This window comes from Zarconia sp., assembly GCF_057467645.1.
The window spans coordinates 1-57,671 of record NZ_JBRJXU010000056.1 but is presented as its reverse complement, the minus strand read 5'-3'; the positions used below and the strand labels follow the sequence as shown (position 1 = coordinate 57,671).

Below are 57,671 nucleotides of genomic sequence, written 5' to 3'. Positions count from 1 at the left end.
GAATCCCCTTCATCATGTTGTCGTAGCCGGTGATGTGGGAACCGACGAAACTGGGGGTGTGAGCGTAGGGAACGGGGAATTCCGCCGGAATCGACCCTTCGTTTTTGGAGTTGGTAATGAACGCACCCAAGTCATCACCGATCACCTCTGCCATGCAGGTGGTGCAGACGGCAATCATTTTGGGTTTGTAGAGGGCGTAGCTATTCGCCAAGCCGTCTATCATGTTCTTGAGTCCCCCGAAGACGGCCGCATCTTCGGTCATGGAGCTGGAAACCGCACTGAAGGGTTCTTTAAAGTGGCGGGTAAAGTGCGTCCGGAAATAGGCGACGCAACCTTGAGAACCGTGAACGAAGGGCAGCGTGCTTTCAAAGCCAACGGCCGCCAGAATCGCACCCAAGGGCTGACAAGCTTTCGCCGGATTCACCGTCAGGGCTTTGCGAGCGAAGTTCTTTTCCCGATATTCCCAAGTCTTCGTCCATTCTGCCGCTTCGGTCACGGCCTCGGAAGGGGGAACCCCTTCAAATTCGCGCTTGCGCTCGAAGAGTTCCTGGTACTCGGGCTGTTGGAACAACTCCGCATGGTCTTTGATATTCTCTACATTCTGAGCCATGATTTATCTCCTCTGGTGTGGGATAGGTTGGGCTGGCGTTTTTGGGAGTTTGGAGGCTTGGAAGTTTGAGGCTTCGGGGGCTTCGGGGGCTTCGGGGGCTTCGGGAGCTTCGGGAGCTTCGGGGGCGTCGGAGGCGTCGGAGGCTTGGAAGTTTGAGGCTTCGGGGGCTTCGGGGGCTTCGGGGGCTTTGGGAGCTAAATTCTCCCTTGTCTCCTTGTCTCCTTGTCCCCTTGTCTCCTTGTCTCCTTGTCTCCTTGTCTCCTTGTCTCCTTGTCCCCTTGTCTCCCCATCCCCCCCGAGCGATTACTGCTTCCAGGGGGCTGCCATCAAACCCCAGGTGGGGCTGTTGAGTGCTAAGTCCATGTCGCGGGCGAAGATGTCGAATCCGTCGTAGCCGTGGTAGGGACCGGAGTAATCCCAGGAGTGCATCTGGCGGAAGGGAAGTCCCATTTTCTGGAAGACGTATTTCTCTTTAATGCCCGAAGCCACTAAATCCGGCTTCAGGGCTTTGACGAATTGCTCGAACTCGTAGCCGCTGACGTCGTCGTAGATGAGGGTACTGTCTTCGACGTAGTGGGTGGTGCGCTTGTAGTCGTCGTTGTGACCGAATTCGTAACCGGTACCGACCACTTCCATACCCAAGTCGTAGAAGGCGGGAACGACGTGGCGAGGACGCAAGCCGCCAACCATCATCACCACTTTTTTCCCTTCCAAGCGGGGGCGATATTTGGCAATGACCGCATCGGCTTGGGCTTGGTACTGGGCGATGACTTTTTCCGCGTTTTCCTGAATGGTTTCATCGAAGCGGGCGGCGATCGTCCGCAGGGATTCGGCAATTTTCGTCGGACCGAAGAAGTTATACTCCAACCAGGGAATCCCGTATTTCTCTTCCATGTGGCGGCTGATGTAGTTCATCGAACGGTAGCAGTGAACTAAATTCAGCTTCACCAAGGGCGTGAGCATCATTTCGTTGAGGGTGCCGTCTCCAGACCACTGGGCAACCACCCGCAAACCGATTTCTTCGAGCAGGATGCGCGAAGACCAGGCATCTCCACCGATGTTGTAGTCGCCAATCACGGCAACGTCGTAGGGGCCGGGTTCGTAGCCGAGTTCGTCTTTCTTCTCGTCGGCTTTGGAGAAGACCCAATCCCGTACCGCGTCGTTGGCGATGTGGTGACCGAGGGATTGAGAGACGCCCCGGAATCCTTCGCAGCGCACGGGAACGACGGTTTTACCGTGCTCTTTGGTCTTCTTGCGGGCAACGGCTTCGATATCATCCCCAATTAACCCGATGGGACATTCCGACTGAATCGATACGCCGCCGTTGAGGGGAAATAGCTCTTCAATTTCATCGATCAGCTTGGCGAGTTTTTTATCTCCCCCGAAGACGATATCTCGCTCTTGGAAATCGGAGGTGAATTGCATGGTGCCGAAGGTATCGATACCCGTCGTGCCGATGTAGTAGTTGCGACGACCGGACCAGGAGTAATACCCGCAACCCACGGGTCCGTGGGAGATATGAATCATATCTTTGACCGGACCCCAAACCACCCCTTTCGAGCCGGCGTAGGCACAGCCTCGGGTGGTCATTACACCGGGAATCGATTTTTTGTTGGAGCGAACGCCGCAGTCGGATTTGCCTTCTTCGTAGACATTGAGGTGCTTCGCCCGGTTCTTTTTGGCTTTCTCCGGGTAGGCGGCGAGTACCTCCTGGATTAGGGCTTTGTTTTCTTCTACAGTGGTTGCCATGATGTCCTCTCAGTCAGGATTAGGGATGTTGGGAAAAATCGAGCCGGAAGGATGAAGGGAACGGGAGACTCGAACCTCGGGGGAGAATGGGGGCGAACCCAGGGGCGATATCGATCGCAGTCGGTGAGTTGCGCCGTTGACCTTCATCCTGCTGCCAGGGTGTTAAGCGGCTCTTAGGCGGTGGTTAACGCTTTGGCTTTGTCGGCTTCGAGTACTTTCTGGTACTCTTCTTCTCCGCCGAGGAGACCGAAGTCCACCAGCAGTTCTTCGAGTTCGTCCATGGTGATGGGGGTGGGAATCACCAAGTTGGTGTTTTCCTCGATCTTGCGAGCCAAGGTCCGGTACTCATCGGCTTGGGGGTGAGTGGGATTGTGCTCGATGACGGTCATCCGACGCAGTTCCGCTTCTTGGACGGACTTGTCGCGGGGGACGAAGTGAATCATCTGGGTGCCGAGGCGACGGGCCAATTCTTCAATCAGCTCGACTTCCCGATCGACTTTGCGGCTGTTGCAAATCAAACCGCCCAAGCGGACGCCGCCGGAGTGGGCGTACTTGAGAATGCCGCGAGCGATGTTGTTGGCGGCGTACATCGCCATCATTTCCCCGGAGGTGACGATGTAGATTTCTTGGGCTTTACCTTCCCGGATGGGCATGGCGAAACCCCCGCAAACCACGTCCCCGAGTACGTCGTAGGATACGAAATCGAGGTCTTCGTAAGCGCCTTCTTCTTCGAGGAAGTTGATGGCGGTGATGATACCCCGACCGGCACAACCCACGCCGGGTTCGGGACCGCCGGACTCGACGCAGCGGACGTTTTTGTAACCGGTGAGCAGCACTTCATCGAGTTCGAGGTCTTCGACGGAACCCCGTTCGGCCGCCAGGTGCAGAATGGTGGTTTGGGCTTTGGTGTGCAGCATCAAGCGGGTTGAGTCGGCTTTGGGGTCGCAACCGACGATCATGACGCGGCTGGTGTCTGCGAGGGCAGCAATGGTGTTTTGAGAGGTGGTGGATTTACCGATTCCGCCTTTTCCGTAAAATGCAATCTGACGCATGGATTTTTTCTCCTGAATAGGTAGGTTTGAATTGGACGATTGAGGTCGAGGGTTGTCAGGTTTATCGGGAACTGAATGCGGTAAAACCAAGAACCCTTAACCTGCCGCATTTACGGGGGCGATCGTCCAAGAGGAATCACAAACACGAGTAAAGTCATAATCGATTGGGGAGTAGAGAGGGCGGCTGTAGGGGCATAAGCATTTGAGCGATAAATGAGGGGGCAAACGTTACCTGACATATCCAAATGCTTTGCCCTCCGCAGGGGGGTTTGCCCGGATTTAGACCGATACGGCTTCCACCACTAGGGTGGGGGTAATGCGTTCTTTGAGCCGTGCTTCGATGGCGTACTTAATGGTGTCGGTACTGCTCGAACAGGAACCGCACGCCCCTTGCAGGTTCACTTGAACCCGATCTCCGTCGACGTCGTACAGCTCGACATCACCACCGTCAGCCAGCAGCACCGGTCGCACTTCTTCATCGAGAACTCGTTGAATTAGGGCAATTTTTTGTACGGTGGTTAGGGGAGCCTGGGGCGCGTTGGTCTCGGATGTGGCGATTTCGGCAGCCATCTTCGAGGGCATGGCTTCGCGCTCTTCCTGGACGGCGAGGATGAGATCTTCGATATTCGCCAGACAGGAACCGCAACCGCCACCGGCTTTGACGTAGTTGGTGACTTGCTCGACGGTGGTGAGATCGTTCTCGATAATCACCCGACGGATGCGGTTATCGCTGATGCCGAAGCAAGTACAGATGAGGGCACCTTCATCGTCGTCGTCGTGGGCTTCGACTTCGATGCCGCGATATTTGTAGATGGCCGCTTCGAGGGCTTCTTGACCCATCACCGAACAGTGCATTTTGGCTTCGGGCAAACCTCCGAGATACTCGGCAATCTCTTGATTGGTAATCTCGAGCGCTTCATCGAGGGTTTTGCCTTTGACGATTTCCGTTAACGCCGAGGATGAGGCGATCGCGCTCGTGCAACCGAAGGTCTGGAAGCGGGAGTCGAGAATCGTGTCGCTGGCTTCGAGAATTTTGAGGTGCAGGCGGAGGGCATCGCCACAAGCAATGCTGCCGACTTCGCCGAAGACAACGGCAATACCAGGTTCGTTTGGATCTTCGATCGCGCCTTGGTTTTGGGGATGATAGAACAGGTCTAATACTTTTTCTGAATAGTCCCACATGGTCTTAGGGGGGTGTTGTTGAGTAATTGATTTGGGGTCTTGGGGTATTGAGGAGGCAGGGTCTGTAGGGGCACAAGCATTTGGGCGATTAATCTTGGTTGCCACGAAACCTGAAAAATCCAAATGCTTTGCCCTCCTTGGAGGCAGAGGAAAATTCCCCATCTCCGCGTCACCGCGTCACCGCGTCCCATCCCCTCATCAGCCTTGGCTGCCGATGGAGGCGACTTCTCGACCTTGCAACCAGTCGGCTTCGTCGCTGTTGAAGGGGGATAGGGCCCGCAGGCGATCGACGATTTCGGGCATCACCTCAAGAACGCGATCGACTTCAGCTTCGGTGGTGAACCGGGAAAGGCTAAACCGAATGGAACCGTGGAGAATGGTGTAGGGAATGCCCATGGCTCGCAACACGTGGGAGGGTTCGAGAGAACCGGAGGTGCAGGCAGAACCAGAGGAGGCGCAGATGCCTTCTTTGTCGAGCATCAAGAGAATGGCTTCCCCTTCGATGTACTTAAAGCCGATATTCGTGGTGTTGGGGAGTCTCTGGGTGGGATGCCCGTTCACTTCAATGTCGCTGATGCGATCGAACAATCCCCGTTCGAGGCGATCGCGCAGTTTCCGTTCTCGATCGACGTTTTGGAAATGCAATCGAGCTAATTCTGCGGCTTTACCCAACCCGATGATGCCGGGAACGTTCTCGGTACCCGCTCTGCGTCCCCGTTCTTGGTGACCGCCGATGAGGAAGGGACGGAAGCGGAACCCGCGCCGCACGTAGAGAGCACCCACGCCTTTGGGAGCGTGCAGTTTATGACCCGAGAGGGTGAGCAAGTCGATGGTACTGGTGCTCAGGTCGATGGGAACTTTGCCCACCGCTTGGACGGCATCGACGTGGAAGGTGGCCCCGTACTCTTTGGCGATCGCTCCCACGTCCTCGATGGGGAAAATCGTGCCGGTTTCGTTGTTGGCGTACATCATCGTCACCAGGGCCGTACCGCCGGTGATGGCCGCTTCTAGCTCGGTGATGTCGAGCTGTCCCTGACGGTTCACCGATAAATAGGTAATGCTATATCCCTTTTTCTCTAAGTGCTTGCAAACATTGAGAACGGCGGGGTGTTCGACTTCGGTGGTAATAATATGTCTTTTATCGGGTTGGGCGCTTAGAGCCGCGTGAATGGCGGTATTATTTCCTTCGCTGCCGCAACTGGTAAAGATAATTTCCGAATCTTCCGCGCCCAGAAGCCGGGCAACTTGCGATCGAGCGTTCTGCACTGCCGCACCCACCTGCCCGCCAAAACGATGCATGGATGAAGGATTGCCGTAAAAGTCTCGCAGGTAGGGCAGCATCGCGTCTACAACGGCCCGATCGATTCGGGTTGTGGCGTTGTTGTCAAGGTAAATACAAGTCGACATAAGAATTCTTGGTGATGGATGAAGGGCTGTGGTTTTGGAAAGTTCTGGGAGGCTTGGGGAGCTTGGGGAGCTTGGGGAGTTTGAGGGGCTTTGGGAGTTTGGGGAGTTTGAGGGGCAACGAGTGCTTCGGAGGCTTCGGGGGCTTTGGGAGCTAAATTCTCCCTTGTCTCCTTGTCTCCTTGTCTCCTTGTCCCCTTGTCCCCTTGTCCCCTTGTCTCCTTGTCCCCTTCTCCCCCTCACCGCGCAGAGACTGCATCCGCTCGGGATTGGAGCTGTTTGGAGAGGGTTTTGGAGTAGGAATCGAACCAGCGACGCCAGTATTCCGATTGCTGCTTTGCTTTCAGGCGAGCCACCATGCGGTTGTAAGTGGCAAACCAAGCCTCCCAGTAGTCCGATGACGTTTCGGATGCAGAGGTCAGTTCAACTGCCGTCACACCAGCGGTAAACGGGATACAGCCTTCGTTGGTGGGGCAAGTCGCCCAGCATTGGGGAACGCTGTAGTGACCGACGCAGCTATTGCAACGATTGGGATCGATCCAATAGGTTGACTCGTTGCGTTGAATGGCGTGGGTGGGACAGATAGACAGGCAGCGATCGCAGCTAATACATTGACTGGTAATGGTATAAGTCATGGTTCGACTCCGATTTTTGAGGGTTCAAAATCTCGAGGGGGGTTCGCCGCGGCGGGTCCATCTCACTTGTTAACCGATAACCCGCCAGTCCTCATGACTCATGCCTGGGCCGTCTGGACGTACCCGTCGTAGAACTCTCTAGCCACTTTCTCGATGACATCGTAGGCTTCCACGACCCGAACTCCTGCTTTTTCGAGTTCTTTTTGGGGGCAAGGACCGACTTTCGATGCGAGTACGGCTTTGCAGTCGGCGACAGTGCTAATAATCCCTTCGAGGGTCGCTTCTTCGCCGTAACCCCCCTGGCAGTAATGGGCGACTTTACGGTGACCGACGAACCGCGCTTCGTTGGCATCCACTTCGTAAATCATGAATTCTTTGGCATGACCGAAGTGCTGGTTGACCAGTCCGCCTCCCTTGGTGGCAACGGCTACCAGAATCTTGGGACTGTTGGCGACTTTGGCGGTGGATTTCGTTTTCGCCTTGGCTGAGGCGAGTTCGGCTTTGAATTGAGCGATGCCGGCGTGAACTTCTTGGCGCGTTTCCAGGTTGTATTCTGGCGGCATCTCCATGAATTTCGCTTTGGTGAATTCTTGCGATCGATCTTCACCCAGGAGTCCGACGGCATCGGCTCGACATTGGCGACAGTGCCGCATCATTTTCATGTTGCCGGAACAGTCATCTTGAAGCGCTTTCAGCTCTTTGGCTGTGGGTCCGCGCTGACCGGTGAGACCGAAGTGGGTTCCATGTTCGGGGGCGGAAATCAGCGGCATGATGTTATGGAGGAAGGCACCGTGCTGGCGAATGACGTTATCGACTTCCACCAGATGCTTGTCGTTAATCCCTGGAATCATCACCGAGTTGACTTTGCACAGGATGTCGGCTTCCCGCAGTGCCTGGAGTCCTTCCATTTGTCGCTCGTGCAGAATCCGAGCGGCCTCAATCCCCCGGTAACGCTTGCGGCGATAGTGAACCCAGGGGTAAATTTTCTCGCCAATTTCCGGGTCAACCATATTAATGGTGATGGTGACGTGATCGACGTTGAGAGCCTTGATGCGATCGATATAATCCGGTAACATCAGCCCGTTGGTGGACAAGCACAGCTTGATGTCGGGGGCCTTGTCTGCAATCAATTCAAAGGTGCGGAAGGTTTTCTCGGGATTAGCTAGGGGGTCTCCAGGACCGGCAATCCCCAAAACCGTCATCTGGGGAATCTTACCGGCCACGACGAGCACTTTATGAGCCGCTTCTTCCGGGGTGAGCAGTTCGCTCACGACACCGGGTCTACTCTCGTTCGCACAGTCATATTTGCGATTGCAGTAGTTGCACTGAATGTTGCAAGCAGGCGCAACGGCAACGTGCATTCGAGCATAGTGATGATGGGCTTCTTCGCTGTAGCAGGGATGTTTTTCAATCCGCGCCCGCATTTTTTCATCTAAGCTCTGAGTCGTCGTGCTATTGGAACTGCAACCGCAACTCCCTTTAGACTTTTTAGCGACTTTTGGCGTTGCTTTGACTGGTGCGGTGGTTTTTGTTGTTTCAATTGGCGTTGCCTTCGCCACAGGTGCAGATAACAATGCGGATTGTGGTGGTGGTGTCATTGAAAAATTCCAGATTCAAAACAACTCACCCTCGTCTGTGAAGAAATACAAGTGACGCAAACCGCATTTAATGCTCGATCTTATTGAAGAATAAAGTCTCGTCTACCTCGAGAACCTGCCTACGCAGACTAGAGAACCCTCAATTTATCAACATAAATCTATTGGGTTGATTAACGTTCGAGCGTATCGACGGGACTGAGGCTAACTGGGCTTGCGTACTTGCTTGGCCTCCATCCACTTAACCCGAGAAGAAGAACTGTTTTAAAAACTCAAGTTTCAAACTAAAGTTCCGCTGTTCCGAGTTCCGTGTTTGACGTTAGGGATAGGGAAGTTATAGCAGTCCCTGGAAAACTGGATTTCGATCGAGTCCCCGATAGAATTTATTGAGATAATTAGACTTGTACTCAATGCCCCAAACCCCGATATCATCAACCTCAAAACTTTTTTTTGGGTCGGGGTGCGAGTATTTTTCGATCGGGGTCTAGGTATTTTTAGGGATGGGTACGGCTATTTGTGTACTCAACTCAAATCTATATTGGGTAAGGTATTTGGGCGTTTTTGAGTGAATGGGTGACGATCGAGTGTAAGTACTCAAAATGGCGACGATCGCCTAAAATTGGGGTCGAAGATGAAGCGATATCGAGACCTAAATTTTTTGTCTGTATCTAATTTATCATTTATCTCTCAATTTTCAACCCAAGGGCGATTTCGATTCGGAGAACTCGAAAGAAGGGCGAGTGCGCTCCCAAGAAGAAGATGAGGTCGGAGGTGAGATAAAGCTCAACCTTCTTTCTGTATAAAATATATCATTTCTTATCGCAAATATTTATGAAATAATGACTTTTTGAAAAAATTGAGTTAGAATCCGATCGGCATCTTAAATAAACACTTCCAATCCTCGAAAAATTACCAATTTGAGTACATCCAAACGGACTTTTAACTGACGATAATTTTCAACCTTAGCCCTCATGAATCAAGGCTTAAGGTTGAGTGCATCATTACAAGTCCCCCCTGCAAGAAATACTCGTCCCTGGGTTCGAAAATACTCGCACCCCCGCCCAAATTTTTGTTGCCAATCGCTGAATTTGGGAGGGTTGAGCCGTTGAGTACAACCGTTAATACTTCTAGTAATTCCGATCGAGCGCCGTTGCCGTCCCCCTACAAAAGGTAACTGGTATAAGCATTAGCAACGATTTTGCTAGCTACCCCAACTCGCGATGCTACGGTCTACTCCCCGCTCGCCCATCCCTGTTGATGCGCACCAACCCGATCCCATCTCCTCAGAGGGGTCTGCCGATTCTTCCCAAACCCGATCGCAACCCTTCTGGCGCGATGGGATCGATCGACTCAAGCAATCTGTACGAAACACCCCCCTTTGGGAAGACCTGCGCGTCATTTTCGAGCGCGATCCGGCCGCTCGCAGTTGGCTGGAAGTTCTCTGTTGCTACCCTGGCTTTCACGCCCTAGCCTGCCACCGTCTGGCTCACCGATTGGATCGGGCAAAGCTGCCTTTTTTCCCCCGACTGATTTCTCATATCGCCCGGTTTCTCACCGGGATCGAAATTCACCCCGGCGCGCAAATCGGTCGCGGTGTGGTCATCGACCATGGCATGGGGGTTGTGATTGGCGAAACGGCCATCGTCGGCGACTACACCCTTATTTATCAGGGTGTCACCCTCGGCGGTACGGGGAAAGAACTGGGTAAGCGCCATCCCAGCGTCGGGGAACGGGTGGTTGTCGGTGCGGGGGCCAAAGTTCTGGGCAATATTCAGATTGGCGACGGCGCGCGCATTGGTGCGGGTTCGATCGTCCTGCGGGATGTCCCGGCCCACTGCACGGCCGTCGGCGTACCCGGTCGTAACATCTGTCGATCGAACGTCGGCACCTGCCCCCTCGAACACGGTGAAATTCCCGATGCCGAAGCCACCGCCATCCGCGCCTTACTCGATCGTATCGAACACCTCGAAGCCGCACTGCAGACCTTAAAAACTGATATTCGTTCAGCCCCTTTACTCGATCGCCTCAGGGTCTGAGTCGGGAGCTTTTGGGGGACAAGGGGACAAGGGAGAATTTAGCGCTCGTTGCCCCCAAAAACCCCAAAATTCCCGAAGCCCCGAAGACCCACAAGTATCACGAAAAACTCATCCACTCGGAGTCAAAGTTATGGAAGAAAATCCTCATGTCAATGTATCCCAGGGGCAGGTCATCGCCATTCCCCGCAGCACTCGCTGGTGCATTCACCGCCGGCTGCAAGAGTTGCACATCCCCTGTGCCTGCCCCACCGATGGTTCGTTGCGAGTCGATGTGAATCACGGTCTGGCGTTGATTCTCGTGCGCAGTACCGTGCAGCAGTTTATCGCCTCGCGCCAGGAACTGGTGACCTGGTTGGAGCGCTGCTGGTCGACTCGAATTCCTTGCAAGCAAAACCACTGAGATTTTCAAACATTCTCGAAATCTCCGATTTTAACGTGAGGCACGGGTTCAGCCGCAGGTGGTCAATGCCACGATCGCATCACCTTTCTTTACTCAATTCTTTCAATTCAAAGGAAACGACAAATGACACAATCACAGGCAACAGTACAAGCATTCGGTCAAGTTGGCGAGAATCCCGTGGGAATCGATCGCGGCGTGACGGTTCCCGTGTGCGAAGGCTTAAATCTGGTTTACGCCAGTTTTCAGGCTCTGTACTTGCAATATCAAAAACACCATTTCGTGGTGGAAGGTGCTGAATTCTACTCCCTGCACGAGTTTTTTCAAGAAGGCTACGAAGCAGTTAAAAATCACGCTCACGACCTTGCCGAACGCATGAACGGTCTGGGGGGTATTCCTGCCGGTACGTTTGCCACTATGGCTCAACTGTGTAGTTTCACCCCCGAACCCGATGGCGCGTTTACCAGCCGCCAGATGGTGGAAAACGACTTGCAAGCCGAACAAAGCATTATCGAGCTCATTCGCCGTCAAGCCGCCCAAGCGGAGAGTGTGGGCGATCGCGCCACCCGCTATCTGTACGAGCAAATTTTACTCGCGACCGAAGAACGCGCGTTCCACCTCGACCACTTCCTGACAACAGACAGTTTAGTGACCTCGTTTATCGGTAGTTAGGGGAAATGGGAGCAAGATGCTCCCACTCTGGGGAAACGGGAGCAAGATGCTCCCACTCTCGATAAACATCTCCGAAAACGGAACCCGAAAAACCCATGCAACTAGACGAACTAGAGTTAGATCTGCCCCCAGCCTTTGACATCGGTCAAAAAGTTCGGGTGTGCAAGTTGATTCGCAACGATGGCACGTTCCCCGGTCAAGATATTGGCGCACCGCTGGCGAAGAAGGGCGATATCGGTTACATCGTCAGCATCGGGACGTACCTACAGACCTCTTATATTTACGCGGTACATTTTCTCGAAACCGGGAATCTGGTGGGCTGTCGCAAGAGAGAACTCGAATTGATGGAGGAAGCACGATGAAGGTGATGTTACGGCATAACGACGCGGGTCAGCTCTTGGCTTACGTCGCCAAAAAAGACCTCGAAGAAGAGGTGGTTGAAGAAACGAAATCGGGGGAGAACACCGTTTTTACCCTTGCCAACGGTTGGGAACTGGCGATCGCCGGTGCTCTCGAATCGCTGCAATTGCCTCAAACGGTGGAGGCGAGGCGATTGTCTTGAGGACGGGAGATATATAGCTATATGCAGTCGTGTTAGGACACAAGTGACCGTGGCAGGGGAGCAGGCAATCGCGGTGGGAGCTGGGGGAGAGTTAATGGACGAGCGGACAATTAGCAATACATCAATTGAGACGATCTTCACACTCTCCCTTGTCTCCCTTGTCTCCCTTGTCTCCCCCTCCCCCTCTCCCTTGTCTCCCCATCTCCCCATCTCCCCATCACCGCGTCCGTCAAATACTGTCCGCGCACATTTTAAATCGAGCTTGGAGTCATTCAATGGTGGATATCGATAATCGACAATCTTGGGACTTTCGCTTTGAGGGTCGCTTTCTGGGATTTTCAGGTGGCAAACCAGCCAAGCCCAAATACCTTCTGTTGGGATTCTCCCAGGAAAAGGTAGACATCGAATTACCCAAGGAATTACGAGCTTCCCTACATTCAATCTTGCAACTGGGCGATCGAGTGCGGGTTGAGGGTCGAGGTCAAGTCGATCGCGCGACGGGGAAATTGAAGCTCACAGCCCAACGCGCGCGCTCTGTGGGGGTGGATTCTTCCGATTCCCAGACGCGGACGATGGCAACCCCATCCATCCCCCCCCAAGCCAAAATTCTGGTGTGTCAGAAGTCGAAATGTGCCAAGAACGGCGGCAAGCAATTGATGCGATCGCTCGTCATTGCCTTGCGCGACCTGAATTTGCAGCAACAGGTCAAAATCGAGGGCACGGGGTGTCTGAAAGATTGCTCGCGATCGCCCAATTTCATCATCATGCCGGGAAAACACCGTTACCGCAAAGCTCGCCCTCAGATGGCTCGGGCTTTGTTGGAGGAGTATTACATCCAGCTCGGTTAACCACTGGCAACGATTCGATCGAATGCATCGGTTGAAAATGCTCGCATCGCCGCGCGCACCCTCTCCACGTCAGCATCATGTCGCGATCGATACCGCAATCTCGAAACGAACTGGATTTAGCAGTCTAAAACATTGAGGAGAAATTGATGAAAATTGCCATCTCCAAAGAAATCGAATTTGGCGAACGCCGCGTCGCCATCACCCCTGCAATTGCCTCTCGCTTGGTCGATCTCGGTCTTGAGGTTTGGGTTGAAGCGGGAGCGGGGGAAAATGCTTTTTTCGGCGATACCGATTATATGGCCGCTGGGGCGATCGCGATTTCCGATCCGGCTCAACTCTGGGGGGAAGCGGATATCGTCCTCAAAATTCGTCCGCCTCAAGTTCGCAATGGCTATCCGGAAGTAAACTGGCTCAAACCGGGGGCGACGTTCATCTCTTTCCTCGACCCTTTGGGCGCTCCCGAGGCGATCGAATTGCTCGCCCAGCGACAGGTGACGGCTTTGAGTATGGAATTGATTCCCCGTACCAGTCGCGCCCAGAGTATGGACGCGCTCTCGTCTCAGGCTTCCCTGGCTGGATACAAAGCCATCTTACTGGCTGCGGCCGCACTGCCGGGGATTTTCCCGATGATGACCACGGCTGCGGGGACGATTCCCCCAGCGAAGGTTCTCGTCATTGGGGCCGGGGTTGCCGGATTGCAGGCGATCGCCACCGCACGGCGCCTAGGGGCCACCATCGAAGCCTTCGATATCCGTCCGGCGGTGAAGGAGGAGGTGCAGAGTTTGGGGGCGAAATTTATTGACGTGTCGTTGGCGGAAGAAACGGCTACCGCGGGGGGCTATGCCAAGGAAGTCACCCAAACCAGCCAGGAACGAATTCAAGAAATTCTCACCCAGCACGTTCGCCAAGCGGATATCGTCGTCACCACTGCCCAAGTTCCGGGTAAAAAAGCGCCGGTTATTGTCACGGAAGCGATGGTAGACGCCATGAAAGCGGGTTCGGTCATTGTCGATCTCGCTGCCGAACAGGGGGGCAACTGCGCCTATACCCAACCCGGCCGCGATATCTGTCAGCCCAACGGCGTGACCATTATCGGTCCGATTAACCTACCCGCATCGATGGCCGTTCAAGCCAGCCAGCTTTACGCCAAGAATCTCCTGTCTTTGCTAAAACTGCTGGTGAAAGATAACGCCTTCAACCTCAATTTCGAGGACAACATTATCGATAGTGCTTGCGTCACCCACGATGGTGAGATTCGCAACGAACGGGTGAAACAGGCTCTGTCGATGGCAACGCTGTAATTGGGACAAGGGGACAAGGGGACAAGGGGACAAGGGGACAAGGGGACAAGGGAGAGTTTAGCGCTCGTTGCCTCCGAAGCCCCTGAAGCCTCCCAAAGCCCCCGAGAGCTACCCAAAGCTCCCAAAGCGCCCCAAGCTTCCCAAGCTCCCGAGAGCTACCCAAAGCTCCCTCACCGGAACCGGTAGAAACCCGAACTGACATCAATTGCCCACTTTTATTCCGAACCTGGAGGTAACTCGATCGTGACTTCAGATTTCTTCAGTACGTTATTTATCTTCGCAGCGGCTGCGTTTGTGAGTTTCGAGGCGATCGGGAACATCCTACCCACCCTCGATACGCCACCGACGCTCCATACGTCCGCCCTCGCTCAAAGCCATGTACTAGATGGAACGGCAGCCACTCTGAATCATTAAGCCAAGAGATGGGAGGAGGAGGGAGGAAGAATGCGGTGACGCGGTAAAGAACAATCTGCCCATTGTCAATTGTCAATTGTCAATTGTCCATTCACTCCTCCCCCTGCCCCCAAATCTTCCCAAGCCCCTCAAACACTCGGAGGTCTAATATGACAGAACTTCTTAGCGCATTAACGGTCTTCGTTCTCGCCTCGTTCGTCGGTTTCGAGGTCATCAATAAGGTTCCACCCACCTTGCACACGCCTTTGATGTCCGGTGCCAATGCCATTTCCGGGATTGCCATCGTCGGTGCCATCTTAGCCGCCGGCCCTCAATCCTGGAATCTCTCGGTGGTGCTGGGTTTAGTTGCCGTGGTTCTGGCGACGATTAACGTCGTCGGTGGCTTTCTGGTCACCGATCGCATGTTGCAAATGTTCAAAAAGAAGGAGGTCAAGGCATGAATGCCATTCTACCGACAGGAATCGAGCTGGCTTATCTGGTCGCCGCATCCTTGTTTATTTTGGGTTTGAAATTGCTGGGTTCCCCCGCTAGCGCCCGCCGAGGCAATCAACTCGCAGCGGTGGGAATGGCACTGGCCACGATCGCCACCCTGTTGCAACAGTCGGTGTTAAATTACGAGATGATTCTGTTGGGGGTCATCCTGGGTTCCCTCATTGGCGCGATCGCCGCTCAAAAGGTGGCGATGACGGCTATGCCCCAGATGGTGGGGATTTTCAACGGGGTTGGCGGTGCGGCTTCGGCGTTGGTGGCGATCGCCGAGTTCTGGCGGCTGCTGCAACTTGAGGGCACGGTTCCCTGGGATACGACCTTTGTGGTGGTGGTGGGGATTGCCATCGGCGGTATTACCCTCACCGGTAGTGGCTTGGCGTTTGCGAAGTTGCAGGGTCTCGTGAGCGGTTCTCCGGTGACGTTTCCTTTGCAGCAAGTCGTCAACGTCCTCCTGCTGGGGGAATTGCTGCTGGCTGCGGTCTATCTACCCTTCCATCCCCAGGATTTGACGGTTTTTTTAGTGGCGGTGGGGGTTTCCCTGCTGTTGGGGGCGCTGTTCGTCTTGCCTATTGGCGGTGCGGATATGCCCGTTGTCATCTCCCTCCTCAACTCTCTCTCGGGTTTGGCGGCGAGCGCGGCCGGGTTTATCTTAGCCAATAATATGCTGATTATTGCCGGGGCGCTGGTGGGTGCGTCGGGATTGATTCTCACCCAGATTATGTGCAAGGCGATGAATCGTCCGTTGAGGAACGTTCTCTTCGGTGCCTTTGGTGGCGGTAGCGGTTCCTCGAGTGGTGCGGCTGGGGGCAACTCCGATAAAGTGGTGCACGCCATCGATGCGGAAGAAGGGGCGATGATGCTCGGTTACGCCCGTTCTGTGGCGATCGTGCCGGGTTACGGTATGGCGGTTGCTCAAGCGCAACACAGCGTGCGCGAACTGGCCGACCAATTGGAAAAAATGGGGGTTGAGGTCAAATATGCCATCCACCCCGTGGCCGGACGGATGCCGGGGCATATGAACGTCCTCCTGGCGGAAGCGAACGTGCCCTACGATCGCCTCTACGATATGGATGATATCAATGCCGAGTTCGATCGCACGGACGTGGCATTGGTGATTGGTGCGAACGATGTCGTCAACCCGGCCGCTCGCCACGATGCCAGCAGCCCTATCTACGGCATGCCCATTCTGAACGTGGATAAAGCCGATCGCACCATTGTCATCAAGCGCAGTATGCGCGTGGGCTTTGCTGGAGTGGATAACGAGCTGTTTTACAACGATAAAACGATGATGCTCTTCGGTAGCGCTCAGGATGCGGTGTCGCAACTCGTGACTGAGGTCAAGCAGTTGTAACGCTCGATCGCGTCAATTTTCGATCGCAAAATACAGCCATTTGAGACTCACGAGAATTTGCCGATCGCAAGACTTGGAATTGAGTAGGGGTTCACGACCGTTGACCCCTACTGTCGTCTTTCTCACTTCGATGGCTTGATTTTATATTAATTTTATTTTGAAACGAACGTTTAAGTTGCAAACCTTCTAAAGGTATCATATAGAAAAATAATTTGCAATTCTATGCCGTTAGTTCATCGGTAGATTCCGATAATCAAATATCTCAATTATTCCTCAAATAAAAGTAAATCTGGTAACAAATTGAACTTCTGAAATGCTCGCCCGGAACAGATAGCAGCTATATTGTTAAAACTTTATAAATCATTATTCGATCGCATTGCCAGACCAATCCCGTTGCTCTCGGTAAACTCAGGATTATTAACAACAAATTAAAGCGATCGCCATCGACTATTCTTAGAGCCATAGATTCATTTAACAAAACTTGCAAGCTCATTGACTGTCGAGATCCTATAGAGCGGGCTAATGTGAAACGCATTAGTCTTTTTTTTCAGAGACCTCAAAGCGAAAAACGATCGGATCTGGGTTCAGATCTGGGTTTAGGACTCTTGTTATCGTCGATCGACTTAATGCCGATCGACAAAAGTTGAAAACAGGCGGCTCAATCGTCGCCTTCATGGGTTATCTATCCGTCGAAGGCAATAGATACCCAACGGAAATTCCGTCAAAGGTGAGGAGTAGGATTTTCCCTAGACCGATCGACCATCGCTCGCCCTTAAGTCCGTTGACCCATTCGTACTGGAGGCAACCGGGGGCAAAATTTTGCCGATCCCAAAATCTGGGATTTCCACTGGGGTGACGGTGTCAAGGTCAACTTTGAATGTGTGGAAGTCTTGCAACGGCATTATAACATCATGACTTATTTCATCACCGAGCGCTGTATTTTGTGCGATAGCTGTATCCCTCAGTGCCCGAAAGACGCGATTAAACACGAGGAAGGAGAATATTGGATCGATCCCACCCGGTGTGATTCTTGCCAAGATCGCTCCCCCATCCCAGAGTGCGTCGTGGTTTGTCCCGTGAGTTCGCCGGTTCCACTGCCGCCAAAAAAAGGGCGATCGAAAGTGGGCAGCCGACCGATTTCGAGTCCCGACCTATTTCTAACCGGTAAAAGCAACCCCTTTGCCTCGGCCATGGTGATGTGGGAACTGTGCAACATTTTGGCACAGCGGCAATCGCTCCCCTGGCAGGTAGATTCGTCGGGGTACCTCCACTACCAGCGACAGATTAACCGCAGTCGCGGAACCCTAGATTTTTGGATCGCAGGGACTCCCGATTCCGACGTTCCCTTAGAAAGCGAGGCGGCCAAAGCGGCGCTCGCCACCTTCGATCTGCGTGCGGCCTGTCTGAATTTGATTTACGCCGCCTACGCCGTCACCCTCGAACGTCCTTGGGAAGAAGACTTTACGATCGACGATCGCCAAATCGAGCAATATCTGGGACTCGAAAAGCGCAGAGACCTGAGCAAACTTGAAAAGCTCACCCTGATTAAAGACTTCGTCAGCCAATCGTGCAGCGTCCTCGCCTCCATCCAATGGCCCCGGCAGGGTAAAGTGGCAGAATTTTCCGTCGAAGCTAGTCCTCTATGGCATTTGAGGGATATCGAGTATCACTTTCAAGAGGATAATTCCGGTTGCAAGCACCTCGTCGGCTTGACCTTCAAAATTCGCGCTGGAATCTGGGCCCAATACTTTCTCAACAAACAGGGTTACCAAAATCGCACCGCATTCTACCAATACGGTCATTTACCTCAGTCTCTCCTCATCGAGGTGATGAGTATTTGGCAGCAACATGAAGGTGCCGCGCGCATTCTGCTGTGGCTGCTGTTCAAAAGTCGTTTGGGAACCGAGCAGCGCCTCACCGTCCGCACCCTGATGCGAGTGGCCTACGGAGAAGAACGAGTGACCCGAGCCTCCTCTCAACGGAGCACGCGCAAGCGATTGCTGCGAACGTTTGAAGGGGATCTCGAAGCCCTTCACCACTACGGTCTCAAACCGGTCTTCGACCCGATTACCTACCCGGTGGAAATTCAGCCCTTGTGGACGAAACTCGCCCAAATTCCCGATGATGCAGAAGCCGCAGCTGCATTTTGGGCCTCAGACGGCAGCGGTCACCAACGATTAACCGACACCGCTCCCCGAGGCAAGTGGGATCGGTTGATGAACGCCCGGTTTTTGCACTTCGAACTGCCCCCCGAATGGGCGCGCAAACCATCTCCGTCTCGATCGAAAAAGCGACGCAAAACGAATCGAAAATCCCCACAACCCTCCGGGTTACCCGGTTCGACCATCTCTGCCGCTAGAAAGCGCCTTCAGTTGAGCCAAAGGGAGTTAGCCAACCGAATTGGCAAAAGCCAGAGTTGGATTCGCGATATCGAAAACGAACGCTTTCAAGCGAGTTTGAAGGATGTGGCGCTCTTGCGTCAGGTTTTAGAAATCGAGCGATAGTGCCACGTGCAACATATAGCAGTCCCGGCCGGTCTCATTACAAATTTTCAGTCATGGGGAACGGGGAATAGTTTTGGAAGCTGCCATATTTCATCGCAGTCGCCACGACCGTGTTTGACAACACCAGACAATTTTGCGATCTTGCTGAAGTCTTCCCCCCCTGCTCCCGAAGCTCCCGAAGCTCCCGAAGCCCGGCTTCACAAGTGTCCTAATTACTATGGCGAGACTATATTTCCGTCGCGCGATCGAGATCCTGCGCCGCTTCCATGAAAAATTGATATAAGTTTTAGTTAAATGGGAAAATAAACGTTCCGTCGATAGCTGCTGTCGGCGCGTTCTCGTTCGACCCGATCGCTAAAACAAATCAGTTGATAAAAGTCTCTAGAAATCATGCTCAAAGGTACGGAGATTGGCAGCTACGCGCCAGATTTTGAATTACCCGGTATTGACGGTACGGTTCACCACCTCGCTCGGTATCTGGAAACATCTGCAGCGGTGGTCGTAGTGTTTCTGGGAAATGATTGTCCGCAAGTCCTGGCGTACCTCGATCGCCTCAAACAATTACAAGCCGAATTTGCCGAGGCGCAGGTTTCTTTCATCGGCATCAATCCCAACGAAACCAGCCAGCACCCGGAAGAAAGTATCGAAAATATGGGCGTATTCCGCGCTACCCACGAACTCAATTTTTCTTATATTCGGGACGTGACGCAAGAAGTGGCCAAGTGCTTTGGCGCGCAGGTGACTCCAGAAGCCTTCGTACTCGATGGGGAAGGAGTTTTGCATTACCGAGGGGCGATCGACGATAACCCTGAAGATGCCGAAGCCGTGGGAACCCCCTATCTCAAAAAGGCGATCGCCCAACTGCTCGCTGGGGATTCGATCGAGATTTCCCAAACCGAGGCGGTGGGTTGTCCGGTGAAATGGAAAAGTTGAGCGTAGGCGATCGCATCAACGAACTCATCCAACGCAGTACGCGATCCGCAATCGCCAAGAATAAGCGGCTCTTTAGCCGCACCTCAAAATTTTCTAGGTGGTTGATTCTCCTGGCAATGGCGAAGGAATCGACTCTCGAGCGATAAATTAGCAACATCTCAAATCGATAAATGGGTTGCTATGCTAAAAACAGAAGGTTGCGGACACCCGCAAAGACTTTCACTTTAAGACCGCCAAGCAACTGACGGACAATCACGACCTAATAGCTCACGAGAAGTTGAACGTCAAAGGTTTGGCGCGAACCCGGCTTGCCAAATCGGTTCTAGATGCTGGCTGGGGACAATTCCTGTCTATACTCGCAAACAAAGCTGTGAATGCTGGTTTGTTAACGGTTGCAGTGAATCCCAGAAACACCTCACAGAACTGCTCTAACTGCGGAACTAAGGTTCCGAAAAAACTGAAAGACCGCGTTCATTCGTGCCCCAAATGTGGGTACACAGCACACAGAGATGAAAACGCGGCGAGAAACATTCTGAAACTGGCGTTATAGAACGCTTTGGCGGTAGGGCATTCCGTCAATAAAGCTTACCGAGTATCCGAACTGTTGGGTGGAGTTGGTAAGAAGCCCGCGCTAGACCTGGGGAGTGGCGTAAGCTACGACCGATCGGGTTAGCGTCGGGAGGATGTCACAGTCTTGTTAATTGCGGGTCGAGTGCAAGGAGCTTACAAAACTGGCAAAATGTGGCTGATACCCTTATTTAAAGGTAGACCCATCATCCAACGCGGCACTCGGGGTCCGGCTCCGAGTTGGCGAAATCCCAGGAAGCCTGCCAAAACTATCGTTCACGTCAACTCTCACAAGATTCGACATAATCATAAGACCAAGGAACGACTGCCAGTCATTACCGTCAAAAAGGGTCAAACCAATATTTACGGGCATGAGGTGGAAATCCCTGGAGGATGTCGCGTGGTATATCGTCCCGACAGTCCCACGTGTCGTGCGAGGGTTTGGATTGAGACCCTCTACGACGTTCGAGTGTTCGACTTGGGCAACACGATCGCTCCAAATCCGGATAATCGATCGCAAATATTGCACTAAGCATTCAGCATCGACACTCAGCACTCGGTCACCGCCTTGCGATCGCTTTTAAACTGGAGTCGATCGCGATATTGATCGTTGTTCTCGACTGTCTTGACGAGCATCGCTCCCTCTTGCCAGACGGATTGAGTGACGCCACTTGTCTGTGCGCGTCCGAACTGAATACAGCGATATACAAAATTGCGACATCGAGGTGACAACCCGATCGAGGTCAGCTTTTTGAGTTGTCCCTCCGATGGCTCGATCGCTACATCTCCAAAACTCGCACCAAAAACGCCCAACGATCGGCTAACTCCTCGATCGTCTTCGCCGTCGGTTTCCCTGCCCCATGTCCGGCTTTGGTTTCGATGCGAATCAAGAGCGGATTTTCCCCCTCTCCTGCCGCTTGCAACGCTGCTGCAAACTTGAAGCTGTGAGCGGGAACCACCCGATCGTCGTGGTCTGCGGTAGTAATCATCGTCGCCGGATATGCCGTACCGGGTTTGAGATTGTGCAGGGGAGAATAGGCGTAGAGGGCTTTGAACTCCTCGGGATTGTCGGGGGAACCGTAGTCAGAACACCAAGCCCAGCCGATGGTAAATTTGTGGAAGCGCAGCATATCCAGCACCCCCACCGCAGGTAAAGCCGCCGCAAATAGGTCGGGACGTTGGGTCATGCAAGCCCCCACCAGCAAGCCGCCGTTACTGCCACCACCAATGGCAAGTTTTTCCGAACGGGTGTAGCCGTTGGCAATCAGCCACTCGGCAGCCGCAATAAAATCATCGAAGACGTTCTGCTTGTTGAGTTTGGTTCCCCCTTGGTGCCACGCTTCCCCGTATTCGCCACCACCGCGTAGGTTGGGAATCGCCAATACGCCACCGAGTTCCATCCACACCGACTGTCCGACGCTAAACGAGGGAGTGAGGGAAATATTAAAGCCACCGTAGCCGTAGAGATAGGTGGGATTTTGCCCGTCGAGTTCGATGCCTTTTTTGTGGGTGATAAACATCGGTACGCGGGTGCCATCTTTACTCTCGTAGAAAATTTGGGTGGTTTCGTACTCGCTGGGGTTGAAATCCACCTGGGGTTGGCGAAAGACGCTGCTTTCTCCAGTCGTCATGTCGTAACGGTAAATAGTGGTGGGGGCAGTGAAGCCGCTGAAACTGTAGAAGGTTTCGGTGTCGTGGCGCTTGCCGCCAAATCCCCCGGCAGAACCGATGCCGGGTAACTCGACATCCCGAACGAAGGAACCATCGAGGTTGAAGATTTTAATGTCCGTACGGGCATCTTTGAGGTAGCTGGCGACGAACTGGTTGTTGAGCAGTCCCACTCCTTCGAGTACGTCTTCCGCTTGGGGGAGAATTTCGGTGCGTTCTCCCGTTTTGGTTTCGATCGCAATTAACCGGCCGCGCGGGGCATCGAGGTCGGTGCGGAACCAGAACGCCGACCCTTCATTGTCGACAAAAGCGTACTCGGCTTCAAACTCGCGAATCAGTTCCACCACCGGCGCATCGGCAACGGTTAAATCCTGGTAGAAGACCAAGTTTTTCGGATCGGTTCCCCGCCACACGGAGATAATTAGGTATCGCCCATCTTCGGTAACGCCGCCGCTAAATCCCCATTCTTTCTCATCGGGCCGTTCGTAGATGAGGGTATCTTCGGTTTGGTCGGTGCCGAGGCGATGGTAGTACAGTTTTTGGAAATAGTTGATATCTTCGTATTTGGTGTCTTCGTTGGGTTCGTCGTAGCGACTGTAGAAGAACCCCTGGCTGTCGTGAGTCCAGGATGCGCCGGAGAATTTAATCCATTTGAGATGGTCTGCCAAATCCTCACCGGTATCTACATCCCGCACTTGCCACTCCTGCCAGTCGGAACCGGAACTCGACAAGCCGTAAGCCATGAACTTGCCGTCTTCGCTAATGGCATATCCGGATAGGGCAACGGTTCCATCTTCGGAGAGGGTGTTGGGATCGAGGAGAACGCGGGGTTCGTCATCGAGGGATTGCAAGACGTAGAGGACGCTTTGGTTTTGCAGGCCGTCGTTTTTAAAGAAAAAATAGCGATCGCCCCGTTTGAAAGGCGTGCCGAATTTCTCGTAATCCCAGAGTTGCGTCAGCCGTTCTTTGATGCGATCGCGCTGGGGAATTTGGGACAGAAACCCCGAGGTAACTTGGTTTTGCCCTTCGATCCAGGTGCGAGTTTCCTCAGAATCTGGGTCTTCGAGCCAGCGGTAGGGATCGGCGACGTCGATACCGTGATAGTTATCGATTTGGTCGGCTTGGCGGGCGATCGGGTAGTTGAAGGGACGGCTGGCACTGGACATGAGATCGCGATTTTGAGGAACGTTTTTTAATCTAGCATTGGAGCGGGTGAATTCGGAATTCGGAATTCGGAATTCGGAATTTGGGGAGGGTTTTTGCTGTTTCCAGGGCGATCGAGTTGTAGCGTGGGCAGTATTGAAGGTTGGAACGAACTTTGACACTCACGATCTAACTGCTCACCAACTGTGATTGAGTTCCGCGCGGATGAAAGGCTCGATCGTTAATCGATGATTTGTATCGATCGCAGAACGATCTAACTTTACCCAGATTTCGGGATGGTGGGCAGCTAATGGTACTTTGACAACTTTTCAACCTTTTCGCCGCTTAACCCCTTACTGGGACTAGGATTTAGGTCAAATCCCGAAAAATCGCTCAAACCCCTGCGGTTGTCAGGTTTCTGTTATTTCAACCTATAAGCATTACTGTGTAAGGGTTTGAGCTAAAAATAACACTAATTTTTGTCAAAGTACCACTATCTGCTTTTCACACGATCCACCCTACAATTCTCTTTCTCAAAAATGTCTCGCCCCAATCGTCACTTTCAATCGGGAAAGAAAGCATCTTCCGGACAGATGTGGCTACTGTGGAACGATTGGGAGAAAGTACAATACCGACTAAATCGTTTAAGAGTTCCCCAACCTCCGAAGCGAGGTAAATTACCACTAGGTGCTTCCAGAGAAAACAGTTGATTCTCCTTGGATAACCACTTTCCTCCTATTAGCCAGCCTAACTTTCCTTTTGTTCGCCAGCCTAAGCGATCGCCTAACTTACATTCTGTTTTCCAATCTGCTTTACCACCCAATTCTTCCCAAATTTGCTGCTGAATGCTGAATCCAAATCGACCGTTGCTGTAGTGTACCCAAAGTCGATCGATGGTTTGTAAATCCTCGCAAGGAAAGTTCTCGATCGAATCATAATCCAGCCCACCTTCTTCCTCTCGATTCGCCACTAGTAGCATTACCCGCGCCGTTTCTTCGTCCGCTTCTTGCCACTTCTGGGCCGCGAGCAAATCCCGCAGGTGGGTATAATCTGCCCCTGTTGCCGATTTCAACTCAATTTCCGAAGTGGGAGGTTCCGGTTGCGATTTAGGTATTGGTTTCGGTTTGGGGGTCACTTCCGGTTCCGGGACAATTTCCGGGACAACTCGCGCCACCATTTGTGCGGTCATCGGTTCCACATCCTCATCCCGCAGTTCCAACACCCCCTGAAACCGCTTTAGTTTGCGCCTATCGCTGTTTCGCAGCTTACCCCCCCGTTGCTGGACGACTTTCGCCAATGCCGCCTCGTACTTTTTCAACTTCTCCTGTCGCTGCCGTAGCGGTTCCATCACCTCCCATTCGATGTCTGCTGCCACCTCTGCTGCAATTCCCAATTTCTGCTGCAACTCATCCAAACAAAGGCGATTGAGAAAATGCATTTCCCCCTGCAAAACGTCGATATCCCCTTCATCCTCATCAACCAACTCCTGCACCGCCTTGCGATACTTCAACTGCGGGTCATCTTGGGGAGACTTGGCCAGAAAAATCCGCGAACCATCTTCCACGGGATAGAACTTTGGTGTCATCGCCGGAGAGGCTTCTCGTACCTTCTCGCTGGCATAGTCGTGCAGTTCCTGCGCGTCGATTCTGCCGTCGTTATCGAGGTCTGCCGCGCCGGTTTTGATGCCTTCCACCAGGTAGCGGGTATAAATCGACAGTTGGGAATCCTTTGAATTTTCCGAGGCAAACGAAAACTCCGTGGCACTCGATGAGGTAAGAATTGCCCGTCCTTTGCCCCCCAGTTGCGCCTGGAGGTTCGCCATCCCATCGCTTTTCACTGTCATTCCCTTAGCAAAGGCACCGCTAAAGCAGCAGTCGAGAATCATCACCTGCCGCATTGAGGAACTGTCAGTCATTTGCCGTTGCAGTGTGTTGGCCTCCACTGCCGTATGAAACACCACATCGCCTCGCTTGTCTTGCTGGATTTCCGGTGTCGCCAGAAAAAATCGACCCTTGGCATCGACAACCCCATGGCCGGAAAAATAGAACAGAACCAGGTCGTCTTTTTCGCGATAGGCAAACAGTTCGTAGATAGCTGCTTCCATTTCCGGTTTGGAGGGATTCGGCAGTTGCGTCACCCTATCGAACTCTCCTCGATTCGGATCTTGCAAAACCTCTGCCATGGCTTCGATATCTTTTGCCGCGCTGGGTAGAGGTTGGAATCCGTTGTCTGATTTGCTTGCCGATTTATGTTGAGATTTGCTTTGATATTCGCTGACACCAATCAGCAGCGCGACTTTTGCCATCGAGAGTGTATCGAGTTGAGTTTACACAAAGAGTAAGGGATGTGCGGGAAAATAGTGTACCCATTGCAGGGGTCTTAGCGCAGCTATGCCGACAGGCTATACGGCCGTTGACCCCTACCGGTGTATTTTGGATGACGCAGGTACTTTCTTTATTTGCAAGTCCCTAAATGCGTTAGCAGGGCAATTATCAGAACTTTCAGATGAATGAACAAACTGGATACGCGGTGCGTGCCAGTCTTGAGGGAAGACTCTAGGCAAGCAAGATGCTCGCACTGTTTATGGTTACATTATCCCTCCAAAAATCGTTTCGCCTGTTCCATGGCAAATTCCAAATCCTTAGCATTACTCACGCGAAGTTCGAGAGACTTGCCGTTGCCTTCGACTTTAATTTCGATGGTTCGATTGAAAACGCGACCTCCCACAAACCGGAGAACGGAGAGAAAATGCTGGGGCGTAATTTCGGCCGTGAGGACGTTAATAATTTGACCCCCGAGACTTTTGGCATAGGCAGGTACTTCGGCAGCCGGAGTCGGGTATACGTCATTCACCCCATCGATTTCAGCGATTTCGTTTCTGAGACGAACCGTTGCAGTTTGCAATTGTTCTTCGTCTGATTCGGGATCGGATAGGGTCAGGGTAACATTCAGCATGGATTCGCTCATTGAATTGATTCGAGTTTTACGTCGGTATGGATATCGGTCAACATGGCAACATCTGGGGATGCGAGTGGAGGCGCCACGATCCCCTTTTTACGCCATTCCACCTTCCATCCGGTATAACAAACCGTACCCGCATCGTCACTGAATCTCGATCTCGCGGTTTTATTGAGAACGATCGAGGAAATCTGGGAAGTTCGATCGAAATACTCTAAAAATACTGTTGCGAAAACCCGAGACATCGACCCTTCCGTTTAAAATCGATCGAATCACCAGTAGAAGTATTGAAAAGAGAGGTATTAGAAGAAAGTGAAACTCGCATCGAAGTCGGGCAACTGATAGGTGTTTACGCCAAACCCTTAGCAGACGATCTGGTTTTATCTTTTGCTGCTAAAGTTTTGACTCGAGAGTCCTGGAAACCGAATGCGAAAATATTGGAGGTAAAATACTTCGATAGACCTAACTTACCCTCACAAATGAGTGAAGTCATCCGGATTATAATTCACGATACTTTTGATGATAAAACCGGAATTTTTCGTGTTTTAAGCGCTACTAAATTCTAATTATTTCTTTATATTTTAGATAGTATTTTATCGATCTGATAGGAGAATATTAACCATGAAATCCTTAAGTCCTTTCGTCTTATCTGTTCTTTCGATCGCAACTTTAGGACTACTCTCCGCTTGTGGGGGTCGCGCCAGACTCGAAGCGTGCAATTTCGTAGAAATCGAAGATGCAGAAGTGGAAGTCGATTTCGGGGACGTAGATATCGAACGGGGTGAGGTGGAAATGGTCTGCGGCGATAAACTCGTCGATGTCACCTGGGGTGAATTTCGGCAACAGCTGAGAATCGATCCGGGACAATATAAAAATAACCTCGCCGCCTTCAAGCGCGAGGTACAATGCAGCATCGAAGAAGGTTCTCGCCGCAAACAAGTTCTGTGTACCTCATCTGCTGTGCCGAATCAGTTCGTGGGTTTGAATTTCAGTTACGATGATTAGTTGCGCTCCCAACCTTAGCGATCGTCAGAAGTATTGAGCATATCGCGAGGGGAGGGCAACGAGCGCTAAATTTTTCCTGTTGCCCCATTCCCCATTCCCCATTCCCCATTCCCTATTCCCCATTCCCCAGCATGACTCCAACTGCCGAACAACTTGCCGCCCTTGACGACAAACTCTCCAAACGGTTTATCAATCTCGATCCGGCGGGGTATTTTATTATTTACCTCGATCCCGAAGCCGGACTCATCTGCGCCAAACATTACACCAACACGATTAACGAAAAAGGCTTAGCCGTCGATCCCGAAACCGGAGAACCCTTTCCAGTGCGCGGTACAGTCCAACGCCAACATACCACCGTGTTCACCGGACGGACGGCAAAAGAACTTGGCATGAAAATTACCGAACAAACAGACCCGCCGCCTCTCACTTGTTTGGATCATGCCCTGTACTTGGGGCGAGAGTTCGTGCGGGCGGAAATCGCTTTACTTGCCGGTGAAGAATACGTTCAGGATTGAAGGTGTTGGCGAGCATCGGGAGCATCGGAAGCCTCGCTTGCTCTTGGGAGAAGAATGCTAGTGACGCTGGGCTTATCGTCATCTATTGCAGTTCTCAAGTCAGTAAAGTCCGATCGTGAATCTCAAGTCCCCCTTAAAAAGGGGGATTTAGGGGGATCGTCCATATCTCTTCCATTTGAGAAACGCTATCGGACTCGATGAATATCGGTTTGAGAACCGCCACACTCGTACTCGTTCTCACGGCATCACCGTGTCTGTCTGATGCTGCCCGCCAACCCCAACATCGATCCCCAAATGCGATCGGGGTGGGCAACGGCTAAGATTCGATCGATATCCAGAACCAATGCGTTCGCGAAGCGTCTCCTAGCCCTGAAAGGGCGGCTGCGCCAAGGTCGAATCGCCGCCATTAGCGACCCGACAAGCTATCCAATCCCGCGCCTGACATGAAATTACGATCGAAAATGTTGGAAACCCCCCTCTTGCGTCAAGACTAGATCGAACTGACTCTCGTTCGTATCTGCAACACAAACCTTCTTGGTGTCAGTAATCGTTCCCACAACCGCTGCCCCATTTCCCAGTTGCGCCACCCAGGCTTTTGCTGCCTCCATCGGCAAGCACAACACCAGTTCAAAATCTTCTCCACCGTACAGCACCCAATCGAGGGCGGTCTCTGGCCCAACGAGTTGGGTTAACCCCCGGTGAACGGGAATCCCATTTAACGTTGCCCCCACACCGCTTTCCCGGCAAATTTGCAGCACCGCATCGGCGAGTCCGTCGCTACTATCCATCCCCGCCACCCGCGTCGTATCCCCCAGGGCTGCCCAGAGAAAGGGCAGGGCATCCAAACGGGGAATCGGGCGCTGGTGGGCGCGAATGAGGGAGGTTCGATCGCCCTCGTTCAAATGTTGCCCGATTTCCGGGTTCAGCAGCAGTTCCAAACCGGCGCGAGACAATCCGTGAGGCCCGCTGATGGCGATCGCATCTCCCACTCGCGCCCGACTGCGGCGAATCTCGGCTTCCGGTTGGACGGAACCGAATGCGGTAATCGAAAGGGTTCGCACCGCACAACGGCAAATATCCCCCCCGACAATCTCCGTTTCATAGGGTTCGAGACAGTCCCTCATACCGGTATATAATTGCTCCACCCACGCTACGGGGGTATCGTCGGGAACGCCCAATCCGACGGTAATCCCCAGAGGAGTTGCCCCCATCGCCGCTAAGTCCGATAAATTGGCAGCAACGGCCCGCCATCCGGCATCGGCAGCAGAGGTAGTGCGATCGCTAAAGTGAACCCCATCCACTAACATATCGGTGGTGACAACCAAAGAGCGATCGTCACGAAAGGGAAGAGTTGCCCCATCATCCCCCACCACCGTTTGAGGACAAAAACGCCGAATCCGCTGCAACAGTCCCCGTTCTCCAATATCTCGTACGCGATCGCCCATTCCCCCTCGCCGATGAATTTCTAGACTCCAGTAAAAGTGTAAGCATTCGTGCGATCGGTCTTGGGCTTTGGGCGTTGGAATAAAATTTGAATGCGAAAGGTCACGATTGAGTTATTCCCACTCTTGCGAGTGAGTGTCGAGTTGAACGGCTTGATACAAGCGGATGGCTGACGAATCATCGCTCAATGCTTGTGTAAACGTCGGTCCGTCGCAAAATTTGAGGAGAGCTTTTCGCACTTTATCGAAGCTTAATAAAAGTCCGCCGCCGACAAAATTCACATAAAGTTTTGGAATAAGTATTGCCTTAGATCACCTCAAAAACTAATCTAAAACTTAGGGAAAAGCCCCTGCTGGAGCAAAGACCATGGAGCAAGGGCTAGCAAGCAACAAGCTAATTAATCGTTAGTGTCTCTAGGTTTTTGTACTCATCTTTAGGGAAAGTAAGCTAAAGGATGAGGGCTAGCTTAGAGACATTAACTGTACTCGAGAGTATATCAGAAGATATTCTTCCGAATGCTCTATTTTTGTCATCAATTATCAAAAACTATAAATTTCTCTATATTTTCTCAAACTTTCTCAATCAGGATTAAGTTTTCGTTTGTTTATTCGGCGATCGAGGCGAACTCGTGCCAGTCTGCTCGATCGAGAATCAATGACTTTAGCAATTTATAGCGCTACGCAAATGTGTTAGGACATCTACAAAATCTACAAGCTATAAATAGCAAGATTTTGGCTGACGGCTGAATGCTGATAGCTGAATGCTGACTGCGATATAGCTGTCGCCACGAGCGGCGCGGATGCTTTGAGCGTTAACCCGCGGTCTTTCTCCCCCATCTCCCCCTGCTCCCCCATCTCCTCATCTCCTCATCCAAACCGACTCGTGGGATAATAGCGCCGATCTGTTTAGCTTGTCACAAACCGCCATGCCCATCTCTGGTGCTACACCCGCTATCCTCGTTCTCGCCGATGGAACCACTTACACCGGTCGCTCGTTCGGTGCCACCGGAACCACGATTGGTGAAGTTGTCTTCAATACCGGGATAACTGGATATCAAGAAGTCTTAACCGATCCGAGTTACTGCGGTCAAATCGTCACCTTTACCTACCCGGAGTTGGGCAATGTGGGGGTCAATCCAGAAGACGAAGAATCAGGCCGTCCCCAAGTCAAAGGCGCGATCGCCCGCAACATCTGCAATCGTCCCAGTAACTGGCGATCGGCCGAGTCCCTCCCAGACTACCTCAAACAACACAACGTCCTGGGAATTGCCGGCATCGATACCCGCGCCCTCACCCGCAAGTTACGTTCCGTTGGGGCGATGAACGGGGGAATTTCCACAGAAATTCTCGATCCCGAAGAACTCTTGATTCGAGTCCAAGCCGCACCGAGTATGGCGGGGTTGAACCTGGTTCCCCAAGTCACCACCCCCCAAACCTACGAGTGGATGGAACCGACCAATGCCGCTTGGGAATTCAGCCCCACCGCCTGGGGCGAGGGAGGCGAAACCTATACCGTCGTCGCCATCGATTTTGGGGTGAAGCGCAATATCCTCCGCCGCTTGGCCAGTTACGGATGTAAAGTCATCGTCGTTCCCGCGAGTACCTCCCCGGAGGAAATTCTCCAATACGAACCCGACGGTATCTTTCTCTCTAACGGCCCTGGAGACCCCGCAGCGGTGGCAGAAGGCTGCGAAACCACCCAAGCCCTCCTCGACAGTGGCAAACCCATCTTCGGCATTTGCATGGGTCACCAAATTTTAGGGCGAGCGCTGGGGGCGAGTACGTTTAAGCTCAAATTCGGTCATCGCGGCCTCAATCAACCGGCGGGATTGCAGCAACAGGTGGAAATCACCAGCCAAAATCACGGATTTGCGATCGATGCCGACTCTCTGGCTTCGGATATCGAGATTACCCATCTCAATCTCAACGATCGCACCGTCGCGGGGTTGCAGCACAAAACGTTACCCCTCTTCTCGGTTCAATATCACCCCGAAGCCAGTCCCGGCCCTCACGATGCGGACTACCTGTTTGAAAAGTTCGTCAAAGCGATGGCTAAGACGCGAGGGTAAGACGCGGTGAGCAGGGGGAGGGGGAGCAGGGGGAGCAGAGGTAGAAAGCCGGTAAGACGCTCGAAGTGTCTTATATCCCTGGATTGGTGACGGCGATCGAATCTCACATTGTAAAAGCAATCGTCGATCGCACTTTCTTCTGCTTCCCTTCGCTTCTGAAGCTGTCTCTACCCCTTGCGAACTTCCCCTTCCCCACACCCCACACCCTACACCCACCCAAACCTGACAGTCCGATCGAGCGCCTGACGTTATAGTTACGCTCGAGATTGGGTAATTTGGGCCAAACTGCGATCGAGCGACAGTCGATGGGTGGGAATGCTATCGGTCGGTAGCAGCAGGGTGGCTTCGATTTCCTCTCGCACCGATGGTGTAATTTGCGCGTCGCTGTTGAGGCAATCAACGAGAAATTGGTTGGCATCGTAATATTGCTGTAGGATGCCGATCTCCGTGGCACTCCACTGCCAATCTCGACCGATATCGCGACAGGTTACGATCGCCTCTCGAAATTCTTCCACCCAGTTTTGCCCTTGAGTTTGCCACCAGGTTTGTAAATCTTCTTTTCCCCCTTCTAAATCGGGAAGTCGCTCTTTGAGTTGCGTCAGCCCTTGTTTCATCGCATCGGATAGGGGGAAGGTTCGTTCTAAATCCAAGGCAAAGATTAACGCCAAAATTTCCTGAATATCGGGATCGTCCACCAAACCCAGACTGGTATTGAAAGCCCGCGCTAGGGTTAAATCTAAAGACAGATCGGCGCACAAATCCCGCGATAAGCCTTCGTCGAGAGAAATCGCCAAATTTAAATCGCGATCGCCGAATAACGTGAAGTAAAAAGCGCGGACGGCAGGGGATTTATATTGGCTTTGAGATTCACCCTCCACAGCACCAGCTTTTCGTTCTAAACTCGTCAGCCACGATCGAATCTTCTCAAAAGATTCCACGAACCCATCGATATTTCGCTTCATCTCTAACAGGAGAAAATCTGCATGGGGAAGCATACTCGCCGCTAGCAAAATGACTTCCCGCCAGCGCGGTTCCATTGTATGTATCGAGAGTTGGCACAGTGCAAGTTCTAAGGCTTCCGAGGTGGGACTGGCGATAATTCGGCGAGCGCTGAGGTATTCTTGAAACGTCAGGTGAGAGAAGGAGTAAATATCTCGGGCTCGTTCGACTAACAAACCGTGTTGTAGTTGAATCGATTCGAGAACGGCTTCGCTATCGAGCCACAACGTTTCCGGATCGGGATTGGCATCGGCAAAGGCGAGTAAGTAGTCGCTAATAATTTGGAGAATATCGCTTTTTTCAAAGAAAGAATTGCCTTGCTCGAAGGTAACGATCGCAATTTGCCCCAGCAATTTCATCTTGTCGGCCCGAGACAGTTTCCGATAGGCGAGATCTCGCTGAATGCCCCGAGCGTTATCCCAACGCTCGAGCAAAATATCGAGTCCGGCTTGATAGAGCTTCGAGCGTTTGGTGGGAAACATTTCTCGTTCTTGAAACACCGAACAGACCAAACTGAGTAAAATCGGCGTTACCACCAGTTCTCGAATCGGTTGATTTTCTTTTTTGTGGAGTTTTTCGAGAAAAAGTTCGGCTTTTTCGAACCCCGCACTTTCCGATTGACGCTCGAATTGACTGGCACTCGCAGAAAACCAGTTCCGGGCAAAGCTTTCGATTTGCCCTTGAGAAAAGTCGGCGATTTCGATATAGATAAATCCGCGAAAACGATATTGCCGATCGGCTAATCGACAGGTGAGAATAATTTGATTTTGATAATATTTTTTGCTCAATAGATCGATCGCGGCAATCACCTCATCTTTTGCCGACTCGGCGACTTCATCTAATCCATCTAAAAGGAATAATATTTTGCCGTCTTGGAGTAATCGCTCGACGAGATCGATCTCAAGATTCAAATGGCTCCATTGCCGAGCGATCTCCTGTTTTAAGCTCAAATCTCTGGGCGCGCGAGCGGCAAAGGTTCTTAACTGAATAAAAATCGGAATTGCATCGCTTTTATAGTTGCCTCGATTGCATTCGATCGCAATGTGTTGAAGAAAGGTTGTTTTGCCCGCCCCCGGCTTTCCTAAAATTGCCAGCTTTTCATACTGGGTGACCGCTTCCATGCCCGGAACCGTATCATCCAAATTTTGACTAAAACCAACGCGATCGCTGCTATTTTGTGTCTTTTGTAAATCGGAAACTTCCAACCATCGCTGATGGGATAAATGGGGTAAAATATTGACGTGCGTGTAAATTCGATCGAGCAACAGTGGCTGAGTCATATCTAAAGAAGACTGCAACGTCCCGCAAGTTGCTTGAATTTGCTCTTTGAGCTGCGATCTCAAATTTTGCACCCACTCTTCTGTGGAAAGTTGGCTCTCTGGGTTCTGATTCTGTCGTGCCTGATTCTGTGAGTTCGAGCCTTCGGATGAGGGGGGTAGAATCGGTGGTAAATCGGCAATATCTTCCCAATCTAATTCTAGTTGAAAGCAAATATCGATAAACACATGACGTTCGATCGGTCTGCCTGTAAAAAATTTCCAAATTGATTGGCGCGTTGATAAACCGACCTCAGCGGCAAGATATTCTTGAGTCCATCCTTTTCGTTCAAAGGCTTGTTTTGCTCGGGTAATACCTGCTTCGCAGGCTGTTAGCGATCGCTTTGCCATCAATTTTGCAGACCGTTACATCATTGATTTAATTCTATGATATTCGCCCGTCGTTCCCCTGGGAGAGCTGCATCCCGGAGGATTCAGGTATTTAGACCGATTAACGTTAACGCTCGATTGTGATTTCAACACCCAATTAAAAGGAGTTATTCTCAGAGTATTCTCTGACATTATCGATAGCCGTCGCAACTTTAGGCGCAGACACTTTGATAATTTTTGATAATTAACGTGAAGCGCGGGTGTGGGGCAGTGGCGTCAACTCAGGCTACTGCCATTGCGTGGTCAAGCTGCGGAAATCAAATTCGGCGACATTGGGATGACAGCTGGCGCAACTGCGTACTGACACCGGACGCTCGATCTCAACTCCCGGATGCAGTGCCCGAAAGTAACGAGACACATCCATCCGATAAGGGGTTTCTTCTCCCTCATCCGTCGGACGGGAAAAAATTTGTAAGTAATTCCAGACAATTTGAATTTCCGGTTCCGGCAAAATCGCCACCCGAGTGCCGTAATGCTCTTCATCGAGCAATAAATCTCGCCAGGTTGAAGTGGGAAGTACCGCCGGGGGCAGGGGAATATGGCAACCACTGCAATTCTCGACATAGAGCTGTTCGCCGAGTTGGTATCGCTCGGGGGTGGGATCGACCGTCCCGATATTGGCGACGAGTGCAGGGGGTGTTGGAGAGCGCGCGGCAACATCGAGTCCCCAACCCAGAAGCGCACTCCATATGACCAGCACCAACAATAAGATCAAGTTCGATCGCCGACGACGACGCGACTTGAAACGTTGCTTGAAATTCAATGAGAAAAGCTTCCGAACCAAACGTGGCATACTGAGTGAGGGCGATCGCGCGGCTCGATCGCGACAGAAAGAGTAAAACTGGATGTATTCATGGTACTGGTAATTGCGGGCGAACGCAGTAGCGCAGGCAAAACAACCGTCACCCTGGCTCTACTCGCGGCCCTGCGCCTTCGGGGACACAGCGTCCAATCTTTCAAAGTCGGTCCCGATTACATCGATCCCATGTTTCATCAGTACGTTACGGGTCGAGCTAGCCGCAATCTCGATCCGGTACTGACGAGCGAAGATTACGTCCGCACCTGTTTCGCTACCCACCAGCACGGGGCAAAATGCGCCATCGTCGAGGGGGTGATGGGTTTGTTTGACGGTGCATCCGGCCGCGACGACACCGGCAGTACCGCCCACATTGCCCGCCTGCTCGATCTCCCCATCCTCCTGGTTATCGATTGTTCTCGCCTGTCCCGTTCCGTCGCAGCCATCGCCCAGGGCTATCGCACCCTCGATCCGAGGCTGAAAATTGCCGGGGTGGTGTTGAATCGCGTGGGGAGCGATCGCCATTTGCAATTGCTACAAGAGGCTCTCGAACCCCTGAATTTACCGATACTGGGCGTGTTGCGGCGACAGGATGAAATTTCGATCCCCGATCGTCATTTGGGTTTGGTTCCTACGGCAGAACTGCCCCACCTCGACGGATTGCTCGATCGATTGGCGCATCTGGCCCAAACCGGGTTCGACTGGGACGCACTGCAACCTTTACTTGCATCTTGCCCCACACATCCGGTTCCCCTACCTCAAAAGCAGCAACCCCAGACCCGAATTGCCATTGCACGCGATCGAGCCTTCAGCTTTTACTACGCTGACAACCTCGATCTCCTCGAACAACTAGGGGTGCAACTCGTACCCTGGAGTCCCCTCAGGGATCCGCAACTGCCAGATAATATCGGCGGATTGTACTTGGGGGGTGGATTTCCCGAAGTGTTTGCGTCGCAACTGGCTCAAAATGCTACCGCACTCGATGCCGTCCGACGCTTCGCCCGGGAGAGAATGCCGATTTATGCAGAATGCGGCGGTTTGATGTATTTGAGCGAGCGCCTGGTGGATTTTGAGGGCAATTCCTTTGAGATGGCAGGAGTTCTGCCGACAACGGCGGTGATGGGCAAACGGCTGACACTGGGATACCGGCAAGCCGTGACCCGGCAAGATAGCCCCGTAATGCCGACGGGAACCACGGTGTGGGGACACGAATTTCATCGATCGCACCTCACCGAGTCTCCCGATGCACCTCTGTTTGAAATGCGCGGATACAGCCCTCACAGTCCGATTTATACTGAAGGATGGCGGCGCGATCGCCTACACGCCTCTTACCTGCACCTCCACTGGGGAGCCACTCCAGAAATTCCAGCGCGATTCGTTCGTTGTTGCACGAAAGTTGCCCCATTGATGGGAATGGGGAATGGGGAATAAGGCCACGTGCAACTTGTACGAGCCTAAACCTGACAACACGGGGGGAAGGAGAAAAGGGGGATAAGTCTGCTGTGAGTCCCCAAGCTCCCCTGCCGCCTCATGCTCCCCCTGCTCCAGTGGGCGATCGCCTCTTGCCGAGCGTAGACAAAGTTGTTAAATGTTATTATAATTAACCGTCAACTTGAAGCGCAGACACGCCAAGGAGGGAACTATTCCAGAGCAACTAACTTTGACTGTTAGCCTCAGAGGCACCCGAGAAGTCACAAAAAATTATCAGCTATTTCGCCTGAATGGCTTGTTAGACGCTTTTTCCGAGCCGAGTTTTCAGAAGGTTTTCGGGAAATGCGTTGATGAGGGTCCCAAGCATCTCATATTGGATCTATCCAAGATCGATTTTGTCGATAGTTCTGGTTTGGGAGCGTTGGTGCAACTTGTCAAAAAAGCGCAAACCAGTCAGGGTAGCTTGCAAATCGTTACCAACCCTAGGGTAACGCAGACAGTTAAGCTCGTTCGTTTAGAGAAATTTCTGTCATTACAGCCTTCTGTTGATGAGGCAATTGCCAACGTCCCGAAAAGCTAAATTTCAATTTCATACTCGTATCGAGCCAGCTACCCTGCCATCGAGCAGTGAGGCTGGCTTCAGTACGATCTGGGCTTCAACGATCGTAGGCCATCCAAGAGCCCGAAGGGGGCTTTGGGGGGCAACGAGCGCGAGATGCTGGTGACGCTCAGACTGTCTTAACCGAACTGAATGCAGCGATAAAATCTCTCCAAACTCTAACAGAATCATCGTCTTGTAGAGCTTTACCCTTTGACCGATACTTGCGATCGCGCACGAAGACTGTATACTAAAATGTCTAGCGCATCGATCTCCCTTGGGAACCGATCGCCATCGAACGCTCGGGTATGTCAGAAACCGAACCAGAAAATACAGCTCCATGTCTTGCCCAACCGTCTTTTGAGCTTGGGGCAATGGGACAATTGAGTATCGGTGAAGTGCAACAAATTTCACCCGCTGCCCTAGCCTACCTCGGAGATGCCGTTTACGAGCTTTACGTTCGCTACCGATACATACGACCGCCCAAGCGGATACAAACCTATCACCGTCAGGTTGTCGAGCAGGTCCGAGCGGAAACCCAAGCCCAACACCTCGAATCGATCGAACCCTACTTAAGCGATCGCGAACGGGAGATCGTCCGGCGCGGACGCAATGCAGCTTTCGGTCGTCCCAAGCGAGTGAGCGCTCGCATTTACCAACAGGCAACGAGCCTCGAAACCCTCATCGGCTACCTTTACCTGAGCGATCCCCAACGTTTAAACGAACTGCTAACTTATCTAGAATCGAATTATGAGCCGCAGATCCCCAAAACCATCCCCCAAACCGACGAAGAAAAATCCCCTGAAGATCGATAGTCCCAGTAAAAGTAGTCGTAAAAATTATAGTAAGAGTAACGGTAAAAGCTATCGAGATCGGACCGATCGCAATCGGCAAGAGCGATCCCCAAAAGATTTTCCCCCCAGAGCTGACGAAACCATTGAAGAGACCGAACTGATTTACGGTCGTCACAGTATCTTGAGCGCCCTGGAAAACCAGCGCCAGCTCAATCGCATCTGGATTACCCAGCAACTGCGCTATTCGCCCCGATTTCATACCTTACTGCCTCAAGCGAAGGCACGAGGAACGGTCATTGACGAAGTGGGATACGGACGATTGGATCGGATGACCGGTGGAGCAACCCACCAAGGTGTCGCCGCCCAAGTCGCCCCTTACGAATATGCCGACCTCAACGGGCTGATTGCCAGCGCCCTCCAAACCTCTGAGTCTCCGGTGCTGCTGGTTGCCGACGGCATTACCGATCCCCATAATTTAGGGGCGATCGTTCGGACGGCCGAAGCTATGGGAACCCAGGGTTTAGTCATTCCCCAACGGCGGGCGGTGGGCATTACCTCGGCAGTGAAAAAAGTGGCAGCCGGTGCCCTGGAAATGTTTCCGGTGGCGCGAGTGGTCAACCTCTCGAGAACTTTAGAAACTCTTAAAGAAGCCGGATTTTGGATTTACGGCTTATCGGAAAAAGCGCCCCAATCCATTCATCATGAATTTGGCAATTCTGGTAAAAATACGGAATCGACCCCCAAACCGATTGTTTTAGTCGTGGGTTCCGAAGGCAAAGGATTGAGTCTGCTAACCCAGCGCTGCTGCGATATCATGGTGTCAATTCCCCTTGCCGGCAAAACCCCCAGTCTCAATGTTTCCGTGGCGACTGGTATGGCTTTATACGAAATTTACCGCCAGCGTTGGTCTTCTCGACATTTTAAGATCTCCACTCAAACTGTGCGCGACGAACAATAGCGCAGGTCAAAACCCACCATTCTAGAGATAAACCCGTCAATGGAGATTGAAAAAATGTATCGGACAGAGTATAACAAAATGTAAAGCATTTCCCAATTCCATAAACTACGCTCTTGTAAATCGTTTTTCGATCGGTTAGCAAAACTAAGATGAAAGAATTTTTGATTAATCTGCTCAATTTTTTTGGCTTCGCCTGGTGGGTCAAAGTCGACACAGCCTCTCCCTGCTGTACCTATTACTTCGGACCGTTCTTAAGTGAGAAAGAAGCTCTCAATTCAACCAACGGGTATGTTGAAGACTTGGAACACGAAGGCGCTCAAGGCATAAACATACAGGTATCTCGCTGCAAACCCAGCGATTTGACCGTCTATGAGGAGGATTACTCTAACCCCTCGAGTTCTGCTCCGATTTTCAGCAGTTAGATGTAAAACCTTTGTGGCGATGCCCTCGTCACAGCGACATTGAACTCCGTTAGCTCCTTTATTGAGGTTAACGGGGTTTTTTTGGGCGGGTCTAGCTCGTGCCGATAGCCGTCGCCATATAGCAACCGCGCCTTCCAATTAGGACATCGTGAGGGTGAGCTGGCAATCGCAGTGGGAGCAGGGGAGGCAGCGGTCGGACCACGGGTTAATTACATAATTGTCTGACATTGTCCTAAGCGTCGTGGCAGTTGCTATAAGCGCAAAACGCAAGGGAACGCTCCCCCCACACCCTACACCCCACCCTTACCAGTCATTGTTTGCTCCCGAACTGACGTTTCATTACCCTCTGCGCTTACCCATAACTCGAATGGGGACTGCTATATATCGCGATCTGCAGTCGTTTGATAGCCGTATGCAGTCACATTAGGGCATCGCGAGGGCGATCGAGGGGAGAGGGGGAAGCAGACGTTGCTGGGGGAGAACGATCGAAATCATGCAGGTTATCCAAAATTGACGTTCAAAAATTGATTTAGTTCCATTAGAGTTTGAGTTTAAAGTAATATTTTAAGTGCGTCCGATCGAATGCCAAAATCTTTTATCGGATATCGTCGCGATCGCTAAGGGCAGGGGGCGATTGATACTCAATTGGAGACCACTTTTGCATGACCCATTTGGGTTGGGTTCGTAACATTTTTAAGGGACTGAGTGCCTCCCAATTCATGGGTCCGAACGGCTATGGGCTCAGCACTGCAGCGCGAGGTGAAAATGTGAAGACGAGCGATATAATGTATACTATACAACAATTTGAGAATGTTTTCTAGAATTGGCCAATCTTCCGGACCACTGTGGAAATACATCGTACTTAATAGTAAGCAATTGCCACTTCGGGTTAAATTGCACTATAATCCATCTGTTGTATCTTCGGAACTTTCGCGCCAGTTGCCCGTCAGGGTTAAAAGTTCTCAAACTTACATAAGTTGATGTAAGGTTTCGTCTGTATATACAGATTTAGATTTAAGCATTTAAAAATAATTTACGCTCGTAAGATCTGACAATCGTTCGGATAACTACCATCGATTGTAGGTTGAGATGGGCGAGTGCTCTACCAACTCGTGCTCTACCAAATTTCATTCAAAAACTGAAGAAGAGAACTCGTTCTCGATTGCAAATATTGGCTCGTCTAAGGCATCATTTTGGAGCCAAATGCAAGCAAAACAAGAAGGCTCATCGTATCAGAACGTTTACGGTGAGTGCGAGCGATTCTCTCGGTATTGGTTATTCCTGTTGAGGAGCACAAAAATGTCACAAGTTCTTGAGAGTTCTCTTTCTCCACCCCGAGATTTTACCGTGACGACGATTGTCGGGACGGGAGGTTTTTCCATCGTTCCCAGTCAAGGAGTCGTTGAACCGCTGAGGGTGAATGGTACCTCAAATGCAGATAGAATCGTTCTCAATCTCCAATCAGAGGAAGAGTTTGCCACCAATATTCAGAATGCTGCAAATCTCTCAACCACAGGTATCCTGCCACCAGATAATCCAGCGGCTCTTGATGCCTTTAATCGCGTTCAAACGGCAATTGCAGAGGTGGCCGATGCCGAGCCGGCAGATGTTCCCGAGGCGACGGCGAATGCCATCGGTCAAATTGATAGCGCCATCCAAGTTTATCAAACCAACGGTGTATATCCATGGGAGTTGATTGCCGCTCGCCAGGAACTCGCCTTTGCTCTCGGGGGACAAGTCGATGGTGCGGAAGGTGACGACACGCTAATTGCCGGTCGGGGTTACGATTCGATGCTCGGCGGACCGGGTGCGGATGTCGTATTCGGCAATCAAGGTCGAGATACTTTAGACGGCGGCACCGGTGACGATACACTCTATGGCGGTGAAGATGAAGATGTGGTGGTGGGTGGTGAAGGAAACGACTTTGTTTCTGGGGATAACGGAAACGATACTATTTTTGGGAACCAAGGTGCCGACTTCGTTCAGGGAGGAGATGGCGATGACTTTGCTTTTGGCGGTCAAGGCAATGATGTTGTCCTTGGTAATGCCGGTAACGACTCGGTTTACGGGGATAAAGGCAACGACTTTGTCGCGGGCGGTCAAGGTCTCGACATGGTCTTTGGCGGACCGGGTGACGACACGATTCATGGCGGTCGAGATAACGACACGGTCAGTGGCGGCGCTGGTAACGATCTGATTTTTGGAGATAAAGGCGACGACCTGCTTATGGGTGGCGAAGGAGAGGATACGTTCCGCTTCGAGTTCTTTGGGAATAACCCATCTCCGGTGACCCAAGACAATCGCATCTTGGGTGTCGATACCTTGACCGACTTCAACCCGAACGAGGATGTCATTGCCTTCGATAGCCGCATCTTCCCTGCCTTGGGTGACACGCTACGGGCGGAATTTACTCAGATTAACGACCCAGCCGAGTTGGGCAATCAGACGGCAGCGATCGTCTACGATGCCAGCGCGGGTCTAGTGTACTACAATCCCACGGCTGCGGCTGGGGATGAGGTGGATATTTTGAAACTCGACCCGACGCCGGACGGTCTCGACGAGAACGATCTCGATAGTTTCTAGGGGTGGGTCTGTTTTAGATTGCGATTGATGAAGGGGTTTGTAACTCGTGATGAAAGTTAGCAGTGCTACCGATAGTCCGATATCGTCCGTAGGTCACCCTCTTGCCAACTGGGTGGCAAAAGATATGGCATTGGCTCGCCAGTTGAGCGCTCGCGGTGAAGTCGATGGGGCCATTTCCACGTATCGGAAAATTCTTCAGCGTCAGCCAGAGTGCGTCGAGGCTCGCGCGGCTCTGGGGGAGCTGTACGAGAGCCAGGGAAAAGACCGAGAAGCCATTCGCCAGTACCGATGGGGAGTGCATCTATCTCCCCAGGATTTGGAAATCTGGTTGCGCCTGGGGAACTGCTATTACCGACTCGAATATTTAGACCGGGCAACGCAAAGCTACAAACGGGCGCTCGCCATCGAACCCGATTGTATTCGGGCGCTCTACCAACTGGCAATGGTGCTGCACGATCGCGGTCAACTCAAAGGAGCCGCTCGTCGCTACCAACAGGTTATCGATTACTGCCGTGCCGGCGATCGGGAAAATCCAGACTACGCCAACGCCTACAACAATCTCGGGTGTATTTTCGTGGCGTTGAGAGAGTTCGAGCGCGCTTTGGCAATTTACCGAGAAGCCCGGGAAATCTCTCCCGATTCCGCCGCACTCCACAACAATTTGGGTCAACTCGGGTTCGTTCGCGGCAATCTCGAGGAAGCGATCGCGGCATACCGTCAGGCGATCGCTTTGGAGCCGGAAAACGGGCTATTTCACTACAACCTGGGGCAGGCTCTCCAACAGCAAAACCAACACCCAGAGGCGATCGAATCCTTTAAAAAGGCGATCGAACTCGATCCGACTCGCCTAGCGGCTTATGACGATTGCGCTCGTTCGTCTGTCGCCTGTGGGGAGTTTGGAGAAGCTTTTGCCGCTTTATCGGCTCTCCTGGAACGGCAACCCCATTGGCTTGCAGGGTACGCTCGCCAGGCGAGCCAACGAGTTCCCGAGAATGACCTAGAGCGCGCGAAAGCGGCCTGTGGGGAATTTTTAATGGCTTTGCAACCGGAATCGGAGGTTCTGGAGCTTTGCGAGCGGCTGACCCGGGTTCACGAGTCTCTGAGTCGCACTCGATTGGCATTGGGAGATGAATATGGGGCGGCCCGTCACGCTCGACAGGTGGCGGAAATTCAGGCGGTCTCTCGATGGCGCTGTTGGTGGCTGGCATTTTGCGCGATGTTACCGCAGTCGGTGGAAGCGAGATGGCTGTTTCGAGGGGTGACGATTGCCAGTCGAGGGCGAAATCCCGCTCGAAATCCCGAGCCAAATCCCGAGGGAAATCCCCAACTCACCGACACCTCTTCCGTTACCGTAACACTTTCGCTGCAGGGGGTTTATACTGCCGCTCGCGATTGGTGGCGGGCAACTCGTCAGGGAGATTATATCGATCTCGGTTCGGGAATCGCTCCGGCTTGCACCCTCGCACCATTTTTGGAGCCGCTTCGGGAACCGCGAACTCAGCCTGGGGTCACCCAGCAAAACTGCCAGGGGTTGAATTGCGATCGATGTCTCAAAAGAATTTTTAATGATTTCGAGCTGACCCATCAAGGAGAGGGAATTTACGAGTGTCGCCATCCTCAACCGGTGGAATTTCCCGAGTTAGAGGCCTTCGTTTCGGTGATTCCCGAGGGTCGAATTTGGAGTATGCCCCAACAAAATTGGTGGCAAGTGTGCGAGGCGATCGCCGTGATTTCTCCGGATGGGTATTTATTAGAGGATATTTCTCGGGAATATCCCGATCGACTCCCCGGTTGCGACATCGAAGAACGACCCCAGCACCGGATTTTTACCCAACAAGAACTTCCTCCCATCGAATATATTGATGGCACGGTGGTTTCCCTGGTGGGACTGTCGGGAAATGTCTATTTTCACTGGATGGTTGACGTTCTCCCTCGGCTCGAGTTGTTGCGTCGCAGTGGTATCGATTGGAATCACATTGATGGGTTTCTCGTCAATCAAAACCAACATCCTTTTCAGAAAGAAACCCTCGCGCAACTGGGGATTCCCCCAGAAAAAATTCTTGAAAGCGATCGCCATCCTCACATTCGGGCGAAACAGCTAATCGTTCCCGCTTTTTCGGGACATTTAGGTTGGCCTCCTGCGTGGGCGATCGACTTTCTGAGGCAGAGGTTTTTGCCGGCGGCACTCTCGCAATGTCAACAGACGAAGCGCCAATTTCCCGAGCGAATTTATATTAGTCGCGCCCGCGCGAAATATCGCCATCTTTTTAATGAAAATAAGGCGATAGAACAGCTTCAGGAAGCGGGTTTTGTTTCCGTGGCGTTGGAAACGATGTCATTTTTCGAACAAATCCTCTTATTTCATCATGCCAAGGTAATCGTTGCACCTCATGGCAGTGGGTTAACGAATATTATTTTTTGTCAACCCAATACGAAAATTATTGAGTTAACCTCACCGAATTATTTTCGTCATTATTATAGAGCCCTCAGCCAGCATCTAAATTTACAACATTACTACATCGTTGGGGAATTATTTCCGAGCCGTTTTTTGCGAGATTTAATGTATCCAAGTCCCCTCGCAGAAGATATCTACTTAGAGCCTCGTCTCCTGAAGAAAAAAATCAAGCAACTTGGTATTATGCAAACCCTCTCTTCTCCGAAACTCAAATCCTCGAATCCGCCTGCCGATCGATCCGAGCGTGCAGCGTCTCAAACGGAGAATCGCCGCCAGAATAAATTATCTTCTTCTCCCTCAACATCGAAACCCAATCCATCAGCTGTTGACTATCAAAAACAAGCCGAAACCCTTCTCGCCCAAAAGAAACTCGTCGAGGCGATCGAGGTCAGTCAAAAAGCGATTGAAGCCGATCCGAAGTTAGCCTCAGCCTATAAAGTGTTGGGCAATGCCTTGCGCGCCAACGGTCAGCTCGAAGAGGCAAAATGCTGGTACGAGAAAGCCATTAAAATTCAGCCCCTGTATGCCGAAGCCTATGCCAATATCGGCAATGTCTTGTTTCAGCAGCAACAGTGGAAGCCGGCGATCGAATACTACCAAAAAGCGATCGAAATGCGACCAAATTTTGCGGGGGCGTACCATCATTTATCGAAAGTTTGGCTGAAGGTGGGCAATCCGCGATCGGCCGCGGATTGTTTGTATCGCGCCTACGAATTAGATCCGAAACTCGGTCGCGCGGAAGAACATTTGAATTTGGGAAATACCCTCTTGCAGCAAAATCAGTTAACCCAAGCCATTTCCTGTTACCGTCGCGCTCTCGATCGCAATTCTGGGCTATTCGGGGCGCACCAAAATCTCGCAGAAGCCTTAACTCGTCAGGGGCGGTTTGTGGAAGCGACCCAATACTATCGGATGGCGGTGAAATTGGGATTGACTCACTCGGCTTCTACTGAGGAAGTTACATCGGAATTATTCTCGGGGGAGGCTCCCGAGGCGACCTCTGCCAACTCCTCAGCAGCAACGGTTCGAGCAGCAGATCTCATTTCCCAGGCTACTTCCACCGAGCCAGTCTCATGGGAGTTATTCTCGGGCGAGACTTCCGAGGCGACCTCTGGGAACCCCCCTGCAGCAACGGTTCGAGCAACGGATCTTCTTTCCCAGGCTACCCCGGCTTTACCCGTCTCTACGGCCGAGGAAACCCCCAATCGACCGCCTCAGATCGATCCGGTGCAGACATCCTCCGGGTTGGGGAAATGGCTCTCGAGCATGGGTAAGGTCGTCGGTACGCAGCTCGGTCTGATTCTCGGCTCGGGCCGACCTCTCAATGCCGGTGGCGATCTATCCAATGCTCGCAGCATCCGAGGGAATCGCCCTTTGACGGAAGAATATCTCGACTTGGCGAACGTGTTGCTCCAACATCAGGAAGTCCATCGGGCAATTCGGTGTTACCGCAACGCCATCGATGCCACGCCCCAAATGACGGATGCGGTGTATCGAAATCTCGAAACCGCAATTCAAGATGCATTAGCGCACAAGGAAAAGGAAGAAGCTGCGGACAACAGTTCCCTGGAGGTTCTTGACGAGACCTCACTTCCATCGATGCCTCAGCTGACACCGGCTGCGTTTACCCCGCAAACCGTGGCCCAAGGACACATGGGTATGGGGGATATCTTACTGCAGCATCGGGAACTCGATCGGGCGATCGAGTGCTATCGGGAAGCGATGAACGCCCATCCTGCGGTGGCTAAAACTATCTACGACCATTTAGAAGCGGCTTTTGAGGAATCGCTCAATCGCCGCAACCGCAATCTCGAGGAGATCGACACCCCAGGACTTGGAGCAAAGACATCCGTTCCGGTGCTACCCGAACGCCGCCATCAGCCTCAGAGCAATCCTCCGGAAATAAATTCGTTGATGCCTGCGGGCTATCCAGATTCAGAAGAGAGCGAGCCTGCCGGGGTAACGCCTCGAGGGGACGATCGTCTCGAGAAGAACGCGATCGCGACCGATCGGGTGAATCGAGAACCCAAAGATGCTCCCATCCCGGCAGAACCTTCGGTACTCGCGAAGGCGTTGAGTCAACCCCACGAGCAAGAGAACTGCCAGTGCCTCCATCGCGAGCCGGAACCAGAGCAACAAACGGTTGCCCCAAGCGTTCCGAAACCGATTGCGAAACCGATTGCAAAACCCATTGCCGCTGAGAAACCGTCGATCGACCAGATGCTGCAACAGGCTCAAACTCAATGCCGAGACGGCAATTTTCAGGAGGCGATCGGGTTATGCGAACGGGCAATTCAAATCCAGCCGAAAGCCTGGAATGCCTATGAAATTGCTGGGGAGGCTTTCATCGGACTGGGCAATTTAGAAGAAGCCGATCGACACTATCAAAAAGCGCTCGTCGTACAACCTAAATTGGCGAAATCCTATTTGAATGTCGGCGATCGATATTTCGAGCAACAGCAATGGCAACAGGCGGGAACGATTTATCAGCGCATCGTTCGCATGGCCCCGAAACTGGCCCGAGGACACGATCGCTTAGGTGATATTTGGGTGATTCAAGGCAACTTAGAACAAGCGATGAAATCTTATCGCACGGCCCTGAATTTCGATCCGTCTATCTGGGAAATTCATCATAAAATCGGCGATATTTTTCAAGCTCAGGGCAAGTTAAAAGAAGCGGCGGATGCTTACGGCAAAGCGACGCAAATTGCTGGAGATTGTCTAAACGCCAATCGTGTATCTAAGGGTTAGGGACAAACTAGTGCCGCTACGGGTCATTAAAAATCCGTCTTGAAAAGTTGAACGGGACGGGGACCGACACCGCTCGCGATGCACGCAAAATGAAAAATGAAAAATTCTTACTCTACATAGCTTTCAGCGGTTGAGGACGAGCTTGTTATTTCTGCCGCGCTGCACTAGAACAAATCCCGAAAAAAAAGCGCAGTTTCCTCTGGCTTCCCGAATCAATACACAGCGACGCTTCCTATGGCTTCCCCCTTCTTAAGGGAGAAGGGAGGGAGATATTGTAACCCACTGAATCCTTACAAACAAAAAATCGGGTTTTGTTTTACAAAAAATATCCGAAAATCTTCCCGATTTTTCTACTCATCCTCGTACTCAGTAATAGGACAGATTTTTAAGACTGATTCATCCCCAGAGATTGGAGCTTAGAAGAAGTAATGCTTGATGTAAATCATAATGGCAAGGTCGCTCGTTTAACGTCTCAAGACGCTCAAATAATTTTACAACCTCGGCTCGCTCAGTCTCACTATCATTTGGGTCAGGTCTTCGCCAAACAAGAACAATGGGAAAAAGCGATCGCGTCTTATCGTCAAGCATTACAAATTGAAGCTCGTAGTGAAGTCTATTTGAGTTTGGCAGCTGCGTTAGTTCGAAATGGAAAAAATGTTGAGGCGATCGAATGCTATCAAAAGGCGATCGAACAACAGCCAAACCTAGGGAAGGCGCATCATGATTTAGGAGACTTGCTCCAAAAACAGGGGCGCTTGGAAGAGGCGATTTCCGCTTATGAGAAAGCGATCGAATTTGAGCCAGGGTTTTCTTGGTCTCATAATAATTTAGGAGATGTGCTACGAGATTTAGAACGTTGGGAAGAGGCAAGTACGGCTTATAAAAAGGCGCTCGAACTCAATCCAAATTTTGCGTGGTCTCATTATAATTTAGCCGAAGCACAACAACATCAAGAACATTGGCAAGAGGCAGAAGCGAGCTATCGTCAGGCGCTCGAACTCGATTCTTCTTTAGTTTGGGCTTACAGTTATCTTGGCGATGTTTTATGTCATCAAGAACGTTGGTCTGAGGCGATCGAGTCCTACGAAAAGGCGATCGAGTTAGAGCCGAATATTAACGTTTCCGTTTATCAAAATCTCAGTGAAGCTTTAGAAAAAGTCAAACAGCTCGAAACGCTTCAATACAGAACACCAGAGGGGAGCGAGAATCTAGAAATCGATCGAGAAGATCGAGAAATCAGTCAGAATCACAAAAAAATGATTTTAAAACAACCCAAAATTATTCTTTTTACTGCCTATTATAAAGCCAAGCATGCTATTAGACAAGAAGAATTAATCTATTGTCTCAAAAAGAATATTCAATGCGATGCCATCGATAAAATTGTGTTAATCATCGATGACGATCACGTTCCAGAGGTGAAAAGCCCAAAAATTGAAATCGTCAACCTACTCGAAAGACCGACCTATCTGGACTGGGTAGAACTGACCCAAGAAAGAGACGATAATATTCTTTCAATTTTGGCGAATACGGATATTTACTTCGATGATTCAATCCTCAATCTTAAAGAAATATTTGCGAATAATTCACAAGCATTCGTAGCACTCAGTCGCTATGACAAAGAAGGCGATCGTCAAAAATTACATCAAAATCCTCATTGGTCGCAAGATGTTTGGGCAATTTCGAGTCAATATCAGTTTACCGAATCATTGAAAAAGTCTTTGAATTTTTCTTTGGGGGTTCCGCGCTGCGACAATAAAATTGCGTACTTATTCACAATTCATGGTACTCGAGTTTATAATCCCTGCCATCAGATTAAAACCGTACACGTTCAAGAAAGTCAATTGAGAGCTTATAGTAAATACGGCGATACGAGTATTGTGGGTGGAACGGCATGGGTTTATCCCAGCGTTTTGATTGACGAACCCTCGAAAATTAAAATCGACTTTTGGACTTTAAATTCATCGAATGTAACTGGAGTTCAAATTAATAAGACTTGGGACTCTTTAAAAATCAGCCAACAAAACCCTGCCAAAAACTCGGAGACTCATCAGGAAGAAACACCCAAAGATAAAATCAAAAAAAATATTCTGGCATTTGACTCAGATTGGCAATATCCTGCCATCACAGAAAAACATGCCTATGAAATGGCAAAGAGATTTTTGACTGGAGACCATTATCAAACCAACGTTATCTATTTTGCTTTTCCTTGGGCTACACTCATCGATAAGTCACTGCATGGTCAAGACCTAGAAGAAGCAGAAAGATTAAGAGAAAAATTATTTGATTTTCAAAAGGAACTCAAAAAATATCAAAGAGTCATCACCGTTTGTCAACATGTACGGATGTTAGAGTTTGAGAGTCTTTTTGATGAGGTGGGAATTACTGACATTTTTTGGTCGCATACCATCAAAGAGCAGCAGGTTTTACCCACTTATCCCAATATTTCCTTGCATCCGTTCCCGTTATATCCCGTGCAGGCGATGGATGTTCAAGCAACCGATATCGAGAAAAAATATTTGTACTCATTTGTCGGTGCTCGTGCGACAAAATCGTACATGACTGATTTAAGAAATAAAATAATTGATTATCTTTCTGGAGACGATCGCGGCACGATTGTCGCACGAGAGCGATGGCATTACAACAAGATTGTCTACGATGGTCAAATTCTTAAAAAAGCGAAAGAATCTGACACGTTAGTCGATCGATCTGCATCGGAAGAATTTAAACAAGTGATGCAGCAAAGTGTCTTTGCGCTTTGTCCGTCGGGATCGGGTCCGAACTCAATTCGTCTGTGGGAAGCGATCGGTTTTGGCGTCATTCCGGTTATTTTATCTGATACGTATTTACCCCCTGGAGATTTAACCCTGTGGTACGAAGCAACGGTCATCTGTCCGGAAACAGTTGAGGATATCAAAGCACTTCCAGAGCGATTAGCCCAAATCCAACAAAATAGCGAACTACTCCATAAAAAACGTCATGCACTCAAAAAATTGTGGAGTAAGTACGGACCGGACTGCTTTGTCTACGATATCGCTCAGTTATTTTTCCAATATGCATTAGGTGAGATTAAAGCTATTCGGAAAAATCCAGAAACACCCGCTCTTTCAAACACCGTCATTAAGACGTCAGAGACCACTTCTAAGTTACTACCAGCGACACCAAAAAAGAAAGCCTCGACCAAAGTCATTACAAAAGAAAATTTCAAGCCATCTTATACTTGGCCCAATCCGAAATTTCCCTTTCGGCTATATTACGATAGCCCTCAATGCCGAATTTTTATCATCGAGAATATCCAACATAATTGGAACTGGATGGCTCAATGTCACGAACGTTTTCGGAAAACGGATTTCTTCTTTGTGATGACCGGTTGGTATCAAAGCCCTGACTTTGCCGAGGAAGCCGAAACTATTTTCTCCATCTTGAATTTGGATAAAACTCAGTTTTTCTTTCTATATAACTCTCCACAAGAAATGGAAAACTTTGCCCAAAAAGGTTTTCTGGGCGATGTAATTAACCAAAATGCTTGGATTGATGAAAAGACCGTCACGCTAAATGTCAACCCAGAGAAAATATACGATGCCATCTACGTAGATTTTGACAAAAAATACAAACGTCCTCAGCTGGCAGAACGAGTTTCTAAGTTAGCTCTGGTGAGCTTATCGAATCCAGGAACAGTAATTCCTGAAGCCCTGCCACATCAATACATCAATCAGCATCAACTCTCACGGGACGAAATATATGAAAAAATGCATCAATCTTACTGCGGGTTAATTTTATCTCCAGAAGAGGGAGCCTGCTCGACTTTAGGTGAATATCTCTTGTGTGGAATTCCAGTCATTACGACACCTTCACTGGGAGGACGCGACATATGGTGCGATGACTATAACTCGATGATTTGCGAGCCAACACCCGATGCCGTTTTCTCGGCAGTGGAACGTTTTTTACAAAATCCTCCGGATGCAAAACAAATTCGCCGAATGTATATAGAGAAGGCTCAAGAACACAAAGCTAAGTTTATTCGAGCCATCGCTGATGTATTTAAGCGTTTTGGAGTCATCGATATCGAGCCAGCTAGCTATTTCCACCAGAATTTCTATCACCGAATGCGAAACAGCGAGAATATTAATTTCGTCAATAATCTATTCCAATAAATATTAAAGACTAAGGGTTGCAAATTATGTCCTTTCTCAAATCGAAAGAAAAACCGCTAAGTAAAGAAAATTTCAAGCCGTCTTATACTTGGCCGAATCCAGCTTTTCCATTCCGAGTTTATTATGCCAGTTCTAAGTGTCGAATTTTCATTATTGAAAATATTCACCATAATTGGAATTGGATGTCTGAATGGCACGAGCATTTTCGCAAAACGGATTTCTTTCTCGTTTACTGCGGGTGGTACCATAGTCCTTTCTTTGCGGAAGAAGCAGCGACCATTTTTTCCATTCTGGATTTAGATCGATCGCAATTCTTTTTTCTCTATAACAGCCCACTTGAAATGCAAAACTTTGCAGAAAAGGGGTTCCAAGGAGATTTGATTAATCAGAATGCCTGGATTGATGAAAACTTGGTAATGCAACCATTGAAGCGGGAGAAAATTTACGATGCAATTTATGTCGGGCGTCGTAGTGCTTTCAAGAGACATATGCTCGCCTCTGAAGTCTCTCACTTAGCACTTGTGGCAGGAAATAATCACGGCAATTCTATTATGGATATTCCCCCGTATGATTATTTAAACGAAAAACCCCTATCTCCAGAAGAGGTTTGTGAAAAGATTAATCAAGCTTATTCGGGTTTGATTTTATCTGAAGAAGAAGGAACCTGTTTTGCCTCCAGTGAATATTTATTATGTGGAGTTCCAGTGGTGTCTACACCATCCAAGGGGGGACGGGATGTTTGGTATAACGAGTACAATTCGATTATTTGCGATCCAAGCCCCGATTCTGTTGCAGAAGCGGTTGAAGAATTAGTGCAATATCCTCGTAATCCGCTACGAATCAGAAAGATGCACATCGAGCAATCACAAATCTACCGAGCTAGGTTTATTAATTTGCTTGCAGATATTTTCAATCGTTTTGGAGTTGTTGATGTTAATCCGATTGACTATTTTAAAGAAAACTTTTTTCACAAGCTTAGAAAATCGTATAAACCCGATTTTAATAAAATTTTTGGAGTTTAAATAACTAGACCAGATCAACTCTATAATGTAGTCGATTTATTTTGAGCGAAATGAAAAGTCATGAATAACTACACGACCTTAAAGAACAAACAAGAAAGCAGCCATAGTCACTCCTATCGAACGGTTGTTGAAAACGATCGGAGTTGTACCTATCTAGATATTGACAACTCCCATAGTTGGTCGAGGAACTATCCACTACATCAACTCCAAAAGTTTTTTCAACACATTGCACCGAGTGAATTTATTACCCTTGGGGATGGTAAAGGCGGACACGAAGCCCAAATCATCAAGCGGTTTGGAAATCGTGCGATCGGGACGGATATCGCAACAGAAATGCTAGAAGTGGCTAAAGAAAAGTTGTTAATTGATGATTTTGCCAAAGAAGATGCTGAAAATCTATCCCTAGCAGATAACTCGATTGACTACTGTTTGATTAAAGAATCACTCCATCACTTGCCCAGACCCTATTTGTGCATTTACGAAATGTTGAGAGTGGCACGGAAAGGCATAATACTTATCGAGCCGAACGGAGATCGTTGTTATAAAATAGGTCAAGAACAGTATGAGGCTTCAGGAAATTATAAATATCAGTTTACTCTAAAAGAATTAATTCAATGTGCCGCTTGTTTGGGATTTACTAACGTAGCTTATGGCTATTCACCAAATGTTAATTATATTTTAAATTGTCTTTGTTTTAAACAAGAGTTTCCCGAGCTATGGGCGAATAAAGAAACGCGACCTGAACCCATGGAATTGGCAGGCAGGCTCATGAAATGCTCGGTCAAGTATGGGGATAAATTCCAACAGTCAAAAACGAGTTTTGACAAGGCAGTTCATGAATGGGTTGAAAGTCACGATCCACACATTAATCCGTTACTTATTTTTGCGATTTTTAAGCATGACTTATCTCCAGAGTTCAAAACAGTCTTGCAAGAGTGTGGTTTTGAAGTTCCTCATATTAAACCCAATCCATATGTAAATTAAATCAATAACTAAACAGATAATATCGAGTTTTTAAGTCATAGTAATACGTAGGACAATGATTCAATCCAAAAATATCCTAGACCAATTTATTGCGAAGCTCGAAGAAGACAGCAAAAAACAAGATATTCCCGAATGGATAAAGGCTTGGTATTGGAAAGAGCTAAATCCTGAGTTGGGAAATAGCCAAGGTTATGAAGGAGCGATCGAACTCTTTAACTGGTATGCCGGACAATCTTCATCCCGAATTTATCCCAATACAATTGAGAGTCGTGATTTCAAATCGTGGGTACAAAAAAGTATTGATTTAGATCGAGCAATCTTTTCCAACCCAATTTTATCGGAAATTCAAGCTGCACAACCCCAACGGAAACTCGACTTTGCTAACTACGGTATCTATAACGCTCAAGATTATTTCTTTCCTCAATTTATTGCCAATCTAGCTCAAAATAAAATTGCTAATGTAATTGATTTTGGTGCTGGTTCAGGTCGGCAGTTAAACTTGTGGTCTCAAGATCCGAATTTACAGACTTTTATCGGTATCGATGCTGTTCCCCAAAATTACTGTATTCAAAACTTATACTACCAGTTAATTGGCTTGAATTTCAAAGATTACATCTTTGCCGATGAAGATTTTAAAGTTGAAAAACATCCGCAAAAAACAGTCTTTCACTTGCCGTCTTGGAAGATGGAAGAAATTCCCGACAATTTTGCAGATCTGATAGTGACCGTGCAGGTTTTGGGAGAACTGCGACCGGAAATGACAGATTACGTTATTTCACAATTTCACCGAATTTTAGTTCCAGGGGGTCAACTCTATATTCGAGACCATGGTAAGCGTCACAATCCGAATAAAGTCGATATCAAAGAAACCGTTCGTCGTAATAACTTCCACTTGGAATTTGAACCTTATCTAGAAGATTTAGTTCAAATTCATGGAATTCCTAAAGTTTGGCGAAAAATGTAATGGATTGATTTAGTTGGCTTATTGAGTTGTTTTTACAGATAACTCAATGGCTATCTATATGAGTTCGTAATTTGGAATAGAGTGATGTCAAAATTACTGGGTAACAATTCGGGAGGTATAGAAGGCGTTCCCGGACTCACACAATACGATAGTGTTGCCGGTAGCGATCCGCAAACTCTGCGTCAGGAAATAAAGTGGAACAAACGCAAGTTTTTGTTTGTATCTCTTTTTTTAATTGGACTATATCTACCAGTTTTAGGTATAACGATTACCTCTGGAATCACTATTCTGATGATTCTTGGTATTGCTACTCCTGTATTTTTAGGAGTCTTTGTTGGTTTACTATACTGCTTCAATCGTTACTACACTTGACTGCTACAAAACGATATAAACTGCTAAGTCGCGTTTAATTTTTTTGTGGCAACCACATAAATTTTGAGCAAGCAGTCACCTCTAATTATTTATTCAATTATCTGGAGAAGTAAAAAATGCTGACAAATGTAGCTGATGCTATGGAGTTTGAAGGGATGACCTCACCCCAAGCTCTGACATTAATGAATGCATTTTTAAAAAAAGTGCAATCTCTTCATAATAGTGGTCTATTGATGGAATTTGGCACCTATAAAGGTCGAGCAACCGCACTCATGGCTAAAAACCTTAATGAGGGCAACTGGCTCCATGCTATAGAGCAGTCCGACTATCTTGAATTCGATCGATTATTGAAAATTAGTTCCCGTGTGACGTGGCACAAGCAGTCCTCAGAGACCTTTGTTACTGATTTGGTTCCGGTACTAGCAAAAGAGAAGAAGATTATCTATACACATCATGATGCAAGCCATTACTTCAATAATGTTTATACCGAACTCTCTAAAATTTTAGAGTATATGGATAATTATGGGATTGCCATTCTTGATGATTTTAGTGATGTATACTCTCAAGTGCGTGCCGCTTATTATTATTTACGGTACAAGCAAAACTTTCCATATGAGTTACTTTTAATTGGCTTTAACAAAGCAATTTTAGTTCGAGAAGAGTTATTTGAATTTTGGGAAGAGTATGTATTGAGCGAGCTGCTCGATGATATGGCTGACGGTGATTTTTCGTGTAAGCTTCATCGTACCGATATTAATCGTAATTCTCGATCGTTTTACCTAAATACTCGAAAACAAGATGAAGATGCTTATTATGGCTTAAAGATATGGGGAAATCGATTCTATCAAAAATCATCACAATTTCTAAAAAAATAAACTCTTTCTCTCAATTTGTGACGAAGGATTGACATTGCTGGATGTACGATGACTTTGAAGCCAACTACCAGACTTAGGTTGAAGAGCGGAGAAAATCAGCCCTCACCTTCAAACGATGCATCCACGGCTTCACTTCGGGTCGCTCGAAAAGTCGATCGACAACGGCTTGCATTTGTCGCGCGCGGGGGGTGGCAGTTGGTGTTCTCGAGGCACGACAACTCACCTGGGGCAGCCAAGCGGCACGGCTACCCCGCAGAAACACCAGGCGCAGTATCATTTCGACAATCGCTGATTCTCCATCGAGTTGGGGATGGAATCCACCGGCAAAAGCGAGGTGTCGGCGACGGAACAGGACTGCGCTTTGGCTTAACGGCTGCCAGAGTCGATCGAGTTTCCAAACGTGCAAGTCTTCCAAATCCGGTATCTGATGCCATGGTGCAACTTCGATCGCCTCCTCGCCATCGGGATACTCGCAGCCACTCAACAGCACATCCAGAGTCGAGGCTTCTGTCTCAAAACAGGCGACTTGCTTTGCCAGCGTTCCGGGAAGAAATACGCCATCCGGTTTGAGAAATAGAATCAATTCACCCCGCGCGACTTTCAATCCCTGATTCCATGCGGTAACGACACCCGATCGAGCTCGGCGAACGTAGCGCACCGGAGTCGGGTGAGAGTGCAATGAGCTTATCGGCAGACTCCCAATGGCATTCTGAATGCGATCGCCGATAATGAGAACTTCGCAGCGAACATCCGTTTGGTTGAGGATGCTCTCAATTGCCCGTCCGAGATTGGATGACGAACTTCCATCGATAACGATACTAACCTGGGGCGCATCTCGATCGAGATCGGGTTTGAGCTGCCAAGTTGCATGGGCGATCGTTCCTTGTTCGCGCACGTTGCCCGCAGCTTTGTTACCCTGGGCTTCTCGACCGAAGTAGGCGGCTTTTTTTCCGCCGCGCAGGTGGTTGTAGGCATGGTTTTGGTGGATGGCACTCACCACCAAGCTGGCATCGACGACGGGATAGCCCCGATCGATGGCTGTTTCCACCATCCAAGTATCCCAGTAGCCCCGCCCGATCGCAAACTGGGGCAGCCGGGGAAAGAGAGACTTGGGGAAGACAAAGTAATCTTTGGCATGGTACGTGGCAAGAGTTCCAGTTTCGCGCACCCATTGAACCAGATTCACATCCCAGTTCGGCGAGAAATCCAGAGGTTCGGTAATATCGGCATCCCAACGCCGCCCCAGCATCAAAAATTGGGGGAACTGCCCTGCCACGGCACTGGCGGCTTGGGTGAAGTCATCAGTGAGGATAATGTCGGCATTGAGATACCCCAAAATCGGATAAGTGGCCTCGAGTTGAGCGCGGGCAAAAATACCATCGAGTCGGGGGGTGCCGTATTCATTGCGATCGAGTTGGGGAATATGACGCAAGCCAAACTCTCTCGCAACGGATTCCGTACCCGCTTCATCGCCGAATAAGATAATTTCCGGTTGGGGTTTGAGTTGCGCCCAACTGGCGATCGCGTTGCGCTGAATCGTGCCGATGTGACCCTCAAAGGGTTTGGGCACTGCAAAAAGCGTCAGACTCGCAGGGGGTGGGCAATCTGAGTTGACGTAGAAAATGTTGACCATCCGTTAGAAATACCGAACGCGCGGGTTGGCAAAAATCAGTCTAAACAATCCAAACAATTGGTGATTGTCGCTCTTCCCCCAATATTCAGCTAGCGATCGCCCCACTCAGGGAAGCCGACGAAGAAAGATATAGCGCTTCGTCATCAGTTTATTTACACGATCGCGCGCGCATAGGTTTTTCTCTTCCCCATTCCCCATTCCCCACTCTTTCTTCTGAATTCCGAATTCTCCCTTCCCCATTCCCCATTCCCCATTCCCCATTCCCCATTCCCCATTCCCCACCCTCGCGAGAAAATGCGATCCGACGGTCGTCAATCTTTGAGATGATGAACTTACGTATTCACATCGCTCGAACGCTATGTCTCTCAATCGTCGTCGCTTTCTATACACTCTAGGCATCGGTACCCTCGCCTTCGGAGGCTTCAGTAGTTGTGTCTTCGCTCAACCGAGCGATTCCCAGGAAGATGAAACCTTTGTCTTGCCGCCACTTCCCTACGATTACAACGCCCTCGAACCCTACATCGATGCAGAAACGATGCGGTTCCACCACGACAAACATCATGCTGGATACACCCGCAACTTAAATGCGGCGGTGAATCGATATCCGGAGTTGAAAACGAAAAGTGCCATCGAGTTGCTCGAACAAATCGAAAGCTTACCCGCAGATATTCAAACCACGGTTCGCAATAACGGCGGCGGCTACGTCAACCATAAAATGTTTTGGGAAATCATGAGTCCCGATGGGGGAGGTCAACCGACAGGGGCGATCGCCGAAGCGATTCAAGAAACGTTTGGTAGTTTTGAGGCCTTCCAAGAGCAATTTAACAATGCGGGCAAATCTCAATTTGGGAGCGGTTGGGCCTGGCTGGTTCTCAATAACGGCAACTTGGAAGTGACCGGAACGGCCAATCAGGATAGTCCTTTTATGGCGGGCATGTCTCCGATTATGGGGAACGATGTCTGGGAACATGCCTACTATCTCAATTACCGCAATGCTCGCGGCGAGTACCTCAAGCAGTGGTGGAACGTGGTCAATTGGGATGAGGTCGAGCGACGCTACCAAGCCGCACTCGCGT

General features: G+C 50.3%; 50 protein-coding genes and 1 pseudogene (1 of these 51 running past the window's edge). 34 read left to right on the top strand and 17 right to left on the bottom strand.

Annotation, left to right across the window (positions count from 1 at the left end):
- The 7 genes from nifK to nifB all read right to left on the bottom strand — a co-directional run.
- Positions 1-610, bottom strand: partial view of a nitrogenase molybdenum-iron protein subunit beta gene (gene nifK / locus AC2215_RS08175; protein ID WP_486809477.1) — the beginning only. It extends 926 nt beyond the left edge of the window; the window shows 610 of its 1,536 coding nt (coding positions 1-610); it begins with the start codon at positions 608-610; its stop codon lies off the left edge, out of view.
- A 303-nt stretch (positions 611-913) separates the two neighbouring features.
- Complete coding sequence (gene nifD / locus AC2215_RS08170) at positions 914-2,359, bottom strand: nitrogenase molybdenum-iron protein alpha chain (RefSeq protein ID WP_486809476.1); 1,446 nt, start codon at positions 2,357-2,359, stop codon at positions 914-916.
- A gap of 173 nt (positions 2,360-2,532) precedes the next feature.
- On the bottom strand, positions 2,533-3,411 hold the full coding sequence (nifH, locus tag AC2215_RS08165) for a nitrogenase iron protein (RefSeq protein ID WP_486809475.1): 879 nt from the start codon (positions 3,409-3,411) through the stop codon (positions 2,533-2,535).
- 279 nt (positions 3,412-3,690) lie between these two features.
- Positions 3,691-4,593, bottom strand: a complete 903-nt coding sequence (gene nifU, locus AC2215_RS08160) for a Fe-S cluster assembly protein NifU (RefSeq protein ID WP_486809474.1) — start codon at positions 4,591-4,593, stop codon at positions 3,691-3,693.
- 198 nt (positions 4,594-4,791) lie between these two features.
- Positions 4,792-6,000, bottom strand: coding sequence for a cysteine desulfurase NifS (nifS, locus tag AC2215_RS08155; RefSeq protein WP_486809473.1), 1,209 nt, complete (start codon positions 5,998-6,000; stop codon positions 4,792-4,794).
- Positions 6,001-6,236: 236 nt separating this feature from the next.
- On the bottom strand, positions 6,237-6,632 hold the full coding sequence (locus AC2215_RS08150; RefSeq protein ID WP_486809472.1) for a 4Fe-4S binding protein: 396 nt from the start codon (positions 6,630-6,632) through the stop codon (positions 6,237-6,239).
- 98 nt (positions 6,633-6,730) lie between these two features.
- Entirely contained in the window at positions 6,731-8,230 is a 1,500-nt protein-coding gene (gene nifB / locus AC2215_RS08145) for a nitrogenase cofactor biosynthesis protein NifB (RefSeq protein WP_486809471.1), read from the bottom strand.
- Positions 8,231-9,447: 1,217 nt separating this feature from the next.
- On the opposite strand from nifB, the gene cysE reads away from it, so the two are divergent.
- From cysE to AC2215_RS08075, 14 genes and pseudogenes are all read left to right on the top strand, one after another.
- A complete protein-coding gene (gene cysE, locus AC2215_RS08140; protein WP_486809470.1) occupies positions 9,448-10,263 on the top strand; it encodes a serine O-acetyltransferase in 816 nt (271 codons plus the stop codon).
- A gap of 130 nt (positions 10,264-10,393) precedes the next feature.
- Positions 10,394-10,663 (top strand): Asr1405/Asl0597 family protein, encoded by a 270-nt coding sequence (locus AC2215_RS08135; RefSeq protein WP_486809469.1) that lies wholly within the window; start codon positions 10,394-10,396, stop codon positions 10,661-10,663.
- A 123-nt stretch (positions 10,664-10,786) separates the two neighbouring features.
- Positions 10,787-11,332 carry a DNA starvation/stress protection protein DpsA gene (dpsA, locus tag AC2215_RS08130; protein ID WP_486809468.1) on the top strand — a complete coding sequence of 182 codons (546 nt, stop codon included), beginning with the start codon at positions 10,787-10,789 and terminating at the stop codon, positions 11,330-11,332.
- Between the two features lie 95 nt (positions 11,333-11,427).
- Entirely contained in the window at positions 11,428-11,694 is a 267-nt protein-coding gene (locus AC2215_RS08125) for a nitrogen fixation protein NifZ (protein WP_486809467.1), read from the top strand.
- The gene (nifT, locus tag AC2215_RS08120) at positions 11,691-11,894 is read left to right on the top strand and encodes a putative nitrogen fixation protein NifT (RefSeq protein ID WP_486809466.1); all 204 of its coding nucleotides are present in this window, start codon (positions 11,691-11,693) and stop codon (positions 11,892-11,894) included. The genes AC2215_RS08125 and nifT overlap by 4 nt, the downstream gene beginning before the upstream one ends.
- 275 nt (positions 11,895-12,169) lie before the next feature.
- Positions 12,170-12,742 carry a (2Fe-2S) ferredoxin domain-containing protein gene (locus AC2215_RS08115; protein WP_486809465.1) on the top strand — a complete coding sequence of 191 codons (573 nt, stop codon included), beginning with the start codon at positions 12,170-12,172 and terminating at the stop codon, positions 12,740-12,742.
- Positions 12,743-12,888: 146 nt separating this feature from the next.
- Positions 12,889-14,043 carry a Re/Si-specific NAD(P)(+) transhydrogenase subunit alpha gene (locus AC2215_RS08110; RefSeq protein WP_486809464.1) on the top strand — a complete coding sequence of 385 codons (1,155 nt, stop codon included), beginning with the start codon at positions 12,889-12,891 and terminating at the stop codon, positions 14,041-14,043.
- A 243-nt stretch (positions 14,044-14,286) separates the two neighbouring features.
- Entirely contained in the window at positions 14,287-14,457 is a 171-nt protein-coding gene (locus AC2215_RS08105) for a hypothetical protein (RefSeq protein WP_486809463.1), read from the top strand.
- A 149-nt stretch (positions 14,458-14,606) separates the two neighbouring features.
- Positions 14,607-14,897, top strand: coding sequence for an NAD(P) transhydrogenase subunit alpha part 2 (locus AC2215_RS08100; protein ID WP_486809462.1), 291 nt, complete (start codon positions 14,607-14,609; stop codon positions 14,895-14,897).
- On the top strand, positions 14,894-16,297 hold the full coding sequence (locus tag AC2215_RS08095) for an NAD(P)(+) transhydrogenase (Re/Si-specific) subunit beta (protein WP_486809461.1): 1,404 nt from the start codon (positions 14,894-14,896) through the stop codon (positions 16,295-16,297). The genes AC2215_RS08100 and AC2215_RS08095 overlap by 4 nt, the downstream gene beginning before the upstream one ends.
- A 911-nt stretch (positions 16,298-17,208) precedes the next feature.
- A complete protein-coding gene (locus AC2215_RS08090) occupies positions 17,209-18,801 on the top strand; it encodes a helix-turn-helix domain-containing protein (RefSeq protein WP_486809460.1) in 1,593 nt (530 codons plus the stop codon).
- A gap of 390 nt (positions 18,802-19,191) precedes the next feature.
- Positions 19,192-19,734 (top strand): thioredoxin family protein, encoded by a 543-nt coding sequence (locus AC2215_RS08085; protein WP_486809459.1) that lies wholly within the window; start codon positions 19,192-19,194, stop codon positions 19,732-19,734.
- A gap of 202 nt (positions 19,735-19,936) precedes the next feature.
- Positions 19,937-20,284: pseudogene (locus AC2215_RS08080) on the top strand (RNA-guided endonuclease InsQ/TnpB family protein); the annotation flags it as partial.
- A gap of 144 nt (positions 20,285-20,428) precedes the next feature.
- Positions 20,429-20,833, top strand: coding sequence for a DNA-binding protein (locus AC2215_RS08075; protein WP_486809458.1), 405 nt, complete (start codon positions 20,429-20,431; stop codon positions 20,831-20,833).
- A 17-nt stretch (positions 20,834-20,850) separates the two neighbouring features.
- Here AC2215_RS08075 and AC2215_RS08070 read toward each other — a convergent pair whose 3' ends face one another.
- The 5 genes from AC2215_RS08070 to AC2215_RS08050 form a co-directional block, all read right to left on the bottom strand.
- Positions 20,851-21,114 carry a hypothetical protein gene (locus AC2215_RS08070; protein ID WP_486809457.1) on the bottom strand — a complete coding sequence of 88 codons (264 nt, stop codon included), beginning with the start codon at positions 21,112-21,114 and terminating at the stop codon, positions 20,851-20,853.
- Entirely contained in the window at positions 21,081-23,135 is a 2,055-nt protein-coding gene (locus AC2215_RS08065) for a prolyl oligopeptidase family serine peptidase (RefSeq protein WP_486809498.1), read from the bottom strand. Before AC2215_RS08065 ends, AC2215_RS08070 begins: the two co-directional genes overlap by 34 nt.
- A gap of 539 nt (positions 23,136-23,674) precedes the next feature.
- Positions 23,675-25,417, bottom strand: a complete 1,743-nt coding sequence (locus AC2215_RS08060; RefSeq protein ID WP_486809456.1) for a caspase, EACC1-associated type — start codon at positions 25,415-25,417, stop codon at positions 23,675-23,677.
- Positions 25,418-25,704: 287 nt separating this feature from the next.
- Positions 25,705-26,079, bottom strand: a complete 375-nt coding sequence (locus tag AC2215_RS08055) for a hypothetical protein (protein ID WP_486809455.1) — start codon at positions 26,077-26,079, stop codon at positions 25,705-25,707.
- Positions 26,076-26,315: a hypothetical protein gene (locus AC2215_RS08050; protein WP_486809454.1), complete on the bottom strand. Its 240-nt coding sequence runs from the start codon at positions 26,313-26,315 to the stop codon at positions 26,076-26,078. Before AC2215_RS08050 ends, AC2215_RS08055 begins: the two co-directional genes overlap by 4 nt.
- A 42-nt stretch (positions 26,316-26,357) precedes the next feature.
- Here AC2215_RS08050 and AC2215_RS08045 point away from each other — a divergent pair, with 42 nt between their 5' ends.
- The 4 genes from AC2215_RS08045 (at position 26,358) to AC2215_RS08030 (ending at position 28,037) form a co-directional block, all read left to right on the top strand.
- Complete coding sequence (locus tag AC2215_RS08045; RefSeq protein ID WP_486809453.1) at positions 26,358-26,636, top strand: NUDIX hydrolase; 279 nt, start codon at positions 26,358-26,360, stop codon at positions 26,634-26,636.
- A gap of 55 nt (positions 26,637-26,691) precedes the next feature.
- On the top strand, positions 26,692-27,075 hold the full coding sequence (locus tag AC2215_RS08040) for a hypothetical protein (RefSeq protein WP_486809452.1): 384 nt from the start codon (positions 26,692-26,694) through the stop codon (positions 27,073-27,075).
- A gap of 131 nt (positions 27,076-27,206) precedes the next feature.
- A complete protein-coding gene (locus tag AC2215_RS08035; RefSeq protein ID WP_486809451.1) occupies positions 27,207-27,590 on the top strand; it encodes a DUF4346 domain-containing protein in 384 nt (127 codons plus the stop codon).
- A gap of 261 nt (positions 27,591-27,851) precedes the next feature.
- A complete protein-coding gene (locus AC2215_RS08030; RefSeq protein ID WP_486809450.1) occupies positions 27,852-28,037 on the top strand; it encodes a hypothetical protein in 186 nt (61 codons plus the stop codon).
- A 2-nt stretch (positions 28,038-28,039) separates the two neighbouring features.
- Here the strand turns inward: AC2215_RS08030 and thiL are convergent, their stop codons facing one another.
- Both thiL and AC2215_RS08020 read right to left on the bottom strand, forming a co-directional pair.
- Positions 28,040-29,035: a thiamine-phosphate kinase gene (gene thiL / locus AC2215_RS08025; protein ID WP_486809449.1), complete on the bottom strand. Its 996-nt coding sequence runs from the start codon at positions 29,033-29,035 to the stop codon at positions 28,040-28,042.
- A gap of 111 nt (positions 29,036-29,146) precedes the next feature.
- Complete coding sequence (locus AC2215_RS08020; protein ID WP_486809448.1) at positions 29,147-29,314, bottom strand: hypothetical protein; 168 nt, start codon at positions 29,312-29,314, stop codon at positions 29,147-29,149.
- Between the two features lie 644 nt (positions 29,315-29,958).
- On the opposite strand from AC2215_RS08020, the gene carA reads away from it, so the two are divergent.
- Both carA and AC2215_RS08010 read left to right on the top strand, forming a co-directional pair.
- Complete coding sequence (carA, locus tag AC2215_RS08015; protein ID WP_486809447.1) at positions 29,959-31,101, top strand: glutamine-hydrolyzing carbamoyl-phosphate synthase small subunit; 1,143 nt, start codon at positions 29,959-29,961, stop codon at positions 31,099-31,101.
- Between the two features lie 65 nt (positions 31,102-31,166).
- Positions 31,167-31,355, top strand: coding sequence for a hypothetical protein (locus AC2215_RS08010; protein WP_486809446.1), 189 nt, complete (start codon positions 31,167-31,169; stop codon positions 31,353-31,355).
- On the opposite strand, the gene AC2215_RS08005 is transcribed toward AC2215_RS08010, so the two are convergent.
- Together AC2215_RS08005 and AC2215_RS08000 are read right to left on the bottom strand one after the other, a co-directional pair.
- Positions 31,356-33,767 carry an NACHT C-terminal helical domain 2-containing protein gene (locus AC2215_RS08005; protein WP_486809445.1) on the bottom strand — a complete coding sequence of 804 codons (2,412 nt, stop codon included), beginning with the start codon at positions 33,765-33,767 and terminating at the stop codon, positions 31,356-31,358.
- Between the two features lie 265 nt (positions 33,768-34,032).
- Positions 34,033-34,506, bottom strand: a complete 474-nt coding sequence (locus AC2215_RS08000) for a diheme cytochrome C (RefSeq protein ID WP_486809497.1) — start codon at positions 34,504-34,506, stop codon at positions 34,033-34,035.
- A gap of 153 nt (positions 34,507-34,659) precedes the next feature.
- On the opposite strand from AC2215_RS08000, the gene AC2215_RS07995 reads away from it, so the two are divergent.
- From AC2215_RS07995 to AC2215_RS07935, 13 genes are all read left to right on the top strand, one after another.
- Positions 34,660-36,033: a cobyrinic acid a,c-diamide synthase CobB gene (locus AC2215_RS07995; RefSeq protein WP_486809444.1), complete on the top strand. Its 1,374-nt coding sequence runs from the start codon at positions 34,660-34,662 to the stop codon at positions 36,031-36,033.
- Positions 36,034-36,244: 211 nt separating this feature from the next.
- Positions 36,245-36,613, top strand: a complete 369-nt coding sequence (locus AC2215_RS07990) for an STAS domain-containing protein (protein WP_486809496.1) — start codon at positions 36,245-36,247, stop codon at positions 36,611-36,613.
- Between the two features lie 326 nt (positions 36,614-36,939).
- Positions 36,940-37,446, top strand: coding sequence for a Mini-ribonuclease 3 (locus AC2215_RS07985; protein ID WP_486809443.1), 507 nt, complete (start codon positions 36,940-36,942; stop codon positions 37,444-37,446).
- Positions 37,382-38,383 carry a 23S rRNA (guanosine(2251)-2'-O)-methyltransferase RlmB gene (gene rlmB / locus AC2215_RS07980; RefSeq protein ID WP_486809442.1) on the top strand — a complete coding sequence of 334 codons (1,002 nt, stop codon included), beginning with the start codon at positions 37,382-37,384 and terminating at the stop codon, positions 38,381-38,383. Before AC2215_RS07985 ends, rlmB begins: the two co-directional genes overlap by 65 nt.
- 149 nt (positions 38,384-38,532) lie before the next feature.
- Positions 38,533-38,805 carry a DUF1816 domain-containing protein gene (locus tag AC2215_RS07975; protein WP_486809441.1) on the top strand — a complete coding sequence of 91 codons (273 nt, stop codon included), beginning with the start codon at positions 38,533-38,535 and terminating at the stop codon, positions 38,803-38,805.
- Between the two features lie 1,299 nt (positions 38,806-40,104).
- Entirely contained in the window at positions 40,105-41,388 is a 1,284-nt protein-coding gene (locus AC2215_RS07970) for a calcium-binding protein (RefSeq protein ID WP_486809440.1), read from the top strand.
- Positions 41,389-41,437: 49 nt separating this feature from the next.
- Complete coding sequence (locus AC2215_RS07965) at positions 41,438-46,594, top strand: tetratricopeptide repeat protein (protein ID WP_486809439.1); 5,157 nt, start codon at positions 41,438-41,440, stop codon at positions 46,592-46,594.
- A gap of 428 nt (positions 46,595-47,022) precedes the next feature.
- Positions 47,023-50,745 (top strand): tetratricopeptide repeat protein, encoded by a 3,723-nt coding sequence (locus tag AC2215_RS07960; protein WP_486809438.1) that lies wholly within the window; start codon positions 47,023-47,025, stop codon positions 50,743-50,745.
- A 26-nt stretch (positions 50,746-50,771) separates the two neighbouring features.
- Positions 50,772-51,767: a glycosyltransferase gene (locus AC2215_RS07955; RefSeq protein WP_486809437.1), complete on the top strand. Its 996-nt coding sequence runs from the start codon at positions 50,772-50,774 to the stop codon at positions 51,765-51,767.
- Positions 51,768-51,827: 60 nt separating this feature from the next.
- Complete coding sequence (locus AC2215_RS07950; protein WP_486809436.1) at positions 51,828-52,751, top strand: class I SAM-dependent methyltransferase; 924 nt, start codon at positions 51,828-51,830, stop codon at positions 52,749-52,751.
- A 55-nt stretch (positions 52,752-52,806) separates the two neighbouring features.
- Entirely contained in the window at positions 52,807-53,715 is a 909-nt protein-coding gene (locus AC2215_RS07945; protein WP_486809435.1) for a class I SAM-dependent methyltransferase, read from the top strand.
- Positions 53,716-53,799: 84 nt separating this feature from the next.
- Entirely contained in the window at positions 53,800-54,087 is a 288-nt protein-coding gene (locus tag AC2215_RS07940) for a hypothetical protein (protein ID WP_486809434.1), read from the top strand.
- Positions 54,088-54,203: 116 nt separating this feature from the next.
- Entirely contained in the window at positions 54,204-54,962 is a 759-nt protein-coding gene (locus AC2215_RS07935; protein ID WP_486809433.1) for a class I SAM-dependent methyltransferase, read from the top strand.
- Between the two features lie 73 nt (positions 54,963-55,035).
- Here the strand turns inward: AC2215_RS07935 and AC2215_RS07930 are convergent, their stop codons facing one another.
- Positions 55,036-56,595 carry a glycosyltransferase gene (locus tag AC2215_RS07930; protein ID WP_486809432.1) on the bottom strand — a complete coding sequence of 520 codons (1,560 nt, stop codon included), beginning with the start codon at positions 56,593-56,595 and terminating at the stop codon, positions 55,036-55,038.
- Between the two features lie 358 nt (positions 56,596-56,953).
- Here AC2215_RS07930 and AC2215_RS07925 point away from each other — a divergent pair.
- A partial coding sequence (locus tag AC2215_RS07925) for a superoxide dismutase (protein WP_486809431.1) occupies positions 56,954-57,671 on the top strand: 718 nt, incomplete at its 3' end.

Excerpts from the sequence above, each read along its gene's own strand:
- nifD (WP_486809476.1), bottom strand. The coding sequence starts at position 2,359 with ATGGCAACCACTGTAGAAGAAAACAAAGCCCTAATCCAGGAGGTACTC.
- nifH (WP_486809475.1), bottom strand. The coding sequence starts at position 3,411 with ATGCGTCAGATTGCATTTTACGGAAAAGGCGGAATCGGTAAATCCACC.
- nifU (WP_486809474.1), bottom strand. The coding sequence starts at position 4,593 with ATGTGGGACTATTCAGAAAAAGTATTAGACCTGTTCTATCATCCCCAA.
- nifS (WP_486809473.1), bottom strand. The coding sequence starts at position 6,000 with ATGTCGACTTGTATTTACCTTGACAACAACGCCACAACCCGAATCGAT.
- AC2215_RS08150 (WP_486809472.1), bottom strand. The coding sequence starts at position 6,632 with ATGACTTATACCATTACCAGTCAATGTATTAGCTGCGATCGCTGCCTG.
- nifB (WP_486809471.1), bottom strand. The coding sequence starts at position 8,230 with ATGACACCACCACCACAATCCGCATTGTTATCTGCACCTGTGGCGAAG.
- cysE (WP_486809470.1), top strand. The coding sequence starts at position 9,448 with ATGCTACGGTCTACTCCCCGCTCGCCCATCCCTGTTGATGCGCACCAA.
- AC2215_RS08135 (WP_486809469.1), top strand. The coding sequence starts at position 10,394 with ATGGAAGAAAATCCTCATGTCAATGTATCCCAGGGGCAGGTCATCGCC.
- dpsA (WP_486809468.1), top strand. The coding sequence starts at position 10,787 with ATGACACAATCACAGGCAACAGTACAAGCATTCGGTCAAGTTGGCGAG.
- AC2215_RS08125 (WP_486809467.1), top strand. The coding sequence starts at position 11,428 with ATGCAACTAGACGAACTAGAGTTAGATCTGCCCCCAGCCTTTGACATC.
- nifT (WP_486809466.1), top strand. The coding sequence starts at position 11,691 with ATGAAGGTGATGTTACGGCATAACGACGCGGGTCAGCTCTTGGCTTAC.
- AC2215_RS08115 (WP_486809465.1), top strand. The coding sequence starts at position 12,170 with ATGGTGGATATCGATAATCGACAATCTTGGGACTTTCGCTTTGAGGGT.
- AC2215_RS08110 (WP_486809464.1), top strand. The coding sequence starts at position 12,889 with ATGAAAATTGCCATCTCCAAAGAAATCGAATTTGGCGAACGCCGCGTC.
- AC2215_RS08100 (WP_486809462.1), top strand. The coding sequence starts at position 14,607 with ATGACAGAACTTCTTAGCGCATTAACGGTCTTCGTTCTCGCCTCGTTC.
- AC2215_RS08095 (WP_486809461.1), top strand. The coding sequence starts at position 14,894 with ATGAATGCCATTCTACCGACAGGAATCGAGCTGGCTTATCTGGTCGCC.
- AC2215_RS08090 (WP_486809460.1), top strand. The coding sequence starts at position 17,209 with ATGACTTATTTCATCACCGAGCGCTGTATTTTGTGCGATAGCTGTATC.
- AC2215_RS08085 (WP_486809459.1), top strand. The coding sequence starts at position 19,192 with ATGCTCAAAGGTACGGAGATTGGCAGCTACGCGCCAGATTTTGAATTA.
- AC2215_RS08065 (WP_486809498.1), bottom strand. The coding sequence starts at position 23,135 with ATGTCCAGTGCCAGCCGTCCCTTCAACTACCCGATCGCCCGCCAAGCC.
- AC2215_RS08060 (WP_486809456.1), bottom strand. The coding sequence starts at position 25,417 with ATGGCAAAAGTCGCGCTGCTGATTGGTGTCAGCGAATATCAAAGCAAA.
- AC2215_RS08055 (WP_486809455.1), bottom strand. The coding sequence starts at position 26,079 with ATGAGCGAATCCATGCTGAATGTTACCCTGACCCTATCCGATCCCGAA.
- AC2215_RS08050 (WP_486809454.1), bottom strand. The coding sequence starts at position 26,315 with ATGTCTCGGGTTTTCGCAACAGTATTTTTAGAGTATTTCGATCGAACT.
- AC2215_RS08040 (WP_486809452.1), top strand. The coding sequence starts at position 26,692 with ATGAAATCCTTAAGTCCTTTCGTCTTATCTGTTCTTTCGATCGCAACT.
- AC2215_RS08035 (WP_486809451.1), top strand. The coding sequence starts at position 27,207 with ATGACTCCAACTGCCGAACAACTTGCCGCCCTTGACGACAAACTCTCC.
- AC2215_RS08030 (WP_486809450.1), top strand. The coding sequence starts at position 27,852 with ATGCTGCCCGCCAACCCCAACATCGATCCCCAAATGCGATCGGGGTGG.
- thiL (WP_486809449.1), bottom strand. The coding sequence starts at position 29,035 with ATGGGCGATCGCGTACGAGATATTGGAGAACGGGGACTGTTGCAGCGG.
- carA (WP_486809447.1), top strand. The coding sequence starts at position 29,959 with ATGCCCATCTCTGGTGCTACACCCGCTATCCTCGTTCTCGCCGATGGA.
- AC2215_RS08005 (WP_486809445.1), bottom strand. The coding sequence starts at position 33,767 with ATGGCAAAGCGATCGCTAACAGCCTGCGAAGCAGGTATTACCCGAGCA.
- AC2215_RS07995 (WP_486809444.1), top strand. The coding sequence starts at position 34,660 with ATGGTACTGGTAATTGCGGGCGAACGCAGTAGCGCAGGCAAAACAACC.
- AC2215_RS07985 (WP_486809443.1), top strand. The coding sequence starts at position 36,940 with ATGTCAGAAACCGAACCAGAAAATACAGCTCCATGTCTTGCCCAACCG.
- rlmB (WP_486809442.1), top strand. The coding sequence starts at position 37,382 with ATGAGCCGCAGATCCCCAAAACCATCCCCCAAACCGACGAAGAAAAAT.
- AC2215_RS07975 (WP_486809441.1), top strand. The coding sequence starts at position 38,533 with ATGAAAGAATTTTTGATTAATCTGCTCAATTTTTTTGGCTTCGCCTGG.
- AC2215_RS07970 (WP_486809440.1), top strand. The coding sequence starts at position 40,105 with ATGTCACAAGTTCTTGAGAGTTCTCTTTCTCCACCCCGAGATTTTACC.
- AC2215_RS07965 (WP_486809439.1), top strand. The coding sequence starts at position 41,438 with ATGAAAGTTAGCAGTGCTACCGATAGTCCGATATCGTCCGTAGGTCAC.
- AC2215_RS07960 (WP_486809438.1), top strand. The coding sequence starts at position 47,023 with ATGCTTGATGTAAATCATAATGGCAAGGTCGCTCGTTTAACGTCTCAA.
- AC2215_RS07955 (WP_486809437.1), top strand. The coding sequence starts at position 50,772 with ATGTCCTTTCTCAAATCGAAAGAAAAACCGCTAAGTAAAGAAAATTTC.
- AC2215_RS07950 (WP_486809436.1), top strand. The coding sequence starts at position 51,828 with ATGAATAACTACACGACCTTAAAGAACAAACAAGAAAGCAGCCATAGT.
- AC2215_RS07945 (WP_486809435.1), top strand. The coding sequence starts at position 52,807 with ATGATTCAATCCAAAAATATCCTAGACCAATTTATTGCGAAGCTCGAA.
- AC2215_RS07940 (WP_486809434.1), top strand. The coding sequence starts at position 53,800 with ATGTCAAAATTACTGGGTAACAATTCGGGAGGTATAGAAGGCGTTCCC.
- AC2215_RS07935 (WP_486809433.1), top strand. The coding sequence starts at position 54,204 with ATGCTGACAAATGTAGCTGATGCTATGGAGTTTGAAGGGATGACCTCA.
- AC2215_RS07930 (WP_486809432.1), bottom strand. The coding sequence starts at position 56,595 with ATGGTCAACATTTTCTACGTCAACTCAGATTGCCCACCCCCTGCGAGT.